This window comes from Salinispirillum marinum (assembly GCF_042650105.1).
Classification (GTDB): domain Bacteria; phylum Pseudomonadota; class Gammaproteobacteria; order Pseudomonadales; family Natronospirillaceae; genus Salinispirillum; species Salinispirillum marinum.
Genome location: NZ_JBHSAL010000002.1, coordinates 1,007,688 through 1,065,358, shown reverse-complemented (window position 1 = coordinate 1,065,358; position 57,671 = coordinate 1,007,688). Strand labels below are relative to the sequence as shown.

The 57,671-nt window shown below is 53.6% G+C and carries 41 protein-coding genes (2 of these 41 cut by a window edge); 22 read left to right on the top strand and 19 right to left on the bottom strand.

What is annotated here, in order from left to right:
- A protein-coding gene (gene nrtS, locus ACFOSD_RS12080) for a nitrate/nitrite transporter NrtS (RefSeq protein WP_380696865.1) crosses the window boundary here: on the top strand, positions 1–1,769 show its 3' portion. It extends 43 nt beyond the left edge of the window; the window shows 1,769 of its 1,812 coding nt (coding positions 44–1,812); the start codon falls outside the window, past its left edge; its stop codon occupies positions 1,767–1,769.
- On the opposite strand, the gene ACFOSD_RS12075 is transcribed toward nrtS, so the two are convergent.
- Both ACFOSD_RS12075 and ACFOSD_RS12070 read right to left on the bottom strand, forming a co-directional pair.
- The gene (locus tag ACFOSD_RS12075) at positions 1,738–2,589 is read right to left on the bottom strand and encodes a hypothetical protein (RefSeq protein WP_380696863.1); all 852 of its coding nucleotides are present in this window, start codon (positions 2,587–2,589) and stop codon (positions 1,738–1,740) included. The two genes, nrtS and ACFOSD_RS12075, sit on opposite strands and share 32 nt — an antisense overlap.
- A 54-nt stretch (positions 2,590–2,643) precedes the next feature.
- Entirely contained in the window at positions 2,644–5,016 is a 2,373-nt protein-coding gene (locus ACFOSD_RS12070) for a penicillin acylase family protein (protein WP_380696861.1), read from the bottom strand.
- Positions 5,017–5,309: 293 nt separating this feature from the next.
- Here ACFOSD_RS12070 and ACFOSD_RS12065 point away from each other — a divergent pair, with 293 nt between their 5' ends.
- The 5 genes from ACFOSD_RS12065 to ACFOSD_RS12045 all read left to right on the top strand — a co-directional run bounded on the left by ACFOSD_RS12065 (position 5,310) and on the right by ACFOSD_RS12045 (position 13,816).
- On the top strand, positions 5,310–7,301 hold the full coding sequence (locus ACFOSD_RS12065) for a methyl-accepting chemotaxis protein (protein WP_380696859.1): 1,992 nt from the start codon (positions 5,310–5,312) through the stop codon (positions 7,299–7,301).
- A 91-nt stretch (positions 7,302–7,392) separates the two neighbouring features.
- Positions 7,393–8,220 carry an HAD family hydrolase gene (locus ACFOSD_RS12060; RefSeq protein ID WP_380696857.1) on the top strand — a complete coding sequence of 276 codons (828 nt, stop codon included), beginning with the start codon at positions 7,393–7,395 and terminating at the stop codon, positions 8,218–8,220.
- A 32-nt stretch (positions 8,221–8,252) separates the two neighbouring features.
- Entirely contained in the window at positions 8,253–10,508 is a 2,256-nt protein-coding gene (locus tag ACFOSD_RS12055; RefSeq protein WP_380696855.1) for a sensor histidine kinase, read from the top strand.
- A gap of 39 nt (positions 10,509–10,547) precedes the next feature.
- Positions 10,548–12,437: a sensor histidine kinase gene (locus ACFOSD_RS12050; protein WP_380696853.1), complete on the top strand. Its 1,890-nt coding sequence runs from the start codon at positions 10,548–10,550 to the stop codon at positions 12,435–12,437.
- Complete coding sequence (locus ACFOSD_RS12045; protein WP_380696851.1) at positions 12,434–13,816, top strand: sigma-54-dependent transcriptional regulator; 1,383 nt, start codon at positions 12,434–12,436, stop codon at positions 13,814–13,816. The genes ACFOSD_RS12050 and ACFOSD_RS12045 overlap by 4 nt, the downstream gene beginning before the upstream one ends.
- A 27-nt stretch (positions 13,817–13,843) precedes the next feature.
- Here ACFOSD_RS12045 and ACFOSD_RS12040 read toward each other — a convergent pair whose 3' ends face one another.
- From ACFOSD_RS12040 to ACFOSD_RS12030, 3 genes are read right to left on the bottom strand one after another with little or no spacing between them, the layout of a single operon-like run.
- Positions 13,844–15,178: an MATE family efflux transporter gene (locus tag ACFOSD_RS12040; RefSeq protein ID WP_380696849.1), complete on the bottom strand. Its 1,335-nt coding sequence runs from the start codon at positions 15,176–15,178 to the stop codon at positions 13,844–13,846.
- Positions 15,179–15,901, bottom strand: coding sequence for a TrmH family RNA methyltransferase (locus tag ACFOSD_RS12035; RefSeq protein WP_380696847.1), 723 nt, complete (start codon positions 15,899–15,901; stop codon positions 15,179–15,181).
- A complete protein-coding gene (locus ACFOSD_RS12030) occupies positions 15,898–17,538 on the bottom strand; it encodes an NAD(P)/FAD-dependent oxidoreductase (protein WP_380696845.1) in 1,641 nt (546 codons plus the stop codon). Before ACFOSD_RS12030 ends, ACFOSD_RS12035 begins: the two co-directional genes overlap by 4 nt.
- Before the next feature lie 342 nt (positions 17,539–17,880).
- On the opposite strand from ACFOSD_RS12030, the gene rlmE reads away from it, so the two are divergent.
- Positions 17,881–18,498, top strand: a complete 618-nt coding sequence (gene rlmE, locus ACFOSD_RS12025; RefSeq protein ID WP_380696843.1) for a 23S rRNA (uridine(2552)-2'-O)-methyltransferase RlmE — start codon at positions 17,881–17,883, stop codon at positions 18,496–18,498.
- Between the two features lie 470 nt (positions 18,499–18,968).
- On the opposite strand, the gene ACFOSD_RS12020 is transcribed toward rlmE, so the two are convergent.
- From ACFOSD_RS12020 to ACFOSD_RS11995, 6 genes are all read right to left on the bottom strand, one after another.
- The gene (locus ACFOSD_RS12020) at positions 18,969–20,150 is read right to left on the bottom strand and encodes a hypothetical protein (RefSeq protein WP_380696839.1); all 1,182 of its coding nucleotides are present in this window, start codon (positions 20,148–20,150) and stop codon (positions 18,969–18,971) included.
- A gap of 196 nt (positions 20,151–20,346) precedes the next feature.
- Positions 20,347–21,069: an outer membrane lipoprotein-sorting protein gene (locus ACFOSD_RS12015; protein WP_380696837.1), complete on the bottom strand. Its 723-nt coding sequence runs from the start codon at positions 21,067–21,069 to the stop codon at positions 20,347–20,349.
- Positions 21,062–22,312: an ABC transporter permease gene (locus tag ACFOSD_RS12010; RefSeq protein WP_380696835.1), complete on the bottom strand. Its 1,251-nt coding sequence runs from the start codon at positions 22,310–22,312 to the stop codon at positions 21,062–21,064. The genes ACFOSD_RS12015 and ACFOSD_RS12010 overlap by 8 nt, the downstream gene beginning before the upstream one ends.
- Positions 22,312–23,025, bottom strand: coding sequence for an ABC transporter ATP-binding protein (locus ACFOSD_RS12005; RefSeq protein ID WP_380696833.1), 714 nt, complete (start codon positions 23,023–23,025; stop codon positions 22,312–22,314). Before ACFOSD_RS12005 ends, ACFOSD_RS12010 begins: the two co-directional genes overlap by 1 nt.
- A 35-nt stretch (positions 23,026–23,060) precedes the next feature.
- Positions 23,061–23,702 carry a hypothetical protein gene (locus ACFOSD_RS12000; RefSeq protein WP_380696831.1) on the bottom strand — a complete coding sequence of 214 codons (642 nt, stop codon included), beginning with the start codon at positions 23,700–23,702 and terminating at the stop codon, positions 23,061–23,063.
- A gap of 187 nt (positions 23,703–23,889) precedes the next feature.
- Complete coding sequence (locus tag ACFOSD_RS11995; RefSeq protein ID WP_380696829.1) at positions 23,890–24,831, bottom strand: DMT family transporter; 942 nt, start codon at positions 24,829–24,831, stop codon at positions 23,890–23,892.
- 146 nt (positions 24,832–24,977) lie between these two features.
- Between ACFOSD_RS11995 and ACFOSD_RS11990 the strand changes: the two genes are divergently transcribed.
- Complete coding sequence (locus ACFOSD_RS11990; RefSeq protein WP_380696827.1) at positions 24,978–25,436, top strand: Lrp/AsnC family transcriptional regulator; 459 nt, start codon at positions 24,978–24,980, stop codon at positions 25,434–25,436.
- On the opposite strand, the gene ACFOSD_RS11985 is transcribed toward ACFOSD_RS11990, so the two are convergent.
- The 4 genes from ACFOSD_RS11985 to ACFOSD_RS11970 form a co-directional block, all read right to left on the bottom strand.
- The gene (locus ACFOSD_RS11985) at positions 25,430–26,494 is read right to left on the bottom strand and encodes a hypothetical protein (protein WP_380696825.1); all 1,065 of its coding nucleotides are present in this window, start codon (positions 26,492–26,494) and stop codon (positions 25,430–25,432) included. The two genes, ACFOSD_RS11990 and ACFOSD_RS11985, sit on opposite strands and share 7 nt — an antisense overlap.
- Before the next feature lie 65 nt (positions 26,495–26,559).
- A complete protein-coding gene (locus tag ACFOSD_RS11980; RefSeq protein WP_380696823.1) occupies positions 26,560–27,084 on the bottom strand; it encodes an Lcl C-terminal domain-containing protein in 525 nt (174 codons plus the stop codon).
- 221 nt (positions 27,085–27,305) lie between these two features.
- The gene (locus ACFOSD_RS11975; RefSeq protein WP_380696821.1) at positions 27,306–28,298 is read right to left on the bottom strand and encodes a TAXI family TRAP transporter solute-binding subunit; all 993 of its coding nucleotides are present in this window, start codon (positions 28,296–28,298) and stop codon (positions 27,306–27,308) included.
- Positions 28,299–28,380: 82 nt separating this feature from the next.
- Positions 28,381–30,582 (bottom strand): TRAP transporter permease, encoded by a 2,202-nt coding sequence (locus ACFOSD_RS11970; RefSeq protein WP_380696819.1) that lies wholly within the window; start codon positions 30,580–30,582, stop codon positions 28,381–28,383.
- A 450-nt stretch (positions 30,583–31,032) separates the two neighbouring features.
- Between ACFOSD_RS11970 and ACFOSD_RS11965 the strand changes: the two genes are divergently transcribed.
- The 10 genes from ACFOSD_RS11965 (at position 31,033) to ACFOSD_RS11920 (ending at position 46,282) form a co-directional block, all read left to right on the top strand.
- Entirely contained in the window at positions 31,033–31,578 is a 546-nt protein-coding gene (locus ACFOSD_RS11965; protein WP_380696817.1) for a class I SAM-dependent methyltransferase, read from the top strand.
- 21 nt (positions 31,579–31,599) lie between these two features.
- Complete coding sequence (locus ACFOSD_RS11960; protein WP_380696815.1) at positions 31,600–31,854, top strand: hypothetical protein; 255 nt, start codon at positions 31,600–31,602, stop codon at positions 31,852–31,854.
- 10 nt (positions 31,855–31,864) lie between these two features.
- Positions 31,865–32,086 (top strand): hypothetical protein, encoded by a 222-nt coding sequence (locus ACFOSD_RS11955; protein WP_380696813.1) that lies wholly within the window; start codon positions 31,865–31,867, stop codon positions 32,084–32,086.
- Positions 32,087–32,191: 105 nt separating this feature from the next.
- The gene (locus tag ACFOSD_RS11950; RefSeq protein WP_380696811.1) at positions 32,192–34,810 is read left to right on the top strand and encodes a hybrid sensor histidine kinase/response regulator; all 2,619 of its coding nucleotides are present in this window, start codon (positions 32,192–32,194) and stop codon (positions 34,808–34,810) included.
- Positions 34,811–34,894: 84 nt separating this feature from the next.
- Positions 34,895–36,046 (top strand): mechanosensitive ion channel protein MscS, encoded by a 1,152-nt coding sequence (locus ACFOSD_RS11945; RefSeq protein WP_380696809.1) that lies wholly within the window; start codon positions 34,895–34,897, stop codon positions 36,044–36,046.
- Positions 36,047–36,066: 20 nt separating this feature from the next.
- On the top strand, positions 36,067–37,008 hold the full coding sequence (locus ACFOSD_RS11940; RefSeq protein WP_380696807.1) for a hypothetical protein: 942 nt from the start codon (positions 36,067–36,069) through the stop codon (positions 37,006–37,008).
- A gap of 24 nt (positions 37,009–37,032) precedes the next feature.
- Positions 37,033–39,222, top strand: coding sequence for an NAD(P)-binding protein (locus ACFOSD_RS11935; RefSeq protein ID WP_380696806.1), 2,190 nt, complete (start codon positions 37,033–37,035; stop codon positions 39,220–39,222).
- Positions 39,223–39,321: 99 nt separating this feature from the next.
- Positions 39,322–43,170, top strand: a complete 3,849-nt coding sequence (locus tag ACFOSD_RS11930; protein WP_380696804.1) for a response regulator — start codon at positions 39,322–39,324, stop codon at positions 43,168–43,170.
- Positions 43,171–43,174: 4 nt separating this feature from the next.
- Positions 43,175–45,079, top strand: a complete 1,905-nt coding sequence (locus tag ACFOSD_RS11925) for a response regulator (RefSeq protein WP_380696802.1) — start codon at positions 43,175–43,177, stop codon at positions 45,077–45,079.
- Positions 45,080–45,136: 57 nt separating this feature from the next.
- Entirely contained in the window at positions 45,137–46,282 is a 1,146-nt protein-coding gene (locus tag ACFOSD_RS11920) for a beta-ketoacyl-ACP synthase III (RefSeq protein ID WP_380696800.1), read from the top strand.
- A 13-nt stretch (positions 46,283–46,295) separates the two neighbouring features.
- On the opposite strand, the gene ACFOSD_RS11915 is transcribed toward ACFOSD_RS11920, so the two are convergent.
- The 3 genes from ACFOSD_RS11915 to imuA form a co-directional block, all read right to left on the bottom strand.
- Complete coding sequence (locus tag ACFOSD_RS11915) at positions 46,296–49,427, bottom strand: error-prone DNA polymerase (RefSeq protein ID WP_380696798.1); 3,132 nt, start codon at positions 49,425–49,427, stop codon at positions 46,296–46,298.
- A gap of 62 nt (positions 49,428–49,489) precedes the next feature.
- On the bottom strand, positions 49,490–50,929 hold the full coding sequence (locus ACFOSD_RS11910; RefSeq protein ID WP_380696796.1) for a Y-family DNA polymerase: 1,440 nt from the start codon (positions 50,927–50,929) through the stop codon (positions 49,490–49,492).
- A gap of 12 nt (positions 50,930–50,941) precedes the next feature.
- Positions 50,942–51,685: a translesion DNA synthesis-associated protein ImuA gene (gene imuA / locus ACFOSD_RS11905; protein ID WP_380696794.1), complete on the bottom strand. Its 744-nt coding sequence runs from the start codon at positions 51,683–51,685 to the stop codon at positions 50,942–50,944.
- 186 nt (positions 51,686–51,871) lie between these two features.
- Here imuA and ACFOSD_RS11900 point away from each other — a divergent pair, with 186 nt between their 5' ends.
- Positions 51,872–53,821: an alpha-amylase family glycosyl hydrolase gene (locus ACFOSD_RS11900; RefSeq protein WP_380696792.1), complete on the top strand. Its 1,950-nt coding sequence runs from the start codon at positions 51,872–51,874 to the stop codon at positions 53,819–53,821.
- Between the two features lie 69 nt (positions 53,822–53,890).
- Here ACFOSD_RS11900 and ACFOSD_RS11895 read toward each other — a convergent pair whose 3' ends face one another.
- Positions 53,891–55,171, bottom strand: coding sequence for a flavohemoglobin expression-modulating QEGLA motif protein (locus ACFOSD_RS11895; protein WP_380696790.1), 1,281 nt, complete (start codon positions 55,169–55,171; stop codon positions 53,891–53,893).
- 168 nt (positions 55,172–55,339) lie between these two features.
- On the opposite strand from ACFOSD_RS11895, the gene ACFOSD_RS11890 reads away from it, so the two are divergent.
- The 3 genes from ACFOSD_RS11890 to ACFOSD_RS11880 all read left to right on the top strand — a co-directional run.
- A complete protein-coding gene (locus ACFOSD_RS11890) occupies positions 55,340–56,089 on the top strand; it encodes a HesA/MoeB/ThiF family protein (RefSeq protein ID WP_380696788.1) in 750 nt (249 codons plus the stop codon).
- Positions 56,090–56,184: 95 nt separating this feature from the next.
- Positions 56,185–56,691, top strand: a complete 507-nt coding sequence (locus ACFOSD_RS11885; RefSeq protein ID WP_380696786.1) for a TIGR03546 family protein — start codon at positions 56,185–56,187, stop codon at positions 56,689–56,691.
- Positions 56,692–56,697: 6 nt separating this feature from the next.
- Positions 56,698–57,671 carry the 5' end (the start) of a TIGR03545 family protein gene (locus tag ACFOSD_RS11880; RefSeq protein WP_380696784.1) on the top strand. Its footprint extends 994 nt past the window's final position, so the window shows 974 of its 1,968 coding nt (coding positions 1–974); its start codon is at positions 56,698–56,700; the stop codon falls past the right edge of the window.

Below are 57,671 nucleotides of genomic sequence, written 5' to 3'. Positions count from 1 at the left end.
TCAAAATCAGTGCGGTCGTCGGCCTGGTACTGAACGCGATCAACCAAGGCGGTGCCATTCTGGGAGACGAAGACATAAGGTGGGGAATGGTGCTGCTCAATTTCTGTGTGCCCTTTTTGGTTTCCACGTACAGCGCCGTGCGCAACAGCGGTGATGAAGTCTTTCCGCATTTTAACCCCAATCCGGTGTTCTCGGTGTCTCTGCACGATGGCTGTGTGATGTACATTAATCCGGCTGCCAAGGCTTTGCTGGCTCAATTGCCGGAATCCTCTGGCGCGCTGGAAAACTTGTTGCCTAATGACTACGTTACGCGTTTGCATCACCTTGAACAGCGTCACATAAACAATGACCTATGGCAGCATCGTGTTGACCTCGAAATTTACGAATACCGGGTACACGTGGTGGCTGAACTTGGCCGCGCACATATCTATGTAGAGAACGTGACCGAGCGCGAAGAGTCCAAGTGTTTATTGGAGTGGCAAGCCAGCCACGACAGCATTACGCAACTGCCCAATCGGCGTGCGCTCGAACTAGACTTAAAGCAGAAGATTGCCTCCGGTCAACGCGTTACCTTAGGGCTCAGTTGGGTGCGTGGTCTAGCCACCAGCGCTGTGCGTGACGGCTACCAAGTGGCCGACCAAGTGATATGCCGCTTGGCTACCACCTTCCAAAACGAGTACGAAGACAGTGACCCGACCTGCCAGCGGCGAGTCTATCGTTTTGACGGCTATATCTTTGGCGTACTCATTCTTGCCGACGACGAGGCCTGCGAAAAAAAGTCGGCTGAAGAGTTCGTGCAAGCAGTCAGTAAGCCCGTATTTGTCGGTGAACGGGAGTTCCAGCTCAACGCACGTATGGGTCTGGTGCATTTCACCAAAGGCATGACGGTTGATGAGCTGATAGATGACGCCAACACCGCGCTGCATCACGCCCAACAATCGGAAGACCAAGAGTTGGTCTGGTACGACCGTTATCTCGGCGAAGAAGTAAAGCGCGGGCTTGAAATGGAAGAGCATTTGCGCAGCGCCTTAGATAAGCAAGAGCTAGCGATGTTTTTCCAACCGCAAATTCGGCTAAGTGACGGGCAGCCCATCGGCGTAGAAGCACTCATGCGTTGGCAGCACAACGGTATTTTCATTCCTCCGGATATCTTCATACCCATGGCCGAACGCACCGGCATAATTGAAGCCTTGGGTGACTGGGCATTGCAAACCTCCTGTGCGCAATGGCGGCAATGGTATCAAGCAGGGTTGATCAACGACGCCTTCACCATGGCGGTTAATGTGTCAGCCACGGAATTTCTGCGTGCCGATTTTGTGGCCGATGTTATTCATGCGTTGGAAGCCCATCAGATGCCGCCATCGGCATTGGAATTGGAGATTACAGAAACGGCGTTTTTGGGGGATATTGATGCCTGTATCGAAGTGATGCAGGCCTTGCGTCAGCACGGAATTCGGCTTGCCATTGATGACTTTGGCACAGGCTACTCCAGCCTAAGCTATCTGCGCCGTATGCCGATCACACAATTGAAGATTGATCGCAGCTTCGTATTGAATCTGGCGCACGGCGAGCAGGATGTACTCATGATGCAAACCATCATCGACCTAGCACACCGCCTGAATCTTAAGGTGATCACCGAAGGTATTGAAACCGACGACCAGTTTCAGCAGCTGCGTAAATTAGGGAGTGACCATGGACAAGGCTACTGGCACAGTAAACCCGCTAGCTCTGGCGTGATCACGGATTTATTACGTCAGCATGCCCCTTAAATTGAATCAAAGCCGCGCCACCGAGCAGCAACACGATGGCCGCTAACATAGGCAAGGTGAACGCCTCCCAAATTCCCATCAAAGCGAGCAAGCTCAGCGGCAGCAGAACATAGATCATGTTGTAACTGACCACCACGGCAGACGCTCGACAGAAACGCAGATAAGACCATTGCATCATGGCGAAGGCACCTGCAGCACCGCCGAAGCTGGCCATGAGAATGAGCCATCCCAGAGGCGTTGCAGGCAGCAACTGAGTTGTGTCGCCCCCCATCTGTTGCGCCGCGCTCTTCCACAGGGCATCCAACGCAAAAAAGCCGCCTGCGGCTGTACCAAACAGCATTTCCTGAATCGGCAGCCGCGCGTGTCGGCACAGGATGGCTAAGGTAGGCATGGCTAATACCCAAGCTAGCGAAACCGACAGCAACAGAACAAGCGGTGGTTTGAAGTCTTGTATGGCGGAAAGTCCCGTCACCGCCAGCAGGCCAGTGGCAAGCAATATGGCGCTCACGCCAAAGGTTTTTGGCCAGGTAATGGGGTCGTTGAGATAATAGTGAGAAAACACCATTAAAGTCAGCAGCCCTGTGGCGAACATGGAAGTAAACCAAAGAGTAGGTGCGAACACATTAGCGACCATCACCCAAAAGGGTGCGCTGAAATTCAACAGCAGGCCAATGACGTAAAAAACACGCCCGCCGGGCACTGGCGTTGAGGCGCGCATCCGAACAATACCAAGGCGCATAAAACCTTGGGACAAATGCAGGCAACTGGACGCCAAAATGCCCAGTACTACAGCTATGACTACGCCCGTCAACTCGTCCATTCCTGTATCTCCATTGCCGGTGAGTACTTGAGAATGCTCATCTATCCGAAACGACTAGGGTAAAAGCCTCAACCTATAACGCGTTTCGCCCGGCAATAACGGTGAGGGCTGGCCTTCTACCCAATCCCGATGCCCCCGGTCAAAAAACGGTGACAGAGGGTGTGCGCTTTGGCCGGTTGCCATGTGAAATATTCCGTTTTCTTCATGGCCGGGTGCTACCGCCATGCGCTGTGATGCACCATTGTCCGGGCGTTGGATATTGGGCATAAAGGTGTCGCCATGCATGGGTTCGGCGGGCATTTTCAGGAACCGGCCAAGCAGCGGAATGTTGTTCGCTAGGGGGTGTTCAATGGCCAACGTATTGTGCCTGCCCCATGTGTGTTGTGCCAAGGGCTCGCCACCGTTCTGGGTGAGTTCTTGCACCATCTCGAAGGCTATCGCGCGTAGGAATGTCGTCCAGTCAGTGTAACCGGCAGGTAGGTGTGCAGCCGGTTCCTCGGTCACCAGTTGCCACACCGGGTATTCCACCATGCGGTTAATGTGGCTGGTCACAAAGACGTTGGGTGCTTGCTGTTCCAAATAACGAAAGACTTCGCCAGCGGTAGCGTTGATGACTTTCTCGCGGAAGCGCTTGACCAGCCAATAGCCCACATCGTTTTTATCCGCACGCCCCGCCCAGTTATCGACATATTGTTGGGCGTCGGCCAGCTCCGCTGAATTTGGTTGTGCCAAAACAGCACTGAGCAGTGCTTGCCAGCGCTCAAGGAAGATGGCTTGGTTGTCCATTTGCAGGTCTAAAAAATCCTGTTCGGTAAACACCTGATTCTGCAATAAGCGGTTGCGTATTTGTTGTTGGCGGGCGCCCAAAGCGTATTCTGCGGTGCCCACGCGTTCGAGATCTGCGCCGGATACCATGCGAGCATTGCCGGTCCAAATCCGCTCGGTGGCTGGATTGATAACCCGGGGGTATTCCTCTGGTGTTAAATAGCCGTTCCAAAAGTGGGTGCCAGTGGACCAGTCCATCGGCAAGCGGCCATCAAAACCCTCTCCCGCACGGCGCGGTAAGCGGCCCATGATGCTCCACGCTTGGTTGCCATCTTTGTCCACCACCACAAAATTTTGCCCTGGCACACCGGTTTGCGCAGCGATAGGCAGAGCGTCTACCGCCTTGTCAACACCTTCCAGTTCCATCAACATCAGGTTTGCACCGGCCGGGTCGTGCGCGACCCAGCGCATCACCATCCACTGACCGTTATGATTCCGCCCGATCACCGGCCCCCAACGGGTGCGTTTAACAGCGCTCACCACGGGTTCGGCATCCTTTATGGCAATAACCTCGTTCTGTATCTCAAAAGGCACCCAGCCGTCAGGGGTTAAATACTCACTATCATCCCGGCGGGTCTGTAAAAGGATGGTGTCGTGGTAGTCACCATTGCTGTTGGTAAAGGCCCATGCAATATGCTCATTCGACCCGACCACCATGGCAGGAGTGCCCGGCAGGGTAGCCCCTGAAATGCTGCGGTCGTGGCCTGGTACGGCCCATGTCGCGCGATACCAGATATTGGGTACTCGCAATCCCAAGTGCATGTCGTTCGCCACCATGGCGGCAGGGTAGCGGGTGCGACTGCCCGCCACCGACCAACTGTTGGAGCCGACATCAAAGGGGTCAGCATAGCGATAGGCCAGCGGATCTGGAGCGGTAGAGAACTGCGCCAGCGGTGTTTCAGGTAGGTCAGCGGCGTAGACATACGGCGTGCCACTGATTGGCGCATCCCACTCGCCACCCTCGGGTTGCAAAAAGTTAAACCAATCAGCGGGCAACAGGTCCAGCATGGCGGCGCGGGAGGCTTCTTGTTCGTTCCAGTTGGGCTGTAAGTCCAGGTACATGGAATACAGTACCAGCATGGTATCCGCGGGTACCCATGGAGTGGGTTCAACACCCAGCAAGCTGTATTCAAACGGCGGATTGCGCAAATCCGACAAGCCTGCATTTACGCCTAATGTGTAAGCGTGCAACACATCACGATGGGCTTGCGGTAGGGCATTTACGGCCGCATTACCGCGTTGCCGAAACTGATGCACGCGTATGCGTTGGTCGTACCCTAGGGCTACCGCACCAAAAAGTGCACTCATTTCCCCTGCCGAATTGCGGCGTAATAAATCCATCTGGAAAAACCGATCTTGGGCATGAATATAGCCCAGGCCAAATGCGGTGTCGGGTCGGGTGGTGGCGGTGATGGTGGGAAGACCCTGTTGGTCGCGGGTAATGGTCACGTCAGCATGCAGTGGCAGCCCTAGGCGCTGGCCGTCTAGGGTGGCGAGACTACCGGTCAGTTGCCAGTAAAAGAAACCAAGCCCGATAACCAGGGCAAGACTGACGAGTACCGTTAGTCGCTTTATCCATCGTAAGCCTGTCACCAAACGCATAATACCTGTTGCCCAAATTTTGCTATCGAGGTGGTAGAAATAGCACACCCGATTGAGATGCAAAAGCGTCAGACGGCAGTTTCGCAAAAATGAGTGGATACTCGCCAGTTTGGACTACACTTTGGGTGACTATCCGCCGAACATTGGTCACAAATGTGAAGCAACGCCTGCAAATAAGGCGGGATTAGAGCATCGGCCCAGTTATTGCTAGGGACTGGTACAACCATAACAATAACTAGAGAGCAGTGTGTGCCGTTCAGCGCACCGCCTCCTCAACACAAATAGGCCATAGCATGAGAAACCCTTTCTCGACTGTACGCTTGGGCGTCATGATCAAGTCTTTACTTTCACCCGCTTTGTTGTTGATTTTCATCGTCTTGTCCGGAGTGATAGCGGTGGTTAATTTCAGTGGCTTTGGCCAGCGTACGGCCTATATGACCCAGAATTTGGTGCCCAACACCGGGCAGACCACCGACATCATGCGGTCGATCTTTCTGGAACGTTTGGCGATGGACAGTTTTCGCACCACTGGTGCAGAAGCCGACATCGAAGCCTTCGCCAATCAACAAGCACAGACTCTGACGCTATTGGACAATGCACGGAATGCCATTGCAGATGCCGAGCGGTTGTCGGGCTTGGACGACTTAGCTGCGCGGCATGATGCCTACGCTGTGCGGTTTCTAGAGGAAGTGGTACCGGCCTATCGGGAGATGGAGCGGTTACGTCAAATGCTGGTGAATGACCTTGGGCCAGAAGCCCGGCGCGAAATAGACCGTTTGGTCGAAACTGCCCTGGTCAGTGGTCAGCAAACCGATGCGCGAATTGCCATTGCAACCCAAGCGCAAGTCTTAAACACCAATACCCAAGTGGGCATTTTTGCCACCACATTGAACTCGGCGGCGCAGCGTGAGGCAGGATTTTTGATCATGGATGCACGCGACAGCATCTCGGATTTTGAATCGGTTGCTGATCTCACCACCCAAGCACTCATTGCCGGTCTGTCGGAAAAATGGACAGCCTATGAAGCTGCCTTCGAGCAGCTGGTAGCGGTCAGTCAACAGTATCAGGACTTGGTGAACACCTACATTTTGCCCGAAGGGCCGTTACTGACCGATGCCGCGCGTGCCTTGCAGGTCGATATTTTTGATGAATTGCGGGCTTTGGGTGATGAATCGCAAGCGCAGGTTAGCCAGACCAATCAAATGTTGATTTTACTCAACGGTGGGGTGGTACTTGTCGGTGCGCTGCTGGCGTTTTTCATTACTCGCAGTGTGGTGCGTCCGTTGATTGCTGCCAATAATGTAATGCGTGACATGGTGGCCGGGCTGCGAGCACATGACTGCGATCTAGGTCGACGCCTACCGGTGAGCACACAAGATGAAGTGGGTATGTTGGCCAGCAATACCAATGAATTTCTGAATACCTTGCAGAATGTCATTGAACAGATTCAGGGCGATTCGCAATCGCTTACGCAGGCGGCAGAGGCATTGTCTTCCGTAACATCAAAAGCCAGTGAGGGTGCCTCTCAACAGCAAGGCGAAACCAATGACGTGGCGACCGCCATGGAGCAAATGTCGGCCACGGTGCGAGAAATTGCTCGCAACGCGGTAGAGGCACAAAGCATTGCCGAGCAGGGCGATCAAGACGCGGCACGCGGCAAACAAACGGTGGCCGAAACCATTACGTCCATTAACGACTTGGCCGACCAATTAAACAGCATGGCGCAGGGCATCGAGTCCTTGCAGGATCATACCGCGTCCATAGGCAAAGTATTGGACGTAATACAGGCCATTTCCGAGCAAACCAATTTGCTGGCGTTGAATGCAGCCATTGAAGCTGCACGTGCGGGCGATAGCGGGCGAGGGTTCGCCGTGGTAGCGGATGAGGTTCGTACACTGGCACAGCGCACCCATCAGTCTACCGAGGAAATTCAAGCCTTTATGGCGAACGTGCAGCAGGGCACCTCTAACGTTGTCAAACAGATGAACACCTGCCATGACGCCAGTGAAGTAATGGTAGAAAAAGCCGGTCAAGCGACGGAAGCCTTGGATACCATCACGGGACACATTGTTTCAATTCGTGATATGAACACGCAGATAGCCAGCGCAGCGGAACAGCAAAGTGCCACGGCGGTGGAAATTACCCGCAGTGTTGAACGCATTCGCAGCGTCACGGAAACGGCGGCGGCCTCCGCCGAAGAAACGGCGCAGTCCAGTCGGCAGTTAGCGGAGCTGGGTGAACATTTGGGCGGGATCGTGCAGCAGTTTCGCCGCCGAGAGGCGTGATGATGACCAGCGCCGAGGGTTAGGCGCTGGCAGCCGATAGGCCTTCATGCGACACTGTGCACCTCGTAACCATGCAGTATTGAGGCCCACAATGGAACTGATCGTATTCGATCTTGACGGCACCCTATTAAACGCCGAACAGAAAATCTCGCCCTATACCCAAGAAACATTGCGTATGTTGGGTGAGCGCCACATTGCCTATACCGTGGCCACTGGTCGTACGTTGCACGCATCACGCGCATGTTTGGAAGGGCACAGCTTCCCGTTACCCCACATTTATAAAAACGGTGTGGTTATCTGGGACCCGGAACGTAACGGGTATACGCACACCACGTATTTAACGTCCGATGAAATCGCCGCGGTGTTAACGGCGTTTGAAGGCCGATTGGTGACACCCTTTATTTTTACCGTGGAAGAAGATGGCGAACACACGGTTTACCATCCTCCTGTGCGTTCGGCACATTGCCGCAGTTTCTTGGCGGAATTGAGTGAAAACCGGGGCTTGCCGTTGTTGCCACTGTCCGCCTTACCGGCGAATGCGCAAATCGCCAACATCAGTGCCTTGGGAGACGGCGACGCCATCAAAGCCATCAATCTCGATTTGGCCGAGCAACCGCATCTGGTGGCGTATTTTGGCCCCGGAATGTACAGCCCCGGTGCCTATTGGATGGACATACACCACAGTGCGGCCAGTAAAGGCAGTGCTGTGGACGTATTGAAAAAAGAGTTGGGTTTTGCCCGCATCATTTGTTTCGGCGATGGCGACAATGACGCCAGTTTGTTTGCTTTGGCGGATGAATCCTATGCGCCGGATAATGCCATTCCAGAGATTAAGCAAATGGCAACCGCCGTGATCGGGCACCATGATCAAGATGGCATTGCCCGCTTTTTGCGGGAACGCTTTGACTTGCCGCGCTAACACCGAGTTAAACCGCGTGAAGGAAAGTTGTCATGACTGAACAGCCTTGGAGCAAGCGGGTAATGGCATCTCGTCATCGTCAAGCTGTGTGGCTGACGTTGCTGCTTGCCTTGGCTGTTTTGGTGGTGTGGTTGGGCGGCGGGATTGTTCGGCAAACACATATTGATCGTTTGATTGCACAAGGCCAAGTGGAATTGAATCGACTGGCACTGCAGGTCGAAAGCGGAATCACCAAGTACGAAAACTTGCCCCGATTACTGGCGAGTCTGGAGACCGTTCGCACGGCCTTGCATACCCCCAGTAATGAGAACATTCGTCGTTTGAATCTGGAGTTGGAACAAATCAACTTAATTACCGAGGCGTCCGACAGTTACATCATGGATGTCCGTGGTCTCACCATCGCGGCATCAAACTGGAACGAAGAAGCCAGTTTTGTCGGCGGTAATTTTTCCTTCCGACCCTATTTTCAGAATGCCATGGCCGGAGAAGCGGCGCGTTATTACGCGCTCGGCACAACGTCCTTAAAACGCGGATACTATTTTTCCTACCCGGTGTATGAGCAAGGTGACCTATTGGGCGTTGCCGTGGTGAAGGTCGATGTGGACGAATATGAAATTGCCCTGCGGAACCCAGCATACGATTTCGTCTTGCTAGACCCCGACGGGGTGATTTTTAGTACCTCAAGGAATGCATGGCTCTATAAAACGTTCTTGCCCCTATCCGAACAGGAACGACAACGCATTCTCGACAGTCGGCGCTACACCGATAATGTCGTCCAATCGTTACCGATCGCCCAGCGTCAGGTGTATCGAGGGGCAGATGTGCTGCACATTGACCCGAATGCGGGAACGTCGATGGCACGAGACACCCAAGGCTTCCTGTATCAGGAACAACCCATTCAATTGTTGGATTTTCGTTTTGCCTTGTTGACGCCAACGACCCCGGTAGAAGAGCGTGTGCAGGTGTTTCGCGGCTTTTCATCGGCGTTAGCCATCATTGTGATGTTAATGGTGCTGGCCTTAATGCAACGGCAAAAGATACTGCGTGAGCGTTCGGTAGCCTTGCAGATGAGCCGTCACAATCAGGCTTACATCAGTGGCATCATTGATAACACGCAAGCCGGGTTGGTGACGTTGAATTCCACCACCCGGATTGAGTCGTTTAACCCGACCGCGGAGCGATTGTTGGGCCATCGCCTCAAGGACCTGACCCAGCAGCCGTTTACCCGGCTTTTAGGGCGTGAAGACAGCCAGCGTTTCGCTGTGTTGGTGGGTCGAATGCTGGCACACCCTACGGTACAGGATCATCAGATTCTCGAATTGAGCTTGCTGCATCGGCAAGGCCACAGCGTTCCCGTTGAATTGACCATCAGCGACATGCGCTTGCCCAACGAACGGAAATTCCTGCTTACGTTGCACGATATGACCGAGCGCAAAAAGTATGAAGCGGAATTGCAACGTGCTCAGGACAACCTTGAGCGCCGGGTTAAAGAGCGTACACATGAATTGATGGTCAGCAACCAGCGCTTGCGCACCGAAGTCGACCAGCATCAAAACACGCAGAAAGAGTTGATCCAGACGGCTAAGCTGGCAGTGTTGGGGCAAATGAGTGCAGGTATAAACCACGAGCTCAATCAGCCACTGACGGCGATCCGGGCCTATGCTGAAAATGCACTCCGGTTTTTGGACAAAGGCCACCCGGACGATGCCCGCGTCAATTTGACGCGCATCAATCAGTTGGGTTTGCGCATGAGTGAGATCATTGCGCGGTTTAAAGTGTTTTCCCGCAAAGGAGAAGCGCAGTCCGGCGTTGTCAGTTTCGCCTCTGCCGTACAGGGAGTGCTGACCATTTTGGGTGCGCGGCTGAACCAACATCAGATCCATGTTCAACAGGATTTTCCCGCCGACACCTTGGTGTTGGGTGATACCGTTTATTTAGAGCAGGTGTTGGTGAACCTGTTTTCCAACGCCATTGATGCGCTCGTAGAGCAAGCTGTTGTAGCACCGAAAATTGAGCTGTACCTCGAACCGACCGCGCCGAATGAACCGTTGCGCATTGTGGTTGGCGACAACGGCTCTGGTGTGCCCGAAAATCTCCGTGAACGCGTGTTTGAACCCTTCTTTACCACGAAAGACGCAGGTTCAGGTTTGGGCCTCGGGCTTTCCATCACCTTGCGCATAGTGGAGTCGTTCAATGGTCGAATTGAATTGCGTACCGGTCGCTTGGGCGGCGCAGAGTTTTGTTTGATGTTGCCGAGAGCTAAGCCCGAACCCTTAACGCGTTCTTAATACTGAAGACAAAAATAACAATGAGAGTGAGCCATCACCGTGCAAACAACCAATGCCACCCCAACAACAGAAGCAGAGCCACTGCAAGAGCCACCCCGCGACACGCTTGTTAAGGCTTTATTAACGCCCGTACTGCTGCTGATTTTCATGATTTTGATCGGCGGCATCGCCATGTCCAATCTGCGCAGCATTGGTCTGCGCACCAGCGTCATGACGCAGGACTTGGTGCCCAATACGGGCCAGGCTACTGATGTTATGCGTTCACTCTTTTTGGAACGCCTGGCGGTGGACAGCTTTCGCATCACCGGCAATCACACCGATGTACGCGATTTTTTGCTGCAACAAAGTGTCACCCGGCAGTTGTTATTTGATGCTATGGAAACCATCAACGACGCCGAACGCTTAAAACTGTTGCATGAACTGTCAGATCGACACTCGGCATACGGGCGTCGTTTTCTCAATGAAGTGATTCCCGCTTATCGCGAGATGGATGCCCTGCGTATTGAAGTGGTGGACCGCTATGGCCCGGAAGCGAAACGTTTCATTGACCGTTTGGTAGAGACTGCGTTGTCCAGTGGTCAACCCACGGAGGTGCGCCTGGCCGTAAGTGCTCAAGCACAGATGTTAAATGCGGGAACCCAAGTCAGTGTATTTGTGACCACGCAGAACGCCAGTGCGCGGCAGGAAGCCGCGGTGTTGATCACCGATGCTCGCAACACCATCCTAGAATTCGATGGCATTGCCGATTTTGTGACCCGTCCCATGCTCTTATCGTTGTCGAGTATCTGGTCGCAGTACGAAGATGCTTTTCAACGCTTGGTGTTTGTCAGCCGCGAGTACGAAGCCATTATGAACGAATACATCCTCCCGGAAGGCCCTTTGCTCACCGACCTAGCGCGCGACATTCAAGGTGATATCTTCGGTGAACTGCAGCAACTGGGCGATGCGTCGCAGTCGCAAGTGGCGTCGACTAATGCCGTCACCGCCGGGTTGATAGTCGTCGTTCTTATATTGGGTGGCGGGTTGGCGTTGATTTCCGTGCGGGATACACACCAGCGCAAACGGTATGAACACGCGTTGGAAGTGGCACGCAACGAGCTGGAACAACGTGTGGTTGAACGTACGGTTGCTTTGTCGGTGAGCAACCAGCGACTGCGTGAAGAAGTGGATCAGCATCACAAAACACAAAATGAATTGATCCAAACGGCTAAGTTGGCGGTTTTGGGCCAGCTCAGTGCGGGCATAAACCACGAATTAAATCAGCCGCTAACCGCAATTCGCGCCTTTGCTGAAAATGCTGTGCGCTTCCTTGAACGTTCGGAACCTGAGCAGGCGCAAAAAAACCTCCAGCGCATTGCTGAACTGGGTCAGCGCATGGGCGAAATCATCGCGCGGTTTAAGGTCTTTGCGCGTAAAGGCGACACCCCGATGGGGGTCGTGAGTCTGCAGGCATCTGTACAGGGCGCGCTGACCATCGTAAACGCATCATTAAAACGTCATCAGGTTCAAGCCCAGAGTTCGGTGACAGACGATGAATTGGTGCAAGCCGATATGGTCTACTTAGAACAGGTTTTGGTGAATTTATTAAGCAATGCGGTGGACGCCGTGGTCGAAAATCCACACAGTCTCCGCCGGGTCGACGTCTATACAGAACCCTGTCCCGAAAGCCCGGAGCATCTGGTGGTGGTGATCGGGGATGATGGCGTGGGGTTGGATGAAGCCCACGTAGACCGGGTATTTGAGCCCTTTTTCACCACGAAACAGTCGGGCGTTGGCCTAGGTCTAGGCTTGTCGATCAGCCACCGTATTGTCGAAGCCCTGAACGGCGACCTTTGGGCACGCCCCGGTCGTCTAGGCGGGGCGGAGTTTTGTGTCCGCTTAACACGGGCGGACGAGGCAGAATCAAGGTTACAGGAGAATAGGGGATGACCCTTCAAGAAGCGCAAGCGCAACCCAGTGCGGATATCCTACTGGTAGAGGACGAACCTGATGTGCGCGCGGCGATCGCTCAAACATTACGTTTAGCGGATTTGACGGTGCGTACCTTCAGTAATGCCAACAGCGTGACTGACCACTTGGATATTGATTGGCCTGGCATTATTGTTACGGACATTAATTTGCCCGGCAAAAGCGGGTTGGATTTGCTGGCTGACATCCAACAAGTTGATCGTGAGTTGCCGGTGATTTTGATTACCGGGCATGGCGATATATCCATGGCGGTGAATGCCATTCGCAGTGGTGCCTACGATTTTATTGAAAAACCCTTTTCCAACGATGTCATTGTGGATGTGGTGAACCGTGCGCTGGAAAAGCGTCGGCTAACCCTGGAAAACCGCAACTTGCGGATGGAGTTACAGGCCTACAATGCACCCGGTCCGCGAATATTGGGCAACACGCATAACATGCATCATCTCCGGCAGATGTTGGCCCAGGTGGCGTCAACCGCAGCCGATATTCTGATTCAAGGCGAAACCGGTACGGGTAAGGAATTGGTGGCGCGGTATATCCACGAACACAGCCCGCGACGGAACGGGAAATTTGTCGCCATTAACTGCGGTGCCGTGCCGGAATCCATCATGGAAAGTGAAATTTTTGGCCATGAAAAAGGCGCATTCACCGATGCAAAGGCACAACGCATCGGCAAGCTGGAGCATGCCAATGGTGGTACGTTGTTTCTGGATGAAATTGAAAGTATGCCCATGGCCATGCAGGTTCGGTTATTGCGTGTGCTGGAAGAGCGTAAATTGGAACGTCTTGGCTCCAATGTGTTGGTGGACCTGGATTTGCGTATTTTGGCCGCCACCAAAGTAGACCTGCGTGAATTGGCGAACGAGGGTATCTTCCGGGAAGACCTCTATTACCGCCTGAATGTGGTACGGGTGGATATCCCCCCATTGCGGGAACGGAAGGATGACATCCCCTTGCTATGGCAACACTTCTGCTTGGTCGCCAGCGCCCAGTACAAACGCGAAGTGTCGCCGCTGAGCGCCGAACGCATGCATAGCCTGCTGAACTACGAATGGCCGGGCAATGTGCGCGAATTGCGCAACTTGGCCGAGCGCTATGTGTTGATGGGCGAAAGCGGTTCTTTTGAATTCGAACGCATCATCACCAACGAAAGCAACCCCGGATTTATGACCTTGCCCGAACAGCTCGATCGCTTTGAGAAAACCCTTGTTGAACAGGCTTTAGTGCGCCAGAAAGGCTCCATCAAAGGCACCATGGCTGACTTAGGTCTACCGCGTAAAACCCTGTACGACAAGATGCGTAAACACGGCTTGGAGAAGCAAGAATATAAGGACGATTGATATGTTCTAGCCAGCGCGACAACGAGTTCAACTGGCGAGGGTGTGGATCCAACGGCGGCACCAAAACCAGCCCGCCAGAGCAATCAGAATACTGCCGATGGCTTGGCCGATCAGCACGCCGGGCGCCCCCATGAATGCCGCCCCGACCCACACAAAGGGTATGGTAAACACGGTGGCCTTCATGATGTTGAAGAAGGTGGAGGTTTTCGGAGCACCTAAATTGTTGAACAGGGCATTGGTCACGAAGGTGATGCCATTGAACAGATACACGGCGCTGAGCCCAAAGGTAAACCAGCGTATGAGCTGAGCTGCGTCCCCGGAGGCTTGAAACAGCAGAACAATGGGGTGTGTCAAAACCGCCAATAACAGGCAAATCGCGAGGCAGTACCACAGTACAAAGCGCAATGACTCGGTGAGTACCTCGGCTACGCGGTCATAGGCACCGGCACCCAAATTCTGTCCTGCAATAGGTCCCACGACGCCGGACAGCGCAAATAAAGCGACGAAGGCGACCTGTTGTAGCCGCGCAATGATGGCAAAGCCGGCCACCGCGCTGTCTCCAAATTGTGCCATGGTGGCGGTAATAAACCCCAAGCCGATCGGCGTAGCAATGTTCGTCAAGACCGATGGCACGGCAATGTTGGTAATATTCGGCAGATTTGCCCGAACGGAAGCCGCGCGCGGCCAACTTAACAAGCCATACTGATGCAGCTTATAAACACCAAAGGCGAACATCGTAATACGCGCCAATACACTGGCAATGGCCGCACCGGTTAAATTAAGGCTTAGACCGAAAATCAGAATAGGGTCCAAAACGGCGTTCACGATGGCTCCGCTTAAGGTCAGCCACAAAGCGCCACGAGCGTCACCTCTGGCCCGCATGACACCGCCCGCCGCCATACCAATGGACAGCAAGACGAAAGACGGCAGGATGATGGCGAGATAATTCGATGCCGCATCCAAAGTGTATCCCGAGGCACCCAGCATGCCCAACACCGCATCCCGGTAGACCCATACCAGCAGTGCAATCAACCCTGTGGTTAATACGGTTAACACAATGCCGCTGGCGATTAATGCGCGGGCTTTATCTTGGTCGTCGGCCCCCAGCGCACGTGAAACCGTGGCGCTGACCGCGATGGATAGCCCGATACCAATGGATTGGCAAAAGAACAACACCGAACCTGCAAAGCCGACCGCGGCGGCCAGTTCTCGCTCACCCAACAATGAAATGAAAAAGAGGTCCACAAAATCGACCGCAAACAGCGCCAAAAGCCCTAAGCCACCCGGCAACGTCATGCGGTTGATATGGCCCATAATAGGACCATGCAGATAACTGGTGGATGATTGGGTTGGTTTCGCCATCTAACGGTTCAACTCGTAAACAGCGAGATTTACCGCTGTGGCCAAATTCAATGACTCAATCAAGCCGCTGCCTTTGATACTGTAAGCATTAGCGCGCAGCTCCGTTAAGGCAGTTTGCGGCACGCCGCGTGCTTCGTTACCGAACAGGTAGCAGTCATGCGTGGCGAATGACGGGTTGGTCAGTGCTTGGCCATGCATATCCAAGCAGGCTATGGACGAGAAGCGTTGGCTCAGTGCATCCAAAGGCACGTCCAGTTCCATGGGCACATGAAAGATCGCGCCCATGCTGGAACGCACGACTTTTGGGTTGTAGGGGTCAACACTGTTCGGGCTGAGCAACAAGCGAAAGCCGCCGAACCATGCCAGCGTGCGCAATATCGTACCCAAGTTGCCGGGGTCTTGCACTTCGTGCAGATAGATGTTTTTTTCGCGTTCTGTATGTTCGTGGGGAGCAGCAAAAATAGGTACGACAGCCACAATGCCCTGCGGGGTTTTGGTGTCGCTGATCTGCGCCATCTGCTTGTCGCTGACCACCTGAACCGGGAAAGGGCTTGCCCACTGCGCATAGGCTTCGGTCACATATAAGCGGGAACCTAACAGTATTGGTCGGTGCTGCACGGCGTTTTGCAGCTCTAAGACCAAGTGTTCGCCTTCCACCAAAAAATGCCCGAACTCAGCGCGGTACTTTTTCTGCTGGAGTTTTTTGATGTCGTCCAGTTTCATGCGCTGCTCTCAATATTGCTCAGTCCTGCGTCTGCGAGCATGGCTTTGGCAACGGCCTCGGCGACCTTGATGCCATCGACGCCCGCCGACAATATACCGCCCGCGTAGCCCGCGCCTTCACCGGCAGGGTAGAGACCACGAGTGTTCAGGCTTTGCAGACTTTCATGGTCGCGTTTAATGCGAATGGGTGATGAGGTGCGCGTTTCAATCCCGGTCAGAATGGCATCATGCCGGTCAAACCCGCGAATCTGTTTACCGAAGGCGGGTAGTGCTTCGCGGATCGCGGTGATGGCGTATTCGGGTAGGGACGGTGCGAGGTCACCGAGTTTCACGCCCGGTTTGTAGGACGGCTCGACTTCACCTAAGGCCTGTGAGGGCTTGCCCGCAATAAAGTCACCGACCAACTGGGCGGGTGCACAATAGTCGCTGCCGCCGAGCGTATAGGCTTGGCTTTCGAGTTGTTCTTGGAATTCCATGCCCGCCAAGGGGCCTCCGGGGAAGTCTTTTTCGGGGTCGATATTGACCACGATGCCGGCGTTAGCGTTGCGCTCGTTGCGTGAATACTGGCTCATGCCGTTCGTCACCACCCGGCCAACTTCCGAGGTGGCAGCCACGACCGTTCCACCGGGGCACATGCAGAAGCTATAGACGGCACGGCCATTTTTGGCATGGTACACCAGCTTGTAATCTGCGGCGCCCAGTTCAGGGTGTCCGGCGTATTTGCCCAAGCGGGCATGGTCGATCAGTGATTGCGGGTGCTCAATGCGGAAGCCGATGGCAAAGGGTTTTGGCTCGATGTACACGCCGTTGCGGTGCAGCATACGGAAAGTATCGCGCGCGCTGTGCCCCACGGCCAACACCACGTAACGGCTGTCGATGCGTTCGCCAGTGGCGAGTGATACACCGGTGACGCGTTGATCTTCAATGTGCAGGTCGGTAATTTTGCTTTCAAAACGTATTTCGCCGCCCAGTGCGATGATCTCCTCTCGCATTTTGGCGACCACACCCGTTAATCGAAACGTGCCGATGTGCGGTTTGCTGACGAACAGAATTTCTTCCGGCGCACCGGCTTTGACAAATTCGTGCATGACCTTGCGGCCATAGAATTTAGGGTCTTTGATCTGGCTGTACAGCTTGCCATCAGAAAACAACCCCGCGCCACCTTCACCAAATTGCACGTTGGATTCCGGTGACAATATATGTTTTCGCCACAACGCCCAGGTGTCTTTTGTGCGTTTGCGCACGTCTTTACCGCGTTCCAGCACTATCGGTTTAAAGCCCATTTGCGCCAAAATCAGCGCCGCGAACAAACCACAGGGGCCAAAGCCGATGATCACCGGGCGCTCGGTCAATTCAGCAGGAGCCTGCGCGACGGGATAATACGCGGTGTCGGGGGCACGGTTGACGTGGCGGTCTTTGGTGAAGCGTTCCAGAACCGCCGCTTCGTCGGCAACCGTGGCATCAATGATATACACAAAGGTGATTTCAGTGTTTTTCTTGCGCGCATCGTAACTGCGCTTGAATACAGTGAAGTCCAGCAGGTCTGTGTCCGCGATGTCAAGGCGTGCAACGATGGCTGCGCGCAATGCCTCGGCAGGGTGGTCGAGCGGTAACGCGAGTTCGGTCATGCGGATCATGGTGCTTCCTGGTCGGTATTTAGCGACAAAGGTATATAAAACCCCCTTTTCTCAATCTGGCGTTGTTAAAAATGTCCTCAAATGCTCACTGGCTCGCCAGAACGACCAAGGGTCGGCCCGTAGGGTGAGTGAAACGAATACCTACGTTAAGTAAGCTGCGCGTTTTCTGACATTTTTGCCTAGCCAGATCTTCGCCTCTGGGGTTTCGCATGTTTCCTTAAAATGGAAACCGAGATGCATTGTACGTGGGGGCTTTGTAGGAGGCTAGCCCTCTGGCCGAACTGGCACCTATCCTTGCAACAAATTACAATACCGGCACATTTCTTTGGTAACAGACTCCCAATGGCACGATCCAAGAGCAGTAACCGTTGGCTAGACGAACACGTCAACGATCCGTTCGTAAAACAAGCGCAGAAAGACGGTTACCGTTCGCGTGCCAGCTACAAACTGCTGGAGATCAACGAGAAAGATAAGCTGATACGTCCGAATATGCTGGTGATGGATTTGGGTTCAGCCCCCGGCGGGTGGTCGCAGGTTGCTGCTAAGTTGGTCGGACACAAAGGTCGGGTGGTGGCGTCAGACATTCTGCCGATGGATACCATTGCCGGGGTTGAGTTTATTCAGGGCGATTTCACCGAAGAGAGCGTGTTTGACGAGATCATGGGGGTGGTAAACGGTGCGCCGGTCGATGTGGTCATTTCTGATATGGCGCCCAACATCAGTGGCGTGGATGCGGCCGATCAGGCGTCATCGATGTATTTGGTGGAACTGGCGCTGGATATGGCACGCCAAGTGTTGAAGCCAAAAGGCAGTTATGTGGCCAAAGTGTTTCAGGGTGTGGGGTACGACGAATACTTGAAAGACCTGCGGACTTCCTTTGAGAAGGTGGTGATTCGCAAACCGGAGTCTTCGCGCGCGCGGTCGCGTGAAGTTTATCTGGTGGGTAAGGGGTTTCGTTAGTCACTCAACGAGTGACAGGGCTTGGAATGTCTATGGTTAGGGCGTTTCGCGGAATGCCGTGGATACCCTATCAGACACATCCATGTGCCTGACCCTTCGGGCTCCCCGCGGTCGTGCAAATTCGTTCATGACGAATTTGTCCTTGTAGGCTCGACAAGCGCATCCATGCGCTTGCACGTCCGCTGCAACCCCACCCATAGACCATCCTCGCATGGTGCAGGAACACAAACCGTTGGATTTTTTATCGATCACTAAAGCGGCATAGACACTGATTAAGTACACATGAAGGAAATGCTGATGTACTTGCGAGTGGTTTGGATGAAATCCAAAAGAGATGTGTGGTGCGCTAGCATTGCCGCGTTGGTTGCAGTTTTGGTGCCTCAGGTGTTGAATATACCCGGCTACGTGATCGGGTTACGAGAATCTGCAGAAGGCTATGACCCGGCCTACCGAATACGATGAAGAACAAACTAACCCCCCGTCTGCACATTCAACGTTAGCTCGAACACATGCCCTAAATCCGCCAGTACGCCGTTGTTGTCGTGGTAACGCCAGTCGGCGCTGACGGTGGCAACAGGGTTCCACTGATAATCTGCACTCAGCTCGGTGAGCCACGTCGGGGTGTTATCGGTCAAAAAGCTCAAGCCTGTGGCGCGCCATGTCCAGTCATTCCATGTCTGTGATAAACGAATGAGGGTGCGGTGTTCCACCATGGGTTCTAAGCCTGCGGCCTGTGCCAGCCAACCTAGGTTGCCGGCGCGCAGTCCGGCGGCGGGTTCCGGCTGTTCATCCAAACGTTTGAGTTGCGTTTGCACATCCTGCCAGTCGCGGCGGCTTAGGGCTGTACTGTCCCAATGGTGTTCCAACAAAGCCTCCGTGCCTTGGGCGTGGGTCCACGTCAGGCCGAGCAGCACCTCGGAGCGGTCAGTTTGAGTCGTTTGCAGTGGATCGGCAGTAAGGTAGCCGTTTACCAGCGCTCCCGGTTGCCATTCTGTGGCCTGTGCATCGGCCATCCAAGCCCCTGAAAAGCGCACCGCCAACGAATCATGTGCCAGCCAATAAAGACCGGCGCCAAAACGCAATTCACCATCGTATCCCGCCAAGAATTGCCAGTCGAACAGACGGGTGAAGCCTTCAGCGCGCAGCACACAAATTGCGTTATTATCTTGTTGTTCCGGGGCGCAAGCGGCTTGCCAAACATTCAGCCCGGCATACATTTCTGCCAATGCCAATGGACGCGCTTCGTAATGCTGTTCCTGCGCGTTTGGCCCTAACCAGTTTATCGGTGCGGCAAAGAAACCATAGTCCCATGGCAGCGATTTGCGGCCAACGGTCAGTTCAAACGACCCGGCCGAGGCATCGTAAAAGGCTTCGGGTACGGTTAAATGCCAGCCAGCATCGGTATCTCTTAGGCGCAAGCGTACCAAAGCCCCGCTGTGGCTGACTTGCCCGTTCAGCACGGTGTTCGTGGTCACGTCATCACGCGCGCCGAGTGGCAGGTCATCCGCGCCAGCTTGGGTGGCTTTGAGCGATTGGTCTAACTCGATCCGCCAGTCTACCCCTCCACTCAGCGTACTGAGGCCGAGCAGGAGTGGAATAGCAGCCAATGTTAGTCGCCGGTGAATATTTTGATGAGTGGTTGGTATGAACATGAAGGGGTTCCTTTTTAGCAAGTTACCACAGACTCAGTTTGTGTGGTCGTGTCAGTGACGGCTGCCAGTGGTGTCTCGGCGGGGGAGTCCGCAGCATGGAAGCTGCGGCCTAGGCTCCAGGGATGGATTCACGCCGACCCCGCAGAGACACCACTGGCAGTCGGCTCTGGCAATTGTGTTAAAGACGAAACTTGCGTTACAGATTATTCCGCAGCAAAAACGCGGGGTTGAACCAGTTTTCTGGAATGTCCCACGGTTCCACCGAGTGGTAATGCACTTCGGTGCGTTGTGAAGTTTGAATGCGGTCTTGCAGCACCATGGTGAGTAACCGGGTTTGGCCGGTTCTGGGGTCGTCACCCATAATAAAAGTAGCGTCTTTGGCAACCCGACCAGAGGGCAGATAGAAGGTAGCGTGCAGAGGGTAAAACGTGCTGGCGTCAACCGCGAGATCCACGCGCCCATAGCTGAGCCCGGCGCGGGCGGCGTTTAGATTCAACCGCAAGGTCCCATCATCCTGCTCTGTTTGCGCTTCAATGTGGTAGTCCGCACTCCAGCGCAACGATGAAATATCACCCGTGGCGGCGTCCCCGAGCAGCTTTTGCATGGGGGTAATGCGAATGTGGCGGCGACTGTTGGGCATAAACAGATAGAACTGGTCGTCCAACATCAATACCTTTTGGCCTGCTTCCGCTGCCGAGCGGAACAGCGCTAGCGAGCGTCGGTTTTCATCGGCATACACTTCATATTGACTGGTGCGTGTGTGCTCACCCTGTTCGTACAAGCTGATGTCCATGATCACGCGGGTTGGCCCCTCGCTGATGCGCAAGCGGTCAATGGTGTGCAGAAGTTCGCTGGCATTCGCCGGATTGACCAGTAGGATGTGGCAGGCAAGCGCGAATAAAACGAGCCCTTTAAACATGGTTCAATGCCTCGGTAATGGGTTTATGAATGCTGCGCAGTGTGGCTGCTGTGCTGGCCAGCAAGGCAAGCCCTGAAACGATGGCAGTGCTGATCCATGCAATCATGGGCGACCAATAGACCTGCAGCGGATAGCCTTCCGTTTGGCCGGGAGGGGGTGGCATCTGTACATCAAATACCAGCAATCCGCCGGAAACAAATCCGGACAATAGCAAGCCGAGTAGACTGCCAAGCACGCCCAGCAATGCTGCTTCAAAGAGAAATAAGGTCATGATTTCCTTGCGCTGCGTTCCCATCGCACCCAATGTACCGATTTCTCGGGTACGCTCTAGGACGCTCATGGAAGCGGTGTTGAAGATGGCAAATCCCACCATCAAGAGCAGTATGGTGCCCATAACACCAAAAATGCGGTTATAAAGATTGCGCACACTGTTGTAGAACATGGCGCGTTCATGCCAAGGGGTAACAGCAATGGATTCTGCAGTCGTTGTTTGTGCGTTATCCGTTAATGCACGATAGAACGGTTCCGCTTGCTGACTGTCGCGTAAATAAACGCCAATCTGGCTGACTTTGTCCGTGAGCAGGAAATCCTGCGCGCTTTCTAAGTGAGCAATGACTAACCGGCTGTCTACCTCGGGAATGCCGGTTTGCACGATGCCACGCACCTGAACATCGATGGCGTTTAATAAGCCGTCTGCCGTGGTACCCATTAAGGTGAGTCCTGTACCCGGTTCGGCCCGCAGCGCGTGAGCCAGTTGTTTGCCCAGCAATACTTCGTAGTCGGCCATGGGGTCGGGTGTCATACTGAGTAGGCGGCCCTCTACTAAGGTCGTCGCCGGGCCGCGCACTTGAAAGACTTCCGGTTCAACGCCTTCACCCAAAAAGATGGTGGATTTATTGCCATTGGTGATCAGTCCATTGAAACGGATGCTCGCCAGTACATGCCGTACGCGCGTATCGGACAGCAAGGTGGTTTGCTGTGCCCTGTAGTCCGACAAGCCATACTCCAGGGGAAATTCTTCATCCTCAGTAAAATACAAGGGGTGGTGCAGGATCACATGCCCATGTTCACGCATGCTGAATTCCCGCAGCGAATCGTAGGTGTATAAAGCAAACCCACTGGTCGACATGATGCCCAAAACGCCAATCGCGGTGAGCGTTAAGGTCGCCAGCGTCCGGCGGCGGTTGCGGCCCAGATTGGCCCAAGCAAACATTAGCCATTGCAGCGTCATACGAAACGACATTAGGCAGTCTCCTCGATGGGTGTTTGAACGTGGTTGATTTGGTTGGGTACTGGCAGGATGCGCCCGTGATCCATTCGATACAGGTGGTCGCAAAACGGCAAAAGGCGGTCGTCGTGGGTGGCAACGACGACGGCACTGCCATAGGAGCGCGCGAGTTCACGCAGTAATTGAATCACGTTGAGGGCGGTATCCTGGTCTAAGCTGGCGGTCGGTTCATCGGCGACAATCAAGTTAGGGCGCTTCACTAAGGCACGAGCGATAGCCACGCGTTGGCGCTGTCCGCCGGACAGTTCGTCCGGGCGCTTGCGCGCCATGTCGGTAAGGCCGACGGCCTGCAAAACGGCCGCTACGGCATCGTCAATTTCGGCCTGCGGGGTATGGGTAAGCCACAACGGGTAAGCCACATTGTCCCAGACCGTCATCACGGGAATCAGGTTAAACCCTTGGAAGATAAACCCGATGGCGTTGCGTCTGAGTTGCGTCCATTCGGCATGGTTATGGTGGGTAATGTCTTGACCTTGCCAGTGAATGTGGCCGCTATCAGGACGGTCGATCAACCCGCAAATGTTTAACAGGGTACTTTTTCCACTGCCCGAGGGGCCCACCAGGGCCGTGAATTCTCCCGCGTGCAGGGTCAGCTCAGCATCCCGCAATACCGGCTGTGGCAAAGCACCGACCCGATAAGCTTTGGCGATGTGTTGTAAGGTCAGCATGTGTGTGCTCCCGGATAAAGTGGGTTGGCTGTCGGCTAGAAACGTTGCCGCGCTAACTGGGTGAACTCATCATTGAGATTTAGGGCATAGAGAGCCTCTAAAGCTTGTTGCTGGGTCGAGCGGTCTTCGACTCGTTGGGCGGCAAGGGCCGTGTAGTAGTGGATTACCGTGCGTCCTTCTGGATGCACCCGTGCGAGGTCAGGATGGCGGCTGACCTGTTGCAGCATGTCGTAGCCTTGCTCGAAGCGGCCAAAAAAATCGGGTACTTCAACGTAGGTAATCGCGGCAAATAAGGGCACCATGACGCTCACAGGGAGCTTGGCGAAGGTGTGTGTGCTGTGGTCTGCGGTGATGAGCCCTTGCGCTCTTTCCATGGTGTCCAAGCCGGTTTCGGTATGGTTGAGTTTGTTCCAAGGTAAAAAAGCATCGCGTCCTTGCATGGCTTGGCTGCTGCCCAGTAGGACCATGGCGACAGGGTCATTCGGGTAGGCTTCGTGTAACGCCGTGAACAGTTCTACCGCTTGTCGGGTAGCGCGTTTATTGCCTTCGGTGGCGGCTTGGTATTGGGCATATGCGGCGGTGTAGCGGGCGTCATCGCTGAAGGGTTGCGCATGAGCGTGTGCCAGCAAAGAAACACAGAGGAATGTCCACAAAAATGCAGTGCGAGGGAATAGCATGATCGTTCTCCTAAATTGGGTCGCCATGGATTTGGCGGATCTGGAACTGGCGACCAGATGTTGGTCGACCAGTACCGACGGAGAACAGCATAGGGTTGACGGATAAGACGCACAGGGCAATGCGACGAACGGTGAATTCAACCGATGGGTGGTGCTTTGCCGAAATGGGTGGCAGCAGGACGGAAGTTCACGACGCGCGTCGCCACAAACCACTGGCGGAAACTACCCCAAACGTGACCAGCGCGAGCGCCAAGAACATCGAAGTCGACATCGGCTCTTCAAACCATAGCCACGCCATTAAAGAAGCACATACGGGGGTAAATGACCCGATGGCAGAGGTGGCTTCAGCACCGAGGCGGTTGATGGCGTAGCCATACAGATAGCCAGCACCCAAGCCAACCGCAAGACCCTGCACGGCCAGTTGTATCATCCATTCTGTGGTGCTGACGCTGGTCAGATCTAGCGTTGGCCGGGTGAACAGGATGAACACCAGCAACAGAAGCGTGCTCGGTATTGTAACCACCGCCGCGGCATCCAAAGGTTTTAAACCGCTTTGGCGCATGCAGAGCGTAAATAGCGCCCACAAGGCACTGCAGGCGAGAAACCCGATGGGGGCCCACAGCACCATAGGTTGTGCCGTGTTACTGAACGCCACCACCAGAATCCCTACACCCAACACCACAAGACTCAAGCCGAACAATCGCCAGCGCGGAAAGGGCTGACGAAACAGCCATACGGCTAAGCCCGTTACGAACAGTGGGGCCGCACCTGGAATCAGCGTACTGCCCAGTGCCACGGGCGCGTAGCGCATCGCCAGGGCGCTCAGTAAAAAGAAAGGCAGACCGGCACCGACGGCAATGCCCAATAGCCAAATAGGGTTTATACGACGAATCACGTGCCAGCGCGCCATAAACCAAGGCAGTAGCAGGAAACCGGGTACGGCAAAGCGGAACAACGTCAGTTCAAGCGTACCCAAGGGCGACAGCGCCCCTTGCCTGAGCGACATAAAATATCCCGACCAAATAATCATCGTGGCCAGCGCGGCCACATAACCGAGCAGGCGTTGCGTAGAATCGACCAAAAGCGGAGCGACCTGAGTAAGCCTCGGGGTGGAAATCTGTTGTGACATGGTCGGACTCTCCGCTGTTAGGGAGTCGGTAGTATGATGGATCTTGGATGGTGAATGAGGGTGATTATGCGCAGGAAATTCGACAGAAATAGTTTAAATAGCTCATAATTCAAAAAAATATAGCTCAAGTAGCTAAGGGGATCGCGATGCCTTTAGACCGCATTGATCGGCAATTATTAATGGCCTTGCAGGAAGATGCGCGGTTGACCACAGCCCAATTGGCCGAAAGGGTGGGCCTTTCGGCCTCGCCGTGTGCACGGCGTATTCGGCGGTTTGAGCAAGAAGGCATCATCACGCGTTATCGCGCCGAGTTGGATGCCAAGAAATTAGGCTTAGGTATCACCATTTTCGTGCATGTCCGATTGAATCAACATCAGGATGCCTTGGTGGAGCAGTTCGAAGTAGCGGTGCGTGACATGGACGAAGTCGTCAATTGTCACACGGTGTCGGGGTCGTTTGACTATCTTCTGCACGTGGTTTCGGCGGATTTGACGCACTATGAGCAGTGGGTTCGACGCTTGCAAAAGCTACCCATGGTCAACACCGTGGACAGCAGTTTTGCGATTCGACCGGTAAAAACCGCCGGGCCTTTGCCCCTCTATTGAGGTGCTTGAAACCGTTCCAAACGCCGTGTTGACCACTGCAAGACCGCGGTACGAGTGATCATTTTTGCGGCCAGTTCGGGCTGTGCTTCGGTGATGACCTGAGCGGCGAAGTTTGCAAGGAACTGCGCTTTCAGCTGCGCCCGCGCGTGGTCTGAACCGGGCTCCCGGTAGGGCGCGGAGGACAAAAGCAGGAACCCGTCCTTGGGAATTCGGCCTTGTTCCATATTGGCGCGAATGATGCCCGCCGCTTGCGCGATAGGGTGCGATAAGTCTGGGCTGAATGGCCCGACGATCAAAGCAATGTTGGGCACATGCAGAAAATCAAATCCGCGCCCAAGGCAGATCATCCATTCACGGTGTTCAATATCCACCTCACGCTGACTGCGCCGTACCTCGGTGATATGGTGCACATTGCCTTCTAGCAACGGCAGAAAATCGCGTTGCACCGGGGCTGGCATGTCCGGGAATACCTGCGCCAGCCGGGCCGGTAGCGTCCCGAGTTGCGCGGGTTCCCACTGCGCTAAATCAATCCGTTCACCGTGGGTGCCGTGCAGCGTCAAGGCATCGTCGTCCGTTTCAAACCCGCAGACCACAGGATACACGGTTTGATGACTCTGGCCAAAAATGGTGTGCAGTTGATGCTGGATGGCTTGCGCATGCTGAAATGCCGCCGCTTGGTCACAATTAAAGCCGGCACAACCTCGCGCCTGAGCGCCCCGTGAATAGTGGTAGGTTATGATGATCAGCACTCGTCTGCCGTTCTTGACGGCTTGACCGACTTCGTCGGCTAGGAGGTCGCCCAAGTAGGGCCAGCCCAGATCGAAGATGCCACCCAGGTTACGAAACGGGGAAATAATTCCCAGCGGCGTTTGCGTGACATAAGGTAGGTGAATGCGGCCATCCATGCATTTCAGGGCGATGATGTGGGTATCGTGGGCCGCCATATAGCGCTGCCGCGCCAACGTGTTTTCCGGATCACAGTACTGCGCCGAATGATCTTGGCTGAGCTGCCAAAGCCACGCCAAGCGTTCTTCAATCGGTCGGGTGTGAATGGCCATGTCGTTTCATGCCTGCAACGGTTTACTGGCGTGATCTCAACACAACTCAATGCGGCAAGGCCATGCTACCTTGGTCGGGTATGTTGCGAGACGAGGCGAACATGGAATCGATCGTTGTCATAGTAACCGAAGTTGACGGTGCCGAAGTCAAACGCAATTCCCCATGAATAGCCAGAGTCATTGGCAAAGGGCGTCGCCGTCCAGTATGAACCCGAAGCTGTATTAGGAAATACGGTACGGTTGATGCTGGGTACCGTGCAACGTTTTTCTAACAACGTGAGTAGTTGGTCATTCGTCGGTAATTTCCAGTCGCCATGCCCGGCGAACGTCTCTCCTTCTGCCACGTCCAGTGCTTCTGTCCAGGTGTAAACGCTGGCTGCACCGGTGCAAGTGCTGCCGGTCCATTCCTGACCGAGACTGCAGCGCATCCAAACCCAACCTGTTGGCCGGTGAACGGCAGTGCCATCGTCTAATACTTCGAAATCACGGTCGGGTGTCGTTGCGGTTATTGAGTCACGACAAGATTGAGCCATCAAGTCGGCACTTAACGCACAAAATAATAAGGTTGTGGAAAGCAAAGTGGTTTTCATATCACATCTCTTTTGGTTGTTATTGATGATGTGTGTCTTGAAAAAAGCCGCTGAACAACACCCGGTTTTCTCGTTTCCAGCCAAGGAAGGTGTTGTCAGCGTAAAAGTTGGAGCAAAAACCCGAGAGATTTTGAAGGGGTGACGAATCACCCCGGGTCTAGCTGGGCACCGGGTACTGCATCATCCCGATGCCCTTTTCACACCTACAGGAAGTATGAAACTTACTGGATACCTTTTTCAGTCCAGAACTTGTCTGCGCCATCGTGCAGCGGTGTAACGATACCGGTAACACCGTTGGCGACTGTGGTTTCACGTGCCGCACCTGACAATGTGCGCAGGTAAGACAGACCTTCGTCTGAGAACATCAGGTTCAGTGCGTTGTAGATCATGTCCTCAGATACATGACGGCCAGCTACCCACAAAGCAGAGTCTTGGATAGTGACAACGTCATAATCTACGCCGGTATAGGTGCCTGCTGGAATGGTCACCTGAGCGTAGTAGGGGTGATCGTCGAACAAGGTGCCGTTTTGCGCAGCTTGATGCACTTGCAACAGACGAATGCGGTTGCTGGTAGCGGCCTGAATGACGGAAGCATTTGGATAGCCAGCGAACACCCACAGGGCGTCGATCTGACGGTCGCCAATGGCAGAAGCACCTTGTGCATAACCGATGTATTGTGGGCTGATCTCATCCCAAATACCGACGCCTTCAAAGAAACGTTGTGCTGACGCGGCTGCACCAGAACCCGCTGGGCCTACAGCAACACGCTTACCAGCCAATTGGCTAACTTCGGTAATGCCCGAGTTTTCCAATACGATCAAGTGCGCAGGCGCACCGTACAAGTACGACACCGCATAGGTGTTGCGGTACTGCCGGGTATCGTTGGTCAATTGCCCATTCATACCCAAGAACAAGTCGCCAGAATACACAATGCCGAAATCGGCATCGCGCGAATTGACGCGACGTAAGTTCTCAACCGAACCGGCAGACGCCATGTTCGATACTTCAATGTTAGGCAGGTTACGCGACATGTGCGTAGCGACACCGGCGGAGAAGTATTGGAACGTACCACCGTCTGGGCCACCAGAGAACGCCAAGCGTTCGGTGCTTTGTGCGACAGCGGCACCGGCACTGAAGGTCAGAGCCGCTGCAGCAAGCAGGGCAGTCGATTTTTTACCAGTGAATAGGCTGGCGAGTTTGGTTTTCAAGGTCATGTTTATAGCCTCTGTTTTATTGTTGTGGGTGTTGCTTTGGTTTACGTAATAGGCAGCCGAGGCTGCCCGGTTAAAAACACGGTTAGCTTTTTACCGCTGCGCCGTAAGGCTCAGGCGCTGTGCCGTTACGCTGCAGCCACCAGATGATGGCGATCAATGCCAAGCCGAAGGCATCAGTGACCATGGTTGGCCAGTACAGCAATACAGTGGCTGCGCCGAGCAACAGCCACGTCAGCACGTTGGTTTTGTAGCGTAAATAGCCCATGGCAAATGCGCCGAACGCAATGGTACCGAGGGTCGCTGAAACGAAGGCTTGGATAATTTCCCATGCCGTACCGTCAAGCAGAATGGCAGGTACATAGGCGAACAAGATGGGCATGACGTACAGCATTTTGGCGAAACGGAAGGACGTCCAACCGGTCTTCCATGGGTCTGCCCCTGCAATGGCGGCCCCGGCATAGGCGGCAACGCACACGGGTGGCGTGATGTTGGAGTCTTGCGACAACCAGTACACAATCATGTGCGCAGCAATGATGGACACGCCCAGCTCACCCAACGCGGGGACAGCCAGAACAGCGATGATCAGATAGGCCGCGGTAACGGGTACACCCATACCGAGCACCAAGGACGCCAAGCCGACCAGCAGTAATGCCAGGATTAAGCTACCGCCTGCCATCGAAATGATCAGATCAGAGAACTTCAAGCCCATGCCGGTCAGCGAAATGGTACCCACGATGATGCCGATGACCCCGATGGTCGCGCCGACAATCAAGGTATTGCGTGCGCCGGTTTGAATCGCATCCCAAATTTCTTTTGGGCCCATGCGGGTGTCACGATGTACCCAGCTCACGGCGATACAGGACAGGGTTGCCCAAAAGGCAGCGTTACCGGCGGAGCGACCACTGAGCAACAGCCAGGTAATGATCACCAGTGGAATAGCAAAGTACCAACCGGTTTTCAGCACTTCACGCCAATCCGGAATTTCATCTTCTGGCAGGCCGGTCAAGCCGGTACGTTTGGCTTCAAAGTGCACCATGAAGTAGATCGACAGGAAGTACAGAAATGCTGGACCTACGGAATAAAGCATGATTTTCGAGTAGGGAATGCCAGTCAGTTCGGCCATTAAGAAGCCGCCCGCGCCCATAATAGGAGGAAGAAACATGCCACCGATGGAGGCAGCAGGCTCAATAGCACCGGCCACATGCGGTTTATAGCCTGCCCGTTTCATCATCGGTATGGTGAACGCACCGGAAGACACCGTATTCGCAATCGCACTACCCGATACCGAACCGAACAGCGCAGAGGACAATACAGCGACTTTCGCCGGGCCACCCACCGAACGCCCGGCAATAGCCAGCGGCAGTTCGATGAAGAACTTACCAGCACCCGATTTCTGTAAAAATGCACCGAAGAAGATAAACAATATGACATAAGTGGCCAGAACCGTGGCCATGACCCCAAATACGCCGTTGGTGGTGATGAACAAGGCCGTCGCCAAACGCTCAACCCGGAAACCACGGTGCGCGATAATGTCTGGCAAATAGGGTCCAAATAACGCGAAGCAGATCATGCCGATGCCGATCAGGGTAATGGACCAGCCTAAAACACGACGGCAGACTTCCAGAGCCAGAATCAACCCGAAGACGCTGACCAGTTTGTCGACTTCATTTTCGGCCCCGGCCCGATAGTTGAGGGCTTCGAATTGACTGATCCAGTACACCACGGTGAGAGCGGTTACAGCGGCTAGGATAACATCGGTGGCGGTAGGAGAATTAGGGGCTTTAACGGACAGATAGCGGTCAACCGGGATGAGGACAGCCGCAAACGGCAGCACCAAAACCAAGGTGATCCATAAACGTCCCAAGTCGTTTTGTACGGCAAACCAGAAACCGTCATAGCTCATGGTGTCAGAAAACAGTTGAAACTGCTGGTACAGCTGCGTGGGCGAGTCGAAAACTATGAAGCAACTGAGTAAGACCGCGAGGCACAAACTGGCAAAGACCGCCAGTACATGATTGGCCCACTGGCTTCCGCTGGGGTAAACCAAATACACCATAATGAAGGTGATCAGAACGTAGACACCGATGTGGTATTGCGTGCTCAACACGCTAACCCCGGCGCCATAAAAATAGACCAATACCATGATGGCCGCCAGACCGGCAGCCAACCAACCCCACGGGCCGGTGAGTGTACGCTCCCGTTTAACTTCCTTTTCCAGCAACTTGTCGAGCTTCTCCTGCGTTTCGCTGGTCAGCTCATCGGGCATCAGTTCTTTTGCAGACATAATTTACCGCTACCTGTGTCGGAATCTATTCAACATGGCCAGCAGGAGAGGCCAACATCATGTTCAATAAATGCACTGTGATACTTAGTGCGTCTTGTGGACGCTGTTCTTGTCGTTGTGTAGAAGCCTATAGCAGTGACTGTGCCATGTTTAAAAAAGATAATAAAAACAAGGGTTTATGATATTTTGTGGGAAATTTATCGGGTCTGAGCTGGGTTGATGGGTGATGTGCCGCACATGCCAGTGTGGAAATGGGTGGGAAGTGACCCAAGTTTTCCATTGGCTCGTGGAGTCGGCGGTGGCAGTATGTTGGCGTTACGAAAGCTGAGTGTGACTTGAACCATGTCAACCCTAGAAACGACGGCTTGTCGGCTATGCCATACGCCACATTTGCAGTTCTATGCCAAAGACAGGCGTCGGTCTTATTGGGCGTGCTCAAGGTGTCAACTCGTGCAAGTTTTGCCGACCCAATTTTTGTCGGCCGAGGACGAAAAAGCGCAATATGACTTGCATGAAAATGATGTGCATGATGAACGTTATCGGGCATTTTTAGCCCGTACCGCCGAACCACTGCTTACCCGACTGATCAGCCCGTCCCATGGGTTGGATTTTGGCTGTGGGCCGGGGCCTTTGCTGGCTGAGATGATGCGCGAAGCAGGGCATTCGGTGGCCCTGTACGATGCGTTCTATTACCCCGAATCGGCTGTATTCGAGCAATCCTACGACTTTATTACGGCGACCGAAGTGGCCGAACACCTGTACGATGTACGCTATTGGTTTGATCGCCTGTGGTGCTGTTTGCGTGCTAATGGGTGGTTAGCCATCCAAACCCGCCAAGCTGTATCTGCAACGGACTTCCCGGCTTGGCACTACAAGAACGATCCAACCCATGTCAGTTTTTTTACCCCCGCCACCTTCCAATGGTTGGCGCTGCATTGGCGAGCTGAGTTGACCATCATTAGTGATGAAGTGGTGTTGTTTCAGCGTCAATCATAAAAATCCAAGGAGACGAACAACATGAGTGAAGCATATGCCATAGAGGCCACTGGGCTAACGAAGCATTTCGGCCCTACGCGGGCTGTTAACGGCATCGATTTAAAAGTTCGGAAAGGCTCTGTGTATGGGATTCTCGGCCCCAATGGCGCAAGCTGGATATCGCCGCATCCATTATTGTCACCCCCGATCTCTTGTTTCTGGATGAAACCACCACCGTACTGCTCACCGCGCAGTTTAATGACGCCGCGCGTGCCATCCAGGCGTTGGCAGGACTGACGGAGCAGTGATGACCTTCGCCTCGAATATCTTCGTTGACCCCGCCACCATGCCGGATTTCTTACAAGCCGTGGTTGGCGTCAACCCGGTCAGCCATTTGGTAACGGCGTTGCGGGCGCTGATGGATGGGCAAGCCACAGCATTACATATTCTGCTGGCTTGGGCTGCACCGGCGGTGACTACGGTGATTTTTGGGCCGGTGGCGATGGTGTTGTATCGGCGCCAGCGCTAGAGATGCTCCCGCTAGGTTTCATGCGTCAGCGTGCAAACAGTAAAATCGGTGCTATATTGAAGAACAAGGTGTTTACGCAAGTGTGTCTCAAGTAAAGGAGTTACGGTGTTCTATAAAATTAAAGGCGGCGTTTTTGGTTTTGTGTGTTTGGCGCTGCTCATCCTAAGGATGCCTAGTGCAGTAGCACTTGAACAATCCGGGCGCTGGCTTGAAGCGCCGCAAGGCATGCTGCCGTCTGACGTCGTGCGGCCAGAGCAAGCGGATCGACTGCCAACAGGGGTAGGCATCCGTCTGACTGGTGGTGCCTTTTGGTACGACACTACTTTGCACATTCCGGAAGATGGCCTTTACGTCGTGGATTTTCGCAATTCACTGGTCTTGGCAGAGTTCACCCATTACCTGTTTGATGCCCAAGGTCAGTCGCTTGGCGAATACAGTGGCGGGGCAACCGCTAGTGAACCCGGTGAATTTTTTCTCCGCCATGGTCGTATGCTGATGTTTGAAGAAGGGCAGTATCGCCTCCTGACCCGCATCGATAGTCCTTTTTACATTGCCGAGCCTACTCCCTTCATTTCCTCGTTATCCTCCTATCGCCATGATGTGCGTATCCCAACAGCCATTACCTTGCTCGGCTTAGGTATTTTTTTGGCTCTGGGTTTTTACTACGTGGTTATGGGGCTTTGGCGGCGCAGTGTTGGGGACCTCTTATACGCTGGCTTTATCATCGGCAACCTGATCTATAACAGTGCGTCTCAGCTGGTGTTGAAAGACCTCTTTGGTATTAGCGGGTTTTACTTCTCGTCCGTCCCCATTCTGTTTTCAAACGTGCTGTACATCGGGTTTGTCATGGTGCTGTTGCAGATTCGCCGGCACACCAATCCGGGCCTCTATTGGCTTGGTATCGGGGCGATGGGTGGGTTGGCCGCCTTCTGGCCCCTAGCCTTGCTACAGCCACAGTGGTCTATGGAGTTCGCCCGCTACGGTGTGGCCGTGTTTGCAGCCTACGGGTTGGGCTGCGGCATCGTGCGGGCTTGGCAGCGCAATCGCGTCGCCTATTTCTATCTCATTGCCAATGTTGCGTTCGTGGTACCGGCAGCGTTCAGTATTTCACTGCGCAACATCGGTATCGCGGATACCTTCGTCATCGAGCATCTGGGGCTCATTTCGGTGGTGTTAGAAGTCTTGCTGCTGGCCCAAGTCATGAGTTACCAAGTTGGGCAGGTGTATAAGGAACGTGAGGCCAGCGTTCGCGAAGCCCACCAAGCGGTGGCGTTGGCCGAGGAATCTGTGCGGGCCAAGGAGCGTTTCTTAGCCAATATGAGCCATGAATTGCGCACACCATTGAATGCGATTCATGGCACGGTGGAGTTGTTGAACGCCCAGCCGCTGGAGCTGCGATTGCGTCGGCAACTGGATACCATCAATCAATCGTCAAAGTTCTTGTTGTATTTGATCAACGATGTCTTGGATTTGGCGAAGATTCAAGCCGGCAAGATGACGTTGGACGAACTTCCGTTTGACCTGGATCGGATGTTGCAAAACCTGTGCGATCTTTACCGGTCAACCCACTTAGTGAAAGACATTAATTTATTGATCGACGTGGCCACCGATGTGCCGCCTTACATTCGTGGTGATGAAAGCCGTCTGAAGCAGATCCTGGCCAATTTGCTGAGCAATGCCTACAAGTTTACCGATCATGGCAGTATCCGTATTGAGGTTAGAAAGTCGGCAGTGGATCAGTTGGCTTTTGCGGTGGTGGACACCGGTGTTGGAATTGCGCCGGAAGACCAGCACAAAATATTTGATGCCTTTACCCAAGTAGATGAATCGTCCATGCGACGGCATGGCGGTGCTGGCCTTGGGCTGCAAATATGCCGGCGTCTCGTTGAAATGATGGGTGGAGTATTGTCGGTGCAAAGTGAACGCGGAGCAGGCAGTCGCTTCGCGTTTACTCTGCCTTTGTTGGCGCAAGACCTGTCGTTGCCGCGGATCGAAAAACACATTGGCATCCTCTATGAGCCGCAGTGGCAGCAGATGGCACATTTCGCGCAGCAGGATTTAACCGTCATGGGCGCTGAAGTGGTGGTCTGTGCAGAGGTCAACACTGCCGTTGCGGTTGCGCCAACAGGGCAGGTGGATCATTGGTTGGTGTTCAAGCAGCGTTATGACCCGGATCTCCTGCAGCAACTGCATGAGAGAAATGAACCCGTATTGTGGTTCTTACCTGAAGCCTTGGTCTATGACTTGCCAGCGATTCAAGGGGTTGACTTCGAGGCCGTGCCTTATGGCCGCTACCATGTGCGGCGCTGGTTGGGTGCGCCGGTAGAGGCCGAGGCGATGAGTGCGGATACACTCAGCTTGCAGCATTTGCATGTGGTCGTGGTAGATGACAACCCCGTGAACTTGCGGGTGGTGATGGCCATGCTGGAAAACTTAGGGGTTTCGGTCCAGGGCTTTGACCAAGCCGTGAGTGCGTTGGGTTATGTACAACAACATGTCGTAGATTTGGTTTTGATGGATATTCAAATGCCGGTGATGGATGGGCTGCAAGCCAGTCGGCGTATGCGAGAGCAAGGGTTTGCCCAGCCCATCGTGGCGTTTACTGCGACCACCAGCGTCCATGATCGGGAGAACAGCCTGGCTGCGGGAATGAACGATGTGTTAGTGAAACCCGTGCGTATGGACGAATTGAGCATAGTAGTACGCAAGTGGTGCTTGCGTTGAATGAGGAGAAAACCGTTAGACCGCTATACCTTTTAACAGAACAGTGCAGTACGGATATTAATCTCACAATCTGAGGGAAAAGTTATGCCATCATCTAAGTGGTCATTACTGTGGCCAATATTGCTGACGATACTGGTGCCTTTGGCTGTTGCTTGGTTTGTTTATCCAAACCATTTGCCGCCTGGCTTTGGGATCTTTCCGCCCCAGTTGGTGGTTGCGCCGCCGGGGTTTAATCTCTTGGTGTTCTTATTGGTTGCCGCCGCTGCGCTGGTGATCACTGCGTTGCTGATTTTCCCTACATGGTTCGGTATTCAAGGCGGCACTCCACAGCCTTTGCCACCACCGATCGCGCAGGGGTTCCCTTGGTGGTTCTGGGTTGGTTTGGTGCTTAATGTATTTTTTTGGTGGTTGATGTGGACGCGTGTCACACCATTTGGTGATCTTGTGTACTACGCATTTACGCCCATGTGGTGGGGCTTTATTCTGTTCCTTGATGGTGTGGTGTTTAAGCGACGTGGCGGATATTCACTCATCGCTTCGCGCCCGATAGCGTTCTGGATCAGCGCGTTAGTTTCTGTTGCGGGTTGGAGTTATTTCGAATTCTTTGACTATTTCGTGTTGGAAAACTGGTCCTACCCGAATGGCTTTATGGCCGCTTTGCCGCATAGCACCATTGTGATCATCTTCTTAGCAGCGTATTCCACGGTATGGCCCGCTGTTTTCGTTTGGCATAGCTTATTAACCAGCTTCCCGAAGTTCATCGCGCGGTATGAAAATGGCCCCGCCATAGGGCTTCCTTCCCTTGTATGGTTGCTGGGTGGATTAGGCTTGTTGGCGTTGGTGGTGATCTGGCCATATCCCTTTTTCTGGGGAATTTGGGTGGCACCGATTGCTGTCTTTAGTGCTGTTTTGCTCAAGAACAACGTGTGGAACCCTTTGACTTCCTTAGCTCAAGGCAATTGGTCCCCGGCCATTATTATTGCCCTAAGTTCATTGTGTACGGGTTTTCTTTGGGAGTTCTGGAACTACGGCAGCGCGCACCCGACGAATCCGGTGACCAACCCCAATTACTGGGTATATAACATCCCGTATGTCAACGTAGGGCACTTCTTCTCTGAAATGCCGGCGCTCGGCTATTTTGGTTATTTGCCATTCGGCCTTCTGGTTTGGCTGCTGTTTATTTGGGTAGGCGAACTGTTCGGCTTTTCTACTGATATCAACCTGAATCAAGAATAATACCGAGAAGGAAGTAGACCATGAAAAACACAACACCCTATGCCCGTTTTCCCGGTGAAGTGATTGCTGCGCCGCCATGCAAAATGTTCAATGCCAACATGTATGGTTTTTTCCTCCAAGGAGATTACGACCGAATACAAGCCTATTTGGATCAGACCGTCAATTTGGCGGCTCCTGGGACGGATACATTCAAAGCCTTAACCTCGTATTGCATGCTCACATTCACCGACATTGAAAAGATCACCGCCGTCACTGAACCCTATGCCAGCCAAGGCTGGTTTCAGGAAACGGATGTGATTATCTGGATTCCCGTTGCGCAAATGCGCGGTACTTCCATCATTCATATCTTTTGGTATCCAGGCTTTATTTGCGTGAACAATGTCTATGCGCTGGTCAATGGTCGGGAAACCTGGGGCTTCAATAAGTATCTGTGTCAATGTGATATGCCCGCTATCGGCGGGTCACCCGATTTTTTCAATATCACAGTGGATGCGTTTAAAGCCTTCTCACCGGACACCCAATTACTACCCACTGAACTGTTTCAAGTGGCATCAAAAGGTGCTGTACAAGAGAAGCCGCTGAGTGGTATCAAAGATCTTGTGCAGGCAGGCTTTCATGTGTTGAAAGATCAGCCCAATGGTCTGCACCTCGATTGGCGTTTGTTGCTGCAGTTGATAGAAGGTTTGCTGCACCCGCAGGTAGACCAATTGTTGTTTAAACAGTTTCCGGATGGCGAAGATAAGAATGCCGTCTATCAGCAGGTATTGCATTCGCCTTCTGTGGTGCAAAAAGTACATAGCATCAAGCTGTACACCCATGCTTTCGAATTCGTACTCAATAAAGTGGATATGTTCCCGCTGGATACCATGTTCGGTATTCAAGTAGGTAGCCAGCAACCCCTACTGAGTTTTAATGTGCTGTTTGATTTTAACCAAGATGCCGCTTTTGTGGTGGCGCCCTAACCGCGCTCGAGAAGGAGAAGGCACATGACGACGAAAACACCTCAAAAAGTGGCTATCTTAGGTGGTGGCATTTCTGCGGTTACCGCAGCGTTTTATCTGACCTCTCAGCCAGACTGGCAGTCCCAATATGACATCACGTTCTATCAACTCGGTTGGCGTTTGGGCGGGAAAGGCGCCAGTGGGCGCAATGCCGCAATGGGCGAGCGCATAGAAGAACATGGTTTGCATATCTGGTTTGGCTTTTACGCCAATGCGTTTCAGGCCATTCAAGACTGCTATGCTGCCCTTAATCGTCCACCCGGAGCGCCTTTGGCGACCTGGGATGAGGCCTTGAAACCACACGATTTTGTGGTGCTGCAGGAATGGATCAATCAAAACTGGATCAGTTGGCCAATCGTGTTTCCTGAAGTGCCGGGTAATCCTGCGCATGGGTCGGAGACGTTCAATTTAGCCGAAGTGTTGGAAAAACTCTGGGCATGGATTCATCAGTTTTTTGGTGTTTTGCAGGCGGATATGGCAACGCTCCAAGTAAAGCCGCATCTGCACGGCATGACGGACACCACAGAGCATCATCACTTTGCGGCCTTGGCGACCTTACTAAAAGCAGATGAGCAGGCGCTCGTGCAGCGTTTTCATAACGACATCACCGATGCATTAGAGATCACGCGCGATGCGGTAGGCCAGTATCAAAAACTGCCTAAGGCAAAGCGAGCGATACACCATGCTGGGCTGTCCTTGCTCTGGCGCGCTTTAAAGCGCTGGCTAGAGGCGCGCTTCTCCCATTTATTGGATACCCACACCGAGATTCGGCGCCTATTCATCATGGCCGACCTCGGGCTCACCATCGGCATTGGTATGTTGGAAGATGGTGTTTTAACCCAAGGCTTTGATGTCATCAACGATATTGATTTCAAAGACTGGTTGCGCAAGCACGGTGCGAACGAAAAGTATTCGGTGCAGTCTGCCCCCGTACGTGGTTTTTACGACCTAGTGTTCGCCTTTATTGATGGTGATATTGACCAGCCTAACATCGAAGCAGGCACCATGTTGCGGGGTATTTTGAGCATTGCCCTACTGTATAAAGGCGGCGTCATGTGGAAGATGCAGGCGGGCATGGGTGACACTATTTTTGGTCCGATGTATGAAGTGCTGGTGAAGCGTGGCGTTAAGTTTGAATATTTCCATGAAGTCATGGAGCTCGTGCCGCAAGGCAATGCGATTGGTGAAATTGTGGTGCAGCAGCAGGTCGCACTGGCTCCCGGGTTGAACACCTATGCACCACTGGTGGGCGTTAAAGGGTTGCCTTGCTGGCCTTCGGAGCCGTTATATGACCAGATAGATCCCGCACAAGCGGCCCTATTGCAACAACATAATATTAACCTGGAATCCTTCTGGAGCCCTTGGCCTGAGGTCTATGAGCAGCATTTCGGTGCGCCCTTGCCGCAAAAACGTCTGCAAAAAGGCGTTGATTTTGACCTGGTGATTTTCGGCATTTCGGTAGGCTCCATACCGTATCTTTGCCCTCAGTTATTGGCGCAGGACAGCGCCCTGAGAACCATGACCGAGCGGGTGAAAACCGTGGTCACCCAAGCCTACCAAGTCTGGACGGATACCACATTGCCTGACATGGGCTGGACCGATTTACCCAACGGTCAAGAGCCGGTGATGAGTGCCTTTACCGAGCCCTATGATACCTGGGCACCAATGGACCAGTTATTGTGTCGTGAAGACTGGCCGCCGAATTTAGAACCCAAGAACGTGTCGTATTTTTGCAGTGTGCAGCCCGTAGCGAGCTTTCCGCCGCGCACGGATTACGAATTTCCAAGCAAGATGAAAGCGATGGCCAAGGCGGGTGCAAAAGCACAGTTAACCAATGATATTTGGAATCTGTTGCCAGAAGTCGCCACCGAAGGCTCGTTCGAATGGTCCATATTAATTGATCCAGAAAACCGGCAGGGTGAAGCGCGTTTTGATGCCCAATACTGGCGCAGCAATATCGACCCATCAGAACGTTATGTGTTGTCGGTGGTGGACAGCAGTGCCGTGCGTTTAGAAACCGATGGTACGCAATTCGCCAACCTGTATCTCACCGGTGATTGGATTAAAACCGGATTGAATGCCAGTTGTGTGGAGGCCGCCACCATGGCCGGTATGCAAACTTCACGGGCTATTTGTGGTTGGCCGAAAATTATTAAGGGGGAAGCCGCCGAGTAAATTGAGGTTCTCTTTTTTGGTTTGATAAGGTTATTCTACGGTCAATAGATCAACGCCAATAAAAATACCGGCGTTGATCAATCGAACATAGGAGTTCCTGTGGCTAATCAAACCTTCCTTGCCGGGGTTAAGGCAGCGCTGTTTGCTGCTGTACTGAACGTGCTTTTGCTGGTCGGTACGGTGGCTGCGCAGACTGTTGAAGCCCCCCTCTTGCGTATCAGTGAGCTGCAAGGGGTCGATCTTATGTCACAAGGGACCTTGGCCAAAGGCAATGCGCGCAGTTTTCCATCCTCTGCGCAAGCACTGACGTCTTGGCAAGCTGAATTAACACCCTTAGATCGAATCGCCTTCAATGGCGATACGTTTTGGCTGACGGCACGCCTCCTGAACGATACCGACGAAACGCAATGGGCGTTTTACCCGTATGGATCGACCGTTGAACACATTGATTTCCGCCTGTACGGCCCCAATGGCGTACAAGAGATTCGCACCGGATACCGCGCGCCCTTCGAATTCCAATATCATTATGGTGGTCGCGTAGCACTGGAGCCGGGCGCTGAGTATGAGTTATTGGTGCTGTTCGACAGTGATTTTTATTTTGCGCCCGTTAAGGTGCTGTTACAGCCCGAACATGAATTACTGCGGCTGGTGACGTGGGAAAATGCCTTGCTGATGCTGTGTTTGGGCATCGGCTTTGCTTTGGCGCTGTACAATTTCTTCATCTATTTGGGTACGCGCGACCGCACCTATCTTTGGTACTCGTTGTTTGTTTCGTCCTGGCTGTGGGGGTGGGCTCAGGTCCTCAACGTGCAAGCACAGCTATTTGATTTCCGCGCTCCCGGCTTACACATGGTGGGTTTCTTGTTGCTCCCCTTGTTCAGTGCCTTGTTCATCATCCGCTTGCTCAATCTGAAGGAGTTCAACCCCAAGGCGGCTAAGATCAGCTTGGGATTTGCGCTGATTGGACTTATTGGTATACCGTTTTCGATCGTCTCACCTGGTTGGGGGGTGCACTTCGCCAGCGTATCGACCGGTGGCCTGATGATCACCGGTTTCTATGTCGGTATTGTCGCGTGGCGTCGGGGGTTTAAACCGGCGCGATATTTTGTCATTGCCTATGTGACCTTGTTGGTGCCCAACCTGATTGGCAATATGCTCAACTTGGGCATTTTGCCCAGTATCAACGTCAACATCTATTTGATGGGTCTTGTGGGCGTAACCCTCGATGCCTTGCTCCTGGCGTTCGCGATTGCCGATAAAGTCCGTTTGGTGAACGAAGAAAACCGCGAACTGACCACGCATTTGGAACAGAAAGTCGAGCAGCACACCGCGCATCTGCAACAAACCCTGTTGGAACAAAAAGCCATTCTCGACAACGCCTTGGTGGGCATCGTGTTTGTGAAGAACCGGGTGATTCAGCGCGTGAATCATGGTTTTGAACAACTGTTTGGCTACCAAGCGAAGGAAATTGAGGGACAAACCGCGCGTCGTTTGTTTACCAGTGAAGAAGAATACGAGCAGAGCACTAACGCGGCCCAACAGATGGTGTATTCCGGGCAATCCTACCACGAAGATCATTTGCTGCTCGCCAAAGACGGCAGACAGGTGTGGTGTACCACTAACGCACAGTTGATCGATGAAAACGACCCGTCGCAAGGGGTGGTGATGGTCGCGCAAGACATCACCGCGCGCCGGGCCGCCGAGCAGGCGTTGCAGGATGCAAAGGCACGAGCAGAAGAAGCGACCAATGCGAAATCCCTGTTTTTGGCCAATATGAGCCACGAAATTCGTACCCCGATGAACGCCATCATTGGCTTCAGTCGGCTCAGCATGAAAACACCGCTGGATCGCACCCAACGGGATTATCTCAGTAAAATTCTGGATGCGGGCGAAGGCCTGCTTAGCCTGATCAACGATATTTTGGACTTCTCGCGCATTGAAACGGGTAATTTACGCATAGAAACCACTGATTTTGATCTGGAAAAAGTCATCCAGCGGGCCGTCAACATGAGCGCATTACGCGCCCATGCAAAAGGGTTAGAGTTGATCTGCGATATTGATACGCAGCTCCCTAAACAGCTCTTAGGCGACCCCTTACGTATCCAGCAAATTCTCGTGAATTTAATCAGTAATGCGGTGAAGTTCACCGAGCGTGGCACAGTATGCCTCAGTGTGATTGCCGAACAACAGGATGGTGACGGGCTGCTATTGCAGTGTGCCGTATCAGACACTGGCATCGGCATGACCCCCGAACAGCAGTCGCGGCTGTTTCAATCATTCAGCCAGGGCGACGAGTCCATGACCCGACGCTACGGTGGTTCCGGCTTGGGACTGGCCATCTCGCGTCAGCTGTGTGAACTGATGGGTGGCAGCATTGATTTGGTCAGTACAGCGGGCGAGGGCAGTACCTTTTTTGTCCGGTTGCCCTTGCGCATGGCGGCCCGGCAGGAACCGGTAATGGACGTGTTGCCGCAAGAGTTTTCCCGTTTACGCGCGCTGGTCGTGGACGACATTGATTTGGCCCGGCACGTTTTGTGCGAATTGCTGCACAATTTAGGTGTGCAGGTAGATCAAGCTGCGAGTGGTGAAGCAGCATTGGGTATGATTGCGTCTGCACGCGCGCACAAAACAGCTTACGACTTTATTCTGATGGACTGGCATATGCCAGGTATGGATGGTATCGAAAGCTCACGCCGTATTCAGGCACAATATGGCGCAGAAGCCCCGCATATCTTGATGGTATCGGCGTACGATAAGGAAGACGCTTTACGGCAGTTGAAAGACGTCAATATTAAACAGTTTTTGGAAAAACCCGTGTCGCAGTCGGGGTTGCATGATGCCTTGGCACAGATGTTAGGTACCCGGCAGTTTAGGCAAGATGAAGACCTCAAACGGTTTGATGATGCGCCGGATTTGTCGGACTACCGCATCCTGCTGGTGGAAGATAACGCGATCAACCGGCAAGTCGCGCAGGGATTTCTCAGCAGCACCGGGGTTACTGTGGATATGGCAGAGCACGGTGCCGAGGCTGTACAACGCCTGAGTCGGCATTCGTACGACCTTGTGCTGATGGATATCCAAATGCCCGTTATGGATGGCTTAACGGCCACGCGAGCGATTCGCAGTGATTTGAACTTGGACAGTGATACCTTGCCGTTGATCGCCATGACCGCGCATGTGATGGCGACGGACGTTGAGAAATCACTCGCGGCGGGTATGAATGGCCACCTGGGTAAGCCCATAAACCCGAATGAGCTCTATCAGGTGTTGGTGCGCCATCTTACTCCTCGCAATGAGGGTGCGACAAAACCCGTCATTGTGCACTCGGCGCCGGAAAGCGTGAGTCAACTGCCCAAGGCAGTAGAGCAACTCGCGGTGCTCAACAGCGCGAGCGCCGTGCGTGCTTTACAGGGTAATGTGGGGTTGTATCTCAATTTATTGCGGCAGTTCATCGAGGGCCATCAAGCGCATGTCCGGTTGCTCAAGGAGCAACTCGAAGCAGCTGACGACAGTGGTCTTTATCAAACCGTCCATACTTTGAAATCCAATGCAGCCTACATCGGAGCGCAGGACCTAGCGGCCAGTTGTGTCGAGGTTGAACGCGTATTGGAACAAAAAGGTGATCCGAACGTTGCGGTGAAACAGGCTTCGGACGCATTGGCGTCGTTAATTGGGGCGCTTAAGTCCATTCGCGCGCATTTGGATACGACGGCAGAAGTGGCATCTGAACTCGGCAAAGACTTGCGCAGTGCGCTACACTTTCTCATACCGTTTATGCAGCGCTCGGATTTAAAGATCGAACCCTACTTGGAAGGCTTGAAACCGTTAGCAAAGCAAGCCAACCGCAGTGCAGAAGTCGATGACATCATTACGCAAATTCAAGAGCTGGAATATGAGCGGGCAGCACAACAGGCGTTGAATCTACTGGCGCAACTTGGAGGCGACTAGGATCATGGAAGTGCGGAAAGAAACGATAGATTCCCCTGGAGACGGGGCGGTAGCACCGGAGTTTGCTGCGTTAACGCGGCGCCAAAAGGTACTGCTGATCGATGACGACAAAGCCAGTTTGACCATTTTGGCAGAACTACTGCGGCCGGAAGTTGATGTGGCTTTGGCCCGCAACGGTGAGCAAGGGTTGCGCAAGGCCCGTGAAATCCGCCCGGATTTGATCTTGTTGGATGTGATGATGCCCGACATGGATGGCTTTGAGGTCATCCGTCGTTTGAAAAGTGACGAGCACACTGAACACATACCGGTTATGTTCATTACCGGCACCGGTGATCTTGAAAACGAAGAACGCGGCTTGGCGCTGGGCGCTTGTGATTACGTGCATAAACCGTTTCATCATTCCATTGTGTTGGCACGGGTACGTTTGCACCTGCAAGTGGTTCAGCAACACGCGTTAGAAGTGGCACGTGAGTCGATTCTTGCTAAGGAGCGTTTTCTGGCCAACATGAGCCATGAACTTAGAACGCCCTTGAATGCCATTCATGGCACCGTAGAGTTGCTTAAATCACAACCGCTCGATGATCGTACCCTGCGCCAACTGGATACCATTCATCAATCTTCCCGCTTTTTGCTGTATCTCATCAACGATATCCTGGATTTAGCGCGTTTAAATGCCGGCAAAATGCACATGGATGAGGCCCTGTTTGATCTGGACCATCTATTGCAATCGGTCTGTGATTTGTACCGGGCGACGAACGATAGCAAAGAGATTGACCTGGTAATCGATGTAGCACCCGATGTGCCGGTGTACGTTCGGGGAGATGAAAGTCGGTTAAAACAAGTATTGGCCAATTTACTGAGCAATGCTTACAAATTCACCGAAGAAGGATCAATCTGCATCGAAGTGCGGCGGGCGACGGATGATTTGCTTAAGTTCGCCGTGATTGATACCGGCATTGGTGTTGCACCGGAAAAGCAAAGCACCATATTTGACGCCTTTATCCAAGCCGATGATTCAACCGCCCGCCGTTATGGTGGTGCTGGTTTAGGGCTGCAAATTTGTACTCGTTTGGTCAATATGATGCGTGGTCGATTGCATGTGGTCAGTGAGCCAGCCGCCGGAAGCACATTTTATTTCACCATTCCCCTGCCCGCCGATGGCAGGCCATTGCCTGAACTGACACAGCGTTTTGGTATCCTGACGGATCCTCATTGGCGTTATATGGCGGAGCTTGCAGCGCGTGATATCGTCGCTATGCAGGGCGAGGTGGTGCTGTTGGAAGACATTGATGCCGTTCCGACGTCTGCCGTGACTGTAGATCGCTGGTTGGTGTTCAGCCGACACTTTGACTCCGATCACCTACAGCGCTGGTCGTTGGCAGAACACAGTGTGTTGTGGTTCTTGCCGCAGTCGGTGGTGTATGACTTACCGACCTTACCGAATGTAGCGTTGGAAGCTTTGCCATACGGGCGATTTCACCTTCGCCGCTGGGTAGCAGCCGATGAACTGACGGCGTCTAATGTCACGCCGCTGCCGTCACTTAATCATGTTCAAGTGGTGGTGGTGGACGATAATCCCGTTAACCTCCGAGTGGTTACTGCTATATTGGAAAAGCTGGGTGCAACGGTGCAGGCGTTTGATCAAGCACAGCGTGCACTAGACTATGTGAAGCATCATAACGCTGACTTGATGTTGATGGATGTTCAAATGCCAGACTTGGATGGTTTGGAGGCGACAGAACGCTTGCGCCAGCAAGGGTTTGCTGCCCCGGTCATTGCCTTTACGGCTAATGTTAGTCAACGTGATCGAGCCGCCTGCCTGAGTGCTGGGATGAATGATGTTCTGGTAAAACCGGTCAAAATGGTGCAATTACATACCATGGTGCAAAAGTGGTTGTCGCCTAACTGAGTAAACCGCTGACAAGGCTGCTACACTACACCCATTGATTTGGTGTAGGAAAACAACATGCAATTACCCCAACCCAGCCAACACGTCGTGATCAGCGGCGTTGGTCTCTGGACACCTGAACACATTGTGACTAATGAAGAATTGGTGCAGGTGCTGAATGATTATGCCGACCAACACAACGCAGAATATGCGACCGAAATAGACGCCGGGCAGCGTTCTGCAGTGGCACGTTCGGACGCTGCCTTTATCGAAAAGGCGAGCGGCATTAAACAACGCCATGTGTATGTAAAAGACGGTATTCTGGACGTTAATTGCATGCGTCCACGGATACCAGAGCGCGCCGACGAGGCTTTGAGCCATCAGGCTGAAATGGCGGTCAATGCTGCGCAACGAGCATTGGCCGCGGCGCACAAGCAACCCACGGATATTGATGCGGTCATTGTGTCCTGTGCTTACACCCAACGGGCGTACCCGGCGATTGCCATTGAAGTTCAGCAAGCGCTGGGCATTACCGGGTTTGGGTTTGATATGTTGGTGGCGTGTTCGGCAGCGACTTTTGCCCAGCATCGGGCCTATGAAATGATCAAGGCCGGAACGGCGCGTGCCGTGTTGGTGATCAATCCGGAGTTAACGTCACCGCAAGTCAATTACCGCGACCGGGACAGTCATTTTATTTTTGGTGATGTGGCAACCGCCGTTGTCTTGGAGCGCGCGGATACGGCCAATGCACCGCATGTATATGAAGTGTTGAGTACGCAAGCGAAGACACAATTTTCCAACACGATTCGCTCGAATTTCGGCTATTTATCGCGTACCAACGATGCCGACCCCTTCGCTCCTGATAAGCTGTTTCATCAGGAAGGGCGCACCGTTTTTAAGGAAGTCTGCCCCATGGCGGCGGAACACATCGCCCAACACCTGGCCCTGCATGAATTGAATGCTACCGATGTTCGCCGTTGGTGGCTGCACCAAGCCAATATCAATATGAATTTGCTGATTGCACGCAAATTGCTGGGCCGTGATGCCTCGGCTGAGGAAGCGCCCATTGTGCTTGATCGCTACGCGAACTGCGCTTCGGCTGGCTCAATCATTGCTTTTAGTCTGCACCATGAAGACTTGGCACCCGGTGATGTGGGGGTGATTTGTTCGTTTGGAGCAGGGTATTCCATTGGCAGTCTCGTGGTGCGTAAAGTGAACCTGTAGCGCGGCAATCACATCAATGAAAGTCGCGCGAGGGAAGGCGAAGCCCCGACAGCAGGTCACTGCGATCCTGTAGATGATTCGCCACCACATGGACCACATCGCCTTCTTTTTCTAAGACACCGGTTACCTGTAGCAAATGCGCCATCAATAAGGCTTTGCGTTGTCGGCGTGCCGTACTGAGCCATACCACCACATTGGTATTACCGGTTTCATCTTCCAGGGTCACAAAGGTTACCCCGGATGATGTTCCGGGGCGTTGTCGCCCCGTCACCAAGCCACAAACCACAACGGCCTGCTTGTGCGGCGGTAACTCCTGCAACTGCTCGGCACTCAACGCTTTGGGGTGTAACTGCCCTTGTTCACGTAACAGGGCCAGAGGGTGACGTTCCAGCGTAAGGCCTAGGCTGCTGTAATCTTCCAGAATATTGTCACCTTCGCTGGGTGCCGGCAGGGACAACGCCTGCTCGGTGAACATGTCAGCGGTAAACAACGGCGTAGCGGCGACGCGGCCCAGGGTGTCCCAGCGCGCTTGATAACGATGCCCAGACAAACTACGGAAGGCACCGGCCGACGCCAGTACCTGCCAGTCTCTTTGCGCGAGGTGAACGTTCGTTTGCAGGTCGGTGAGGGCTGCATAACCTGTTGGCGGGCGCTGCCGCAAGATCCGTTGCGCGGCCTCTGCGCTGAGACCTTTGATCAGGCGCAAACCGAGTCGAATAGCGGGTTCGGGCTTTTCAGGGGTACTGTGTGAGGCGGGCAGGATATGATGATCCCAGGTGCTCGCATTCACGTCCACCGGCAGAATTTCCACGTTATGCCGAAGTGCGTCTTGAATTAACTGTGAAGGCGAATAGAACCCCATAGGCTGGCTGTTCAACAACGCACAGCAAAAGATCGCCGGTTCATGGCACTTCAGCCACGCCGAGACATACACCAATAGAGCGAAGCTCGCGGCGTGTGATTCGGGAAAACCATATTCACCGAACCCTTGAATCTGTCGGCAAATACGTTGAATAAATGCTTCACCGTGCCCGCGCTCCCGCATGCCTTCGATCAGCCGCGCTTGCAGTTGCTCCATGTGGCCGTGCTTCTTCCAGCTGGCCATGGCGCGCCTGAGTTGATCGGCCTCACCGGCACTGAAGCCCGCTGCGGCCATCGCTAAAGCAATGACTTGTTCTTGAAAGATTGGCACGCCCAATGTGCGTTCCAACACTTTCTTGATCTCTGGCGAGGGGTAATCGACAGGTTCAAGTCCATCACGGCGTCGCAAATAGGGATGCACCATGTCGCCCTGAATAGGACCGGGACGAACAATGGATACCTGAATGACCAAGTCATAATAATTTTGTGGCCGTAAGCGTGGCAGCATATTGATCTGTGCACGCGACTCCACCTGGAACACACCGATGCTGTCGCCTCTTTGCAGCATCCGGTAGGTGTCGGGATCGTCTTGTGGCACTGTGGCCAAACGGTATTCTCGACCATAGAAATCTTGAATCATGTGAAAGCTTTTGCGGATCGTCGACAACATGCCCAGCGCCAGAATATCCACTTTAAGCAAGCCCAGTGCTTCCAAGTCGTCTTTGTCCCATTGAATCACCGTGCGGTCTGCCATGGCGGCGTTTTCCGTCGGTACCCAGTGGTTTAGGTGATCCGCCGCAATGACGAAACCACCAACATGCTGTGACAAGTGTCGGGGAAATCGTTGTATTTCTATGACCAACTCAATGAAGCGTTGGGTCAGTAAGGCACTGCTTCTACCGATGGGATCTGGCAGTTGGCGCAACTGCTCAGACCAGGGATTTTCGGTATCACGACGGTCAAGTTGGCGAATCAGCCGGTCCATGTCCGGTTCATCAAACCCGAGTGCTTTACCCACATCTCGAATGGCGCTCTTACTGCGATAACTGATGACTGTGGCGGTCAGGGCAGCGCGATGGCGTCCGTATTTTTGATAAATGTATTGAATGACCTCCTCACGGCGCTCATGCTCGAAATCGACATCAATATCAGGAGGTTCGTTGCGCTCACGGGAAATGAAACGCTCGAAAAGCAGGGTTACCTGTGCCGGATCAACTTCTGTAATGCCCAAGCAAAAGCACACCGCCGAATTTGCTGCCGAACCGCGCCCTTGGCATAAAATACCCTGGCGGCGCGCGAAGCGTACGATGTCTTCTATGGTCAGAAAGAAATGTTCGTAATGCAATTCGATAATAAGATTGAGTTCCTTGGCGATGTCACGTTGTACGCTCAAAGGTGTGCCTGCCGGGTAGCGTCGGCGCTCGCCTGTGTGCGTTAACTGCCGTAAATAGGCTGCCGCGGTAAGGCCTTGAGGGACGATTTCCGCAGGGTATTCGTAGCGCAACTCGCTTAACTCAAAGACACAGCGCTGGGCGATCTCTTGGGTCTGCCTAATGGCGGCTTCGTCATAAAGTAGGCTCAGGCGCTTGCGACTGCGCAAGTGTCGCTCGGCATTGATGAACAACCGATAGCCTGCGGTTTGAAGGGTGCAGCCATGTCGGATGGCAGTCAGGGTATCTTGCAGGCGTTGTCGCTCAGGTACATGCATATGCACCTGATTGGTACACACTTCGGGCAATGTTAATTGTTGTGCCAGCCGTTGTCGGTAAGCATAGAGATGGTCTTCATCAGGCTCCAAATGGCGGCTGTTCGCGATCCAGAGGCGCTTTGGGAATGCGTTCTGTAGCTGTTCGAATGCGGCGGTGTCTTTGTGCGCATCCCCTGAGGGATACCACAACAATAAACAGTCACTGAGCGCCTCCGGGTCGAGGTCACTGGTCAATAGTTGGTATTCGCCTTTGCGGGCTCGGCTTCGGGCCCGAGTGATCAGTTGGCATAGCTGCGTCCACGCCAGACGGTTCGGAGCCAGTAAGACAAAATAAAGCTCTTCCAGGTGAAACTCACTGCCCACGATTAACTTGAGCGACAGTTCATGCTCACGTCGATATTGCCACGCGCGCACCACGCCAGCGACACTGCATTCGTCGGTAATGGCGAGGGCGCTATAGCCCAAGGCACTGGCTTGTGCGATCAGTTCTTCCGGGTGCGATGCACCGCGTAGGAAGCTGAAATTGCTCAGGCAGTGCAGCTCGGCAAAGGGTAATAGGTCGGTATGGGGAGGCATAACACGTACTCAAGTACAACAGCTTAGCCAAAAAATTCAGCCCGATTCACTAGCCCGATCCACTAGCCAAAGTACCCGGCAATAAACCACTGTTGGTCTGGTTGACGATAAACCCAGCACAGGCTGCGGTCAGGCAGTTGAGCACGATAGTAATCACGGCAGACCGCATGGGCATCCCACCAACCTGTTTTGATGCGCTCGGGGCCGCCTAACAAACTGAGCTGTTGACGTGCGACCGGCTGTGGTTGATAGAGTAGCCAGTACGGACGGCGTCGCGGCCAGCCGGAGCCCGGAGGATTATATTGCGCCGTTGACGGCTCGGCGGCTTGCAATACCTGTTCTCGGACACTGAGGTGCGGTCGGTGATCGGCGCGCAGGCGCAGTTGCCTTACGCTGGCATGACCAAGCCGCGCTTGTAGGTGACTGGTGAAGCGTCTTAGCGCAGATGGTCGGGTAGCGCGTTCGTCGGTGGTGTGCAGTACCGACAGGGCTTCAGGTACTAAGGGTAATAAACGGCGAACTTTCACGTCGAAATGCATCACTTCGGCATCCAGCGTCAGCCGTTCCAGCTTTAGCTGGGCAATTTTGAGCCACTCTTCTGCTTTGTGTGTGCCGACCGCACTGCCAAGCGCAATCCGCTTAGCAGGGTGTGCACGATAGTTAAGGCGCAAGTGAATTTCGTCGGTGCATTGCTGCGCATTCATCAGGTAGTGTTCCAGTTCTCGGAATACCATTTGCAGCGGAAACAGTAGGCCCTGGGTGTAACGAATATCTTCATGCAGTTCGACATGACGATGAAAGCGCTGTGGTGGTACATACCATGTTTGCGGGTCAGCCAGGGTGCCGTTTAACTGTGCGCGCCATTGCAATAGGGTCTTACCGAAACGTCGACCGACCGATGCATCGGGTAAGGCCATGAATTCACCCAGCGTGCGAATACCCATCTTTTCTAAGGACATGGCTGTTTCAGCGGGCAGTCGGCAGTGTTGAATCGGCAGGGCCAATAGCTTGGCTTCGGCCTGTTCTGTCGTTATGCCCACTGTAGAATCACCGTTTTCGGCCAATAGTCGAGCCGCCTGCGGATTATTGCCTCGACTGGCCTGTACCGTGAAACCCATGGCCTGTACTTGTTGTATCAAGGCAACTTGCAAGGAATCCAGGTCGGGATGTAGTCGACGCATGGTATTCATTTCCAGCAACAGCCCTTGCGACGGATGTAAGGCGATTTGTGCGACTTGTCGATAGAGCATTGCCGCCGTTTGTGTCAACGCCGTTTGGCATTGTCTGTCAGACGCCTCAAGACATAGCAGTTCAGGTACTAACGCGGTAGCGGTGGCCAGTGACATGCCGCTCTGAATACCCGCCGCTTGGGCTGGCGGGTCGGCGAGCATCACCTGCTTACCCGAACTGTCCAGCATGACGGAGGGTGGTTTAGGGCTTGGCCAGTAGCGGGTTTGCTGTTCGAGTGCCAGATAGGGAAAATGCAAATACAACCAACGCATGGCGGCGACCACTCAGTGCCAAGGGCCGCGAATAATGGGGGCTTTAGCCGCGTTGGATTGAATGCCAGGTTGCGTTAGCTCACCAAACCCGAGGTCCAGTTGCAACGGTTCGCCGGGCCATCCGGCGCGGCGCTTGAGTACCTTAACCTGTGTACCCTGTGTGCTGGGCTGCAATTCTAAACGAACCGCGGCGGGCGATGTGTTCTGCGCTGTGGCAATAGGGCGGAAGAGGAATCCGAGTGTCTTACCGGTTTCTGCAGCCAGTTGAAGGCGACGGGTTTCAGCACTGCTCAGTGTGTTGGGCCACGCCATAACCGCACTGCAACTGCCTGTACGCAGGCTTTCTTCCAGTGTCCATAGTAGGTCACGTATCGACTCTGGGCGGATGATCAATAACTTACTGGTATCGACACCGGCCGCTTCCAGAGCGGCAGCGTTAGGCAAGAAAGGCGGGGCAATCATCATGATCCAACGTGACTGCTGACTGAGTTCGGCCAGTGCTGGTATCAGTAAACGCATTTCGCCAATACCGGCCTGCTGGTAAAGGACTTCGGTCAGCGCGCCCTGTGGCCAGCCTTTGCCTGCGAAGAGGTTGTCCAGTGCGGAATAACCGGTCGATATGGTGGCTGGTTCCACGGCATGCCAGTGTTTACCTTGCCAGACTTGCCCTTGGGCAATCACTTGATCCAGTGAAGTCTCGGTCGCCTTATGGGCTGGCGTGTTCAGATCGGTCGAGTGCATAGGGGAATACGTCATTGTCATTACCATACTGGTTGAATATACAGTATGTGTATTTATATACAGTAGTATTGTGGTGGTCAAGCCTGATTAGCAAAAAATATCCGTTAAGACGCAAGTTAAGATTCGCCCCGAATTGCCCGTACCCAAGCATAGCCCCTATACTGCGCCCATTGATCACGTTTCAGTTTAGGGTTTAATTTGATGACGCTTTCGGTAGCCCCGTCCTTTGAATATGATGTACAGCGCACGTTGAATCGGCTACAGCCGGGGCTGCAACAGCGCGCTAAGTCACCTGCAGAATGGCAGGCGTTTGAACAGAATTTAACGCTCCATTTTCCTCGGCTGTTCGGGCTCTTGCGGTCGCTTTATGGAGACCAATACGATTTTTTCTATCACCTTGAACAAATTCTGCACACGGCATTTTCATCGTGGCAGGCACGATCGGCAGCGCTAAAGAAGCAAGATAAACAGCGTGCAGCCAACCCGGATTGGTTTCGCAGCGAGAACATGTTGGGTGCTGCATGCTATGTCGATTTGTTCGCGGGCGACCTTAAAGCACTGCAAGAGAAAATCCCCTACTTCAAAGAACTGGGTTTGACCTATCTTCATCTCATGCCGTTGTTTAAGGCGCCTGCGGAAAACAGCGATGGCGGTTATGCGGTATCCGATTACCGGCAAGTTGACCCGGCCTTAGGCACCATGGCCGACTTGAAAAAACTGGCCACGGCCTTGCGCAAAGAAGGCATCGTGATGGTGTTGGACTTTGTGTTTAACCATACGTCTGACGAGCATGCCTGGGCAGAGCAGGCGAAACAAGGTGACACCGAATACCTGAATTATTACTTTTGCTTTGAAGACCGCGCGGAAGTCGATTCGTATGAGCGCACGTTGCGCGAGATTTTTCCAGAAATTCGCAAAGGCTGCTTTACCTGGCGTGAAGACATGCAGCGTTGGGTGTGGACAACCTTCAACAGCTTTCAGTGGGATCTGAATTATCGTAATCCCGCTGTTTTTAATGCTATGGCGGGTGAGCTGTTGTACTTGGCGAACGCCGGGGCCGATATTTTACGGTTCGATGCTTTGGCCTTTGTGTGGAAAGAAAAAGGTACGTCGTGCGAAAACCTGCCACAAGCGCATGCGGTCATTCAAGCGTTCAATGCCGTGGCAGCCATAGCCGCACCGGGCTTGTTGTTCAAGTCGGAAGCGATCGTGCACCCTGATGAAGTGGTGAAGTACATCGGCCGAGATGAATGCCAGCTCTCTTATAATCCCTTATTGATGGCCATGCTGTGGAACAGTCTGGCGACGCGCAAAGTGCGCTTAATGACCCATTCCTTGCAGCAACGTTTCCCCATTGCAGATGATTGCGCCTGGGTCAATTACATTCGTTGTCACGATGACATCGGCTGGACGTTCGACGATGCCATTGCCTGGCAACTCGGCATCAACCCGGATCACCATCGTCAATTCTTGAATCGTTACTATACCGGCCAGTTTGAGGGCAGTTTTGCGCGCGGCGTGCCATTTCAGGAAAATCCACAAACCGGCGATTGTCGTGTAGCGGGCATGCTGGGTTCTCTTGTTGGCTTGGAAAAGGGTTTGGAAGAAGACAACGCTGCAGTGGTGGACATGGCCATTCGACGTATTCTGCTGATGCATGCCATTATTTTCAGTATTGGCGGTGTGCCCTTGTTATATATGGGTGATGAACTGGGCTTGTTGAATGACTACAGCTATGAACAGGACCCCGCTAAGCGCAATGACAGCCGTTGGGTGAATCGTGTTGCGGTGGATGAGGCGACACTGGCCCAAAGAAATGTCCAAGGCAGTGTTGCCGAACGGGTGTTTGGTGGCCTACAGCATCTGTTAAAGGTACGTCGTCAATGGCCTGTGTTGGGCGCCGGGGGAACACATATTCTGGAAACCGGTAACATTCATGTGTTTGGTTTTACCCGCTTCCGGGATGATGAACAGTTGCTGGTTTTGGCGAACTTCTCCGAAACACCGCAGTCGGTCAGTCAGGACTTCATTCGTGGTGCCTACTCGCACGCTGACTTGTTTGATCTGTTGCAAGGTGAAGCTGTGCCCTTTGCGGAAGGGCGGTTGCTGTTGGCACCTTATGAGGTGTTTTGGTTACAAGCGCGTTCTTAAAGTCTGGGGGGAGATTACTATGCCTCTTGGGCATAGCCGTCTGCCTCGGTAACGTGGCCAATACGCTGATCAAATAAATAACGGTCGATAATCGTTTTCCAGTTGCTCAAACGACAAGCCGCCAATAAACCGGCCAAAGCTCAGCCAGGTGGCAAGCCCGCGCAAGTCTTTGAAATGGGGCGGCACAAACTGAGGTGCGCTGATCACGCCAAGGTCATGCAGTTCAGATACCAAGCGAAATTCATCGATGGACAATTTTCCGACCAACAGCAAGGGCAGGCGGTCAATCCGGCCTAGTTGAATGGCCACGCGGATAAGATTGTAAACCAGCACAAAGCCTTTGATGTACGCCAAGTCCTTGGTGAAGGGTAAACCTGTGGGTGTGCTGCCACGAAAAACACGCTGCGCTAGGGTATAGCTTTCGTCGGGTGTCATGCCTTGCTCCAGACAGAGCCGGTAAACATCCACGAATTCTGCGCCGTCGATCGCTTGCGTGACGGCGAGAATGCGTTGCACCAGCTTCGCTAAGCGGCGAGGTGTGGATTTTAGGGTTATGATTTCGGTCAGCACTGCCAATCCTTCTTGTGTGACGGTGGCGCTGGGGGTGCCCTTGCTTAAACAGGTCAAATAAGGCTGGGCCAGACCATTCTGGGTCGTGCCAACATGCACCCAGCCTTCATGCGCTTCGAGAATATCCAATTCACGCTGTGAGAACATGACATCTTGGTTCAGCTTTATCCGATCGCTCCCGGCCGCTGCATCACTGACAATACCGTCTGAGATCATCACCTGAACGCCAACCCCTGCCATACTGATGTCCAATTGTTGCTTTAACCGTGCAACCGCTTCTGGTGCCGGTACGTCGCGGTTTTCCTCCGGCAGGACATCGGCCGCGAGGAGATTGGCCAGCGGTTGTTGCAGCATGACCGCCAATTCGGATAGCGAGGGTTCACCCGCATGAAAGACATCGCGCGGGTGACCAAACAGCTCAACAGAAAGGTTGTGAAATTCGGTTGTCCCACGGGCTTCAAGCATCCGAATCACATCACGGTATTCGCGGCACATTTTACTCATGAATTGCGTAATCGGGCTCAGTTGGCCCAATTGCCGCACGATGTCGCGTTGCAAATCCGAGAACGCTTGGCGCAGCTCTGTTGGGTTAAAACCCAGTTCTCGCTGATGGTAATAGGCGGCACTGATGTCAGGGTTCTTTTGTGCTTTGTGGCGCATGAATTCTTCTTTGATGCTGCGATCCCAGTTAATGGCATCCAAAATGCGGATGGGGGTTTGCAAACTGATCAGGCGATCAGACAGTACCCGCGTCTGATCCAGTAAGGCTTGCTCTATCATAGCGACTCTCAGCAAAAGACAAAGAAGGAAGGATACACAGAGCATAAAGCGAATTCGGCCGGAAACCAATCGACATTCTTTAGCGCCTTGAGGTGCCGACAGCCCGTGTTGTTCTGATGGTCATGAGGTACTATTTGGCCAAGCACAGAACCCGGTATCCAGAAGGCTATGTTGACTGACCAAGAATTATTGCGCTATTCACGCCATATTTTTTTGCCCGAAATAGATATTGCCGGACAAGAAGCCTTGAAGCGGGCGCGTGTCCTCATACTCGGCTTGGGTGGTCTGGGAAGTCCAGCCGCCTTGTATCTGGCGGCGGCAGGGGTTGGGCATTTGGTTTTGGTGGATCCTGATGTGGTGGAATTGTCGAATTTACAGCGTCAGGTCGTGCACAGCACCGCACGAATTGGCTTAACCAAAGTGGATTCGGCGGCACAGGCTTTGCGTGCACTGAACCCCGAGGTCGCGTTAACCACCTTGCCTATGGCTTTGGACGAGCAGCAATTGCGAGCGGAAGTTGAACAAGCAACGGTGGTGTTGGCGGGAACAGACAATCTGCCCAGCCGCCATGCGGCAAACCGGGCCTGTGTACGGGCACAGATTCCTCTAGTGTCAGCAGCTGCCATTGCCTGGGAAGCACAATTGAGTGTGTTTGATGCGCGTCAGCCCAACTCACCTTGTTTGCATTGTTTGTACCCGGAAGACAGCGACACCCAGCTCACCTGTGCGGATACAGGCGTCGCCGCACCTTTAGTCGGAGTTATGGGTAGCTTGATGGCGCTCGAAACACTCAAACTGATTACCGGTGCAGGTGATCCCCAGATGGGTAAAGTGCAGCTTTTTGATGCCAAAACAAGTCAATGGCAGATGCTGAGCCTGCAGCGTGATCCCAATTGTGCGGTCTGCGGATCGGAATGATTCAACAACGAAAAAAGCCGGTAATCATGTGGCAATCTAATGCCTGAACGGCGTTGGTTTCGTTATACTGCCCCGAATTGCACAGGAGGGATGCTATGCTTGGTCCGATCAATAAATTGTTATCTGCCCTGCAGTCCGATGCGAGCCCATGGCAATTAGCGTGGGGTTTCAGTCTCGGTATGGTGCTAGGGCTCACCCCCCTGTGGTTGCCCAGTATACTAATCTTGTTTCTTATCCTTGTGTTACGGGTCAATGTCGGTACGGCTCTGGCCGGATGGGCGCTGTTCGGCGGGCTATCACTAGGGCTGGCACCTTGGGCGCATCAAGTGGGTGAATGGTGGTTGCTGCACCCCGAATGGGCATCAACCTGGACATCACTTTACCAATATAGGCTGTGGCAAATCGCCCACTTGCATCACACGCTCACCTTAGGCAGTTGGGTCTTTGCGGTGCTGTTGTTTGTTCCTGTTGCGTTCTTGAGCAAAGCCATGGTGCCGGTCATTCGAGCGCGCGTTATCCCTAAACTGCAACGCTATCACCTCGTGCGCACGAGCAAAGGTGCTGGTTTATTCAGCCGTGCTTTCGGTTTCTGGCGAGGATAGTAGGCCATGAAGATATTTCGTTGGAAAGGCCTCGTCTCCTTTGTGGTGGTCATGGCTGTGTTGTGGGGTGGCGGTTGGCTATTTGCTGATGCCCTGGCTCGTATGGCATTGGAACGCGGTTTAACGCAAGTCAATGGCGCACAAGTTGATATTGCGCAGGTTGATGTGCGCTGGCAACCGTTGGGAATTCAATTAACCGATATGGCGGTAACGGATCGAGCACAGCCGGCGCGTAATACCGTTAGCTTGGCGTCGGCCGAAATAGCCTTGGATGGCTTAGCCTTGTTGACCGGCAAATGGGTGCTGGAGCGCGTAACGGTTGATGGTTTGCAGTTGGGGACTTTACGCAGCACACCAGGACGTGTGGTAGAACGACCAGAGCCTGAAGAAACAGCACGCGAGCCCAATCCACAAATGGCCGCCTTGGCTGACACAGTGGAGTTGCCGTCGCCTGAGCAGGCCTTGGCGCGTCACGGTGGTTTGATCACCGAGGCGCGAGGTCAGGCGCTTGAGGAAACGTGGAATGAAGCCGATGCGCGGTTGCGTGAACGTGTGACGGCCTTACCTTCCGAGGAGCGTTTGGCTTCGCATCAGGCACGTTTGCAGGCGCTGGAGAATCGATCCATCAATTCATTGGACGATGCCAGAGCGATTCGACAAGAACTGGAAACCTTGACCCAAGCCGTAGCACAAGATCGCCAGTCCATGTCCCGCTTTGTGCGTGCGGTGGATGAGAGCGAGACTTCACTGCGCAGCGCGTTAGCTGCACTCGCCGCCGGACCAGAAGAGGATTGGGCAGCCATTCGGGCAACCTACAACCTATCCGGTGAAGGTCAGGTTGCATTGATTGGGCTGTTACTGGGTGAGCAATGGGCTGACTGGCTGGCGCAAGGACAACGCTGGTATGGTAAGGCCGAACCTTGGCTACAGCGTTTGGCAGACCGACGCAGCGCGCGTTCGGAGACTGCACAAGCTCAGGT

Coding starts and splice junctions, on each gene's coding strand:
- ACFOSD_RS12075 (WP_380696863.1), bottom strand. CDS start 2,589: ATGGACGAGTTGACGGGCGTAGTCATAGCTGTAGTACTGGGCATTTTG.
- ACFOSD_RS12070 (WP_380696861.1), bottom strand. CDS start 5,016: ATGCGTTTGGTGACAGGCTTACGATGGATAAAGCGACTAACGGTACTC.
- ACFOSD_RS12065 (WP_380696859.1), top strand. CDS start 5,310: ATGAGAAACCCTTTCTCGACTGTACGCTTGGGCGTCATGATCAAGTCT.
- ACFOSD_RS12060 (WP_380696857.1), top strand. CDS start 7,393: ATGGAACTGATCGTATTCGATCTTGACGGCACCCTATTAAACGCCGAA.
- ACFOSD_RS12055 (WP_380696855.1), top strand. CDS start 8,253: ATGACTGAACAGCCTTGGAGCAAGCGGGTAATGGCATCTCGTCATCGT.
- ACFOSD_RS12045 (WP_380696851.1), top strand. CDS start 12,434: ATGACCCTTCAAGAAGCGCAAGCGCAACCCAGTGCGGATATCCTACTG.
- ACFOSD_RS12040 (WP_380696849.1), bottom strand. CDS start 15,178: ATGGCGAAACCAACCCAATCATCCACCAGTTATCTGCATGGTCCTATT.
- ACFOSD_RS12035 (WP_380696847.1), bottom strand. CDS start 15,901: ATGAAACTGGACGACATCAAAAAACTCCAGCAGAAAAAGTACCGCGCT.
- ACFOSD_RS12030 (WP_380696845.1), bottom strand. CDS start 17,538: ATGATCCGCATGACCGAACTCGCGTTACCGCTCGACCACCCTGCCGAG.
- rlmE (WP_380696843.1), top strand. CDS start 17,881: ATGGCACGATCCAAGAGCAGTAACCGTTGGCTAGACGAACACGTCAAC.
- ACFOSD_RS12020 (WP_380696839.1), bottom strand. CDS start 20,150: ATGTTCATACCAACCACTCATCAAAATATTCACCGGCGACTAACATTG.
- ACFOSD_RS12015 (WP_380696837.1), bottom strand. CDS start 21,069: ATGTTTAAAGGGCTCGTTTTATTCGCGCTTGCCTGCCACATCCTACTG.
- ACFOSD_RS12010 (WP_380696835.1), bottom strand. CDS start 22,312: ATGTCGTTTCGTATGACGCTGCAATGGCTAATGTTTGCTTGGGCCAAT.
- ACFOSD_RS12005 (WP_380696833.1), bottom strand. CDS start 23,025: ATGCTGACCTTACAACACATCGCCAAAGCTTATCGGGTCGGTGCTTTG.
- ACFOSD_RS12000 (WP_380696831.1), bottom strand. CDS start 23,702: ATGCTATTCCCTCGCACTGCATTTTTGTGGACATTCCTCTGTGTTTCT.
- ACFOSD_RS11995 (WP_380696829.1), bottom strand. CDS start 24,831: ATGTCACAACAGATTTCCACCCCGAGGCTTACTCAGGTCGCTCCGCTT.
- ACFOSD_RS11990 (WP_380696827.1), top strand. CDS start 24,978: ATGCCTTTAGACCGCATTGATCGGCAATTATTAATGGCCTTGCAGGAA.
- ACFOSD_RS11985 (WP_380696825.1), bottom strand. CDS start 26,494: ATGGCCATTCACACCCGACCGATTGAAGAACGCTTGGCGTGGCTTTGG.
- ACFOSD_RS11980 (WP_380696823.1), bottom strand. CDS start 27,084: ATGAAAACCACTTTGCTTTCCACAACCTTATTATTTTGTGCGTTAAGT.
- ACFOSD_RS11975 (WP_380696821.1), bottom strand. CDS start 28,298: ATGACCTTGAAAACCAAACTCGCCAGCCTATTCACTGGTAAAAAATCG.
- ACFOSD_RS11970 (WP_380696819.1), bottom strand. CDS start 30,582: ATGTCTGCAAAAGAACTGATGCCCGATGAGCTGACCAGCGAAACGCAG.
- ACFOSD_RS11960 (WP_380696815.1), top strand. CDS start 31,600: ATGAGTGAAGCATATGCCATAGAGGCCACTGGGCTAACGAAGCATTTC.
- ACFOSD_RS11955 (WP_380696813.1), top strand. CDS start 31,865: ATGACCTTCGCCTCGAATATCTTCGTTGACCCCGCCACCATGCCGGAT.
- ACFOSD_RS11945 (WP_380696809.1), top strand. CDS start 34,895: ATGCCATCATCTAAGTGGTCATTACTGTGGCCAATATTGCTGACGATA.
- ACFOSD_RS11940 (WP_380696807.1), top strand. CDS start 36,067: ATGAAAAACACAACACCCTATGCCCGTTTTCCCGGTGAAGTGATTGCT.
- ACFOSD_RS11935 (WP_380696806.1), top strand. CDS start 37,033: ATGACGACGAAAACACCTCAAAAAGTGGCTATCTTAGGTGGTGGCATT.
- ACFOSD_RS11925 (WP_380696802.1), top strand. CDS start 43,175: ATGGAAGTGCGGAAAGAAACGATAGATTCCCCTGGAGACGGGGCGGTA.
- ACFOSD_RS11920 (WP_380696800.1), top strand. CDS start 45,137: ATGCAATTACCCCAACCCAGCCAACACGTCGTGATCAGCGGCGTTGGT.
- ACFOSD_RS11915 (WP_380696798.1), bottom strand. CDS start 49,427: ATGCCTCCCCATACCGACCTATTACCCTTTGCCGAGCTGCACTGCCTG.
- ACFOSD_RS11910 (WP_380696796.1), bottom strand. CDS start 50,929: ATGCGTTGGTTGTATTTGCATTTTCCCTATCTGGCACTCGAACAGCAA.
- imuA (WP_380696794.1), bottom strand. CDS start 51,685: ATGACGTATTCCCCTATGCACTCGACCGATCTGAACACGCCAGCCCAT.
- ACFOSD_RS11900 (WP_380696792.1), top strand. CDS start 51,872: ATGACGCTTTCGGTAGCCCCGTCCTTTGAATATGATGTACAGCGCACG.
- ACFOSD_RS11895 (WP_380696790.1), bottom strand. CDS start 55,171: ATGATAGAGCAAGCCTTACTGGATCAGACGCGGGTACTGTCTGATCGC.
- ACFOSD_RS11890 (WP_380696788.1), top strand. CDS start 55,340: ATGTTGACTGACCAAGAATTATTGCGCTATTCACGCCATATTTTTTTG.
- ACFOSD_RS11885 (WP_380696786.1), top strand. CDS start 56,185: ATGCTTGGTCCGATCAATAAATTGTTATCTGCCCTGCAGTCCGATGCG.